56 protein-coding genes and 2 pseudogenes (2 of these 58 only partly in view) are annotated in these 55838 nt (G+C 70.4%); 25 read left to right on the top strand and 33 right to left on the bottom strand.

Annotated elements, in window-relative coordinates; all coding sequences use genetic code 11:
• The 5 genes from JJ691_RS12830 to JJ691_RS12810 all read right to left on the bottom strand — a co-directional run.
• Window positions 1-270, bottom strand: partial view of an ATP-binding cassette domain-containing protein gene (locus tag JJ691_RS12830; protein WP_211768995.1) — the start only. 2094 nt of this gene lie to the left of the window's left edge; only the first 270 of its 2364 coding nucleotides appear in the window; it begins with the start codon at window positions 268-270; its stop codon lies off the left edge, out of view.
• A gap of 235 nt (window positions 271-505) precedes the next feature.
• On the bottom strand, window positions 506-1312 hold the full coding sequence (locus tag JJ691_RS12825; RefSeq protein WP_211768994.1) for a universal stress protein: 807 nt from the start codon (window positions 1310-1312) through the stop codon (window positions 506-508).
• Between the two features lie 101 nt (window positions 1313-1413).
• Window positions 1414-2280 (bottom strand): universal stress protein, encoded by an 867-nt coding sequence (locus tag JJ691_RS12820; protein ID WP_211768993.1) that lies wholly within the window; start codon window positions 2278-2280, stop codon window positions 1414-1416.
• 507 nt (window positions 2281-2787) lie between these two features.
• Window positions 2788-3660 carry a class I SAM-dependent methyltransferase gene (locus JJ691_RS12815; protein WP_211768992.1) on the bottom strand — a complete coding sequence of 291 codons (873 nt, stop codon included), beginning with the start codon at window positions 3658-3660 and terminating at the stop codon, window positions 2788-2790.
• Window positions 3661-3723: 63 nt separating this feature from the next.
• Complete coding sequence (locus tag JJ691_RS12810) at window positions 3724-4809, bottom strand: winged helix DNA-binding domain-containing protein (RefSeq protein WP_211768991.1); 1086 nt, start codon at window positions 4807-4809, stop codon at window positions 3724-3726.
• A 63-nt stretch (window positions 4810-4872) separates the two neighbouring features.
• On the opposite strand from JJ691_RS12810, the gene JJ691_RS12805 reads away from it, so the two are divergent.
• A complete protein-coding gene (locus tag JJ691_RS12805; protein WP_211768990.1) occupies window positions 4873-5838 on the top strand; it encodes a helix-turn-helix transcriptional regulator in 966 nt (321 codons plus the stop codon).
• 3 nt (window positions 5839-5841) lie between these two features.
• Here the strand turns inward: JJ691_RS12805 and JJ691_RS12800 are convergent, their stop codons facing one another.
• Window positions 5842-6738 (bottom strand): LLM class flavin-dependent oxidoreductase, encoded by an 897-nt coding sequence (locus JJ691_RS12800; RefSeq protein WP_249227873.1) that lies wholly within the window; start codon window positions 6736-6738, stop codon window positions 5842-5844.
• A gap of 140 nt (window positions 6739-6878) precedes the next feature.
• Between JJ691_RS12800 and JJ691_RS12795 the strand changes: the two genes are divergently transcribed.
• Together JJ691_RS12795 and JJ691_RS12790 are read left to right on the top strand one after the other, a co-directional pair.
• A complete protein-coding gene (locus tag JJ691_RS12795; protein WP_211768989.1) occupies window positions 6879-10010 on the top strand; it encodes an amidohydrolase family protein in 3132 nt (1043 codons plus the stop codon).
• A gap of 87 nt (window positions 10011-10097) precedes the next feature.
• Window positions 10098-10544 (top strand): GNAT family N-acetyltransferase, encoded by a 447-nt coding sequence (locus JJ691_RS12790; RefSeq protein ID WP_211768988.1) that lies wholly within the window; start codon window positions 10098-10100, stop codon window positions 10542-10544.
• 42 nt (window positions 10545-10586) lie between these two features.
• Here JJ691_RS12790 and JJ691_RS12785 read toward each other — a convergent pair whose 3' ends face one another.
• The gene (locus tag JJ691_RS12785) at window positions 10587-10853 is read right to left on the bottom strand and encodes a helix-turn-helix domain-containing protein (RefSeq protein WP_211768987.1); all 267 of its coding nucleotides are present in this window, start codon (window positions 10851-10853) and stop codon (window positions 10587-10589) included.
• Window positions 10854-10931: 78 nt separating this feature from the next.
• Here JJ691_RS12785 and map point away from each other — a divergent pair, with 78 nt between their 5' ends.
• Window positions 10932-11699: a type I methionyl aminopeptidase gene (gene map / locus JJ691_RS12780; RefSeq protein ID WP_211768986.1), complete on the top strand. Its 768-nt coding sequence runs from the start codon at window positions 10932-10934 to the stop codon at window positions 11697-11699.
• 150 nt (window positions 11700-11849) lie between these two features.
• Here the strand turns inward: map and JJ691_RS12775 are convergent, their stop codons facing one another.
• From JJ691_RS12775 to JJ691_RS12750, 5 genes and pseudogenes are all read right to left on the bottom strand, one after another.
• The gene (locus JJ691_RS12775; protein WP_211772288.1) at window positions 11850-12245 is read right to left on the bottom strand and encodes a GNAT family N-acetyltransferase; all 396 of its coding nucleotides are present in this window, start codon (window positions 12243-12245) and stop codon (window positions 11850-11852) included.
• A gap of 182 nt (window positions 12246-12427) precedes the next feature.
• Window positions 12428-14172: pseudogene (locus JJ691_RS53340) on the bottom strand (dipeptide ABC transporter ATP-binding protein); the annotation flags it as partial.
• Entirely contained in the window at window positions 14172-15056 is an 885-nt protein-coding gene (locus tag JJ691_RS12760) for an ABC transporter permease (RefSeq protein WP_211768984.1), read from the bottom strand. The pseudogene JJ691_RS53340 and the gene JJ691_RS12760, both read right to left, overlap by 1 nt.
• Complete coding sequence (locus JJ691_RS12755; RefSeq protein WP_211768983.1) at window positions 15053-16069, bottom strand: ABC transporter permease; 1017 nt, start codon at window positions 16067-16069, stop codon at window positions 15053-15055. Before JJ691_RS12755 ends, JJ691_RS12760 begins: the two co-directional genes overlap by 4 nt.
• Window positions 16070-16072: 3 nt before the next feature.
• Window positions 16073-17866, bottom strand: a complete 1794-nt coding sequence (locus JJ691_RS12750; RefSeq protein WP_211768982.1) for an ABC transporter substrate-binding protein — start codon at window positions 17864-17866, stop codon at window positions 16073-16075.
• Between the two features lie 103 nt (window positions 17867-17969).
• Between JJ691_RS12750 and JJ691_RS12745 the strand changes: the two genes are divergently transcribed.
• Window positions 17970-18797, top strand: a complete 828-nt coding sequence (locus JJ691_RS12745; RefSeq protein ID WP_211768981.1) for a M55 family metallopeptidase — start codon at window positions 17970-17972, stop codon at window positions 18795-18797.
• Between the two features lie 6 nt (window positions 18798-18803).
• Window positions 18804-20087 carry a M20/M25/M40 family metallo-hydrolase gene (locus JJ691_RS12740; RefSeq protein ID WP_211768980.1) on the top strand — a complete coding sequence of 428 codons (1284 nt, stop codon included), beginning with the start codon at window positions 18804-18806 and terminating at the stop codon, window positions 20085-20087.
• Between the two features lie 19 nt (window positions 20088-20106).
• Here the strand turns inward: JJ691_RS12740 and JJ691_RS12735 are convergent, their stop codons facing one another.
• Window positions 20107-20781, bottom strand: a complete 675-nt coding sequence (locus JJ691_RS12735) for a L,D-transpeptidase family protein (protein WP_249227872.1) — start codon at window positions 20779-20781, stop codon at window positions 20107-20109.
• A 356-nt stretch (window positions 20782-21137) separates the two neighbouring features.
• Here JJ691_RS12735 and JJ691_RS12730 point away from each other — a divergent pair, with 356 nt between their 5' ends.
• Window positions 21138-22343 (top strand): IS110 family transposase, encoded by a 1206-nt coding sequence (locus tag JJ691_RS12730; protein WP_211764232.1) that lies wholly within the window; start codon window positions 21138-21140, stop codon window positions 22341-22343.
• Window positions 22344-22384: 41 nt separating this feature from the next.
• On the opposite strand, the gene JJ691_RS12725 is transcribed toward JJ691_RS12730, so the two are convergent.
• Both JJ691_RS12725 and JJ691_RS12720 read right to left on the bottom strand, forming a co-directional pair.
• Window positions 22385-23398: a LuxR C-terminal-related transcriptional regulator gene (locus tag JJ691_RS12725; protein WP_211768979.1), complete on the bottom strand. Its 1014-nt coding sequence runs from the start codon at window positions 23396-23398 to the stop codon at window positions 22385-22387.
• A gap of 67 nt (window positions 23399-23465) precedes the next feature.
• Window positions 23466-24275, bottom strand: a complete 810-nt coding sequence (locus tag JJ691_RS12720; RefSeq protein WP_249227871.1) for a TrmH family RNA methyltransferase — start codon at window positions 24273-24275, stop codon at window positions 23466-23468.
• Between the two features lie 89 nt (window positions 24276-24364).
• On the opposite strand from JJ691_RS12720, the gene JJ691_RS12715 reads away from it, so the two are divergent.
• A complete protein-coding gene (locus tag JJ691_RS12715) occupies window positions 24365-25861 on the top strand; it encodes an FAD-dependent monooxygenase (RefSeq protein WP_211768978.1) in 1497 nt (498 codons plus the stop codon).
• Here JJ691_RS12715 and JJ691_RS12710 read toward each other — a convergent pair.
• From JJ691_RS12710 to JJ691_RS12700, 3 genes are all read right to left on the bottom strand, one after another.
• Window positions 25851-26294 carry a YybH family protein gene (locus tag JJ691_RS12710; protein ID WP_211768977.1) on the bottom strand — a complete coding sequence of 148 codons (444 nt, stop codon included), beginning with the start codon at window positions 26292-26294 and terminating at the stop codon, window positions 25851-25853. The genes JJ691_RS12715 and JJ691_RS12710 overlap by 11 nt on opposite strands.
• 101 nt (window positions 26295-26395) lie before the next feature.
• On the bottom strand, window positions 26396-27145 hold the full coding sequence (locus JJ691_RS12705) for an ABC transporter permease (RefSeq protein WP_211768976.1): 750 nt from the start codon (window positions 27143-27145) through the stop codon (window positions 26396-26398).
• Window positions 27142-28041, bottom strand: coding sequence for an ABC transporter ATP-binding protein (locus tag JJ691_RS12700; protein ID WP_211768975.1), 900 nt, complete (start codon window positions 28039-28041; stop codon window positions 27142-27144). The genes JJ691_RS12705 and JJ691_RS12700 overlap by 4 nt, the downstream gene beginning before the upstream one ends.
• Window positions 28042-28175: 134 nt before the next feature.
• Here JJ691_RS12700 and JJ691_RS12695 point away from each other — a divergent pair, with 134 nt between their 5' ends.
• The 4 genes from JJ691_RS12695 to JJ691_RS12680 are packed head-to-tail and all read left to right on the top strand — an operon-like array spanning window position 28176 to window position 30817.
• Window positions 28176-28793 (top strand): PadR family transcriptional regulator, encoded by a 618-nt coding sequence (locus tag JJ691_RS12695; protein WP_211768974.1) that lies wholly within the window; start codon window positions 28176-28178, stop codon window positions 28791-28793.
• 3 nt (window positions 28794-28796) lie between these two features.
• Window positions 28797-29192 carry an SgcJ/EcaC family oxidoreductase gene (locus JJ691_RS12690; RefSeq protein ID WP_211768973.1) on the top strand — a complete coding sequence of 132 codons (396 nt, stop codon included), beginning with the start codon at window positions 28797-28799 and terminating at the stop codon, window positions 29190-29192.
• 51 nt (window positions 29193-29243) lie between these two features.
• Window positions 29244-29618 carry a YciI family protein gene (locus JJ691_RS12685; protein WP_211768972.1) on the top strand — a complete coding sequence of 125 codons (375 nt, stop codon included), beginning with the start codon at window positions 29244-29246 and terminating at the stop codon, window positions 29616-29618.
• A complete protein-coding gene (locus tag JJ691_RS12680) occupies window positions 29615-30817 on the top strand; it encodes an RNA polymerase sigma factor (RefSeq protein ID WP_211768971.1) in 1203 nt (400 codons plus the stop codon). Before JJ691_RS12685 ends, JJ691_RS12680 begins: the two co-directional genes overlap by 4 nt.
• On the opposite strand, the gene JJ691_RS12675 is transcribed toward JJ691_RS12680, so the two are convergent.
• On the bottom strand, window positions 30795-31247 hold the full coding sequence (locus tag JJ691_RS12675) for a MarR family winged helix-turn-helix transcriptional regulator (RefSeq protein ID WP_211768970.1): 453 nt from the start codon (window positions 31245-31247) through the stop codon (window positions 30795-30797). The genes JJ691_RS12680 and JJ691_RS12675 overlap by 23 nt on opposite strands.
• Window positions 31248-31313: 66 nt before the next feature.
• On the opposite strand from JJ691_RS12675, the gene JJ691_RS12670 reads away from it, so the two are divergent.
• Entirely contained in the window at window positions 31314-32015 is a 702-nt protein-coding gene (locus JJ691_RS12670) for an MBL fold metallo-hydrolase (RefSeq protein ID WP_211768969.1), read from the top strand.
• Here JJ691_RS12670 and JJ691_RS12665 read toward each other — a convergent pair.
• Entirely contained in the window at window positions 31960-32850 is an 891-nt protein-coding gene (locus JJ691_RS12665; RefSeq protein ID WP_249227870.1) for a sigma-70 family RNA polymerase sigma factor, read from the bottom strand. The genes JJ691_RS12670 and JJ691_RS12665 overlap by 56 nt on opposite strands.
• 158 nt (window positions 32851-33008) lie before the next feature.
• On the opposite strand from JJ691_RS12665, the gene JJ691_RS12660 reads away from it, so the two are divergent.
• Window positions 33009-34193, top strand: a complete 1185-nt coding sequence (locus JJ691_RS12660; RefSeq protein ID WP_211768967.1) for an RNA-guided endonuclease InsQ/TnpB family protein — start codon at window positions 33009-33011, stop codon at window positions 34191-34193.
• A 152-nt stretch (window positions 34194-34345) separates the two neighbouring features.
• The gene (locus JJ691_RS12655) at window positions 34346-34681 is read left to right on the top strand and encodes a VOC family protein (RefSeq protein WP_211768966.1); all 336 of its coding nucleotides are present in this window, start codon (window positions 34346-34348) and stop codon (window positions 34679-34681) included.
• 42 nt (window positions 34682-34723) lie between these two features.
• Here the strand turns inward: JJ691_RS12655 and JJ691_RS12650 are convergent, their stop codons facing one another.
• Genes JJ691_RS12650 through JJ691_RS12635 form a run of 4 tightly spaced genes read right to left on the bottom strand, consistent with a single transcriptional unit; the run spans window position 34724 to window position 38296 of the window.
• A complete protein-coding gene (locus JJ691_RS12650; protein WP_211768965.1) occupies window positions 34724-36277 on the bottom strand; it encodes an alpha/beta hydrolase in 1554 nt (517 codons plus the stop codon).
• A gap of 34 nt (window positions 36278-36311) precedes the next feature.
• A complete protein-coding gene (locus JJ691_RS12645; RefSeq protein WP_211771434.1) occupies window positions 36312-36959 on the bottom strand; it encodes an HAD-IA family hydrolase in 648 nt (215 codons plus the stop codon).
• The gene (locus JJ691_RS12640) at window positions 36959-37381 is read right to left on the bottom strand and encodes a PPOX class F420-dependent oxidoreductase (protein ID WP_211768964.1); all 423 of its coding nucleotides are present in this window, start codon (window positions 37379-37381) and stop codon (window positions 36959-36961) included. Before JJ691_RS12640 ends, JJ691_RS12645 begins: the two co-directional genes overlap by 1 nt.
• A gap of 42 nt (window positions 37382-37423) precedes the next feature.
• A complete protein-coding gene (locus JJ691_RS12635) occupies window positions 37424-38296 on the bottom strand; it encodes an aldo/keto reductase family oxidoreductase (protein ID WP_305874606.1) in 873 nt (290 codons plus the stop codon).
• A 130-nt stretch (window positions 38297-38426) separates the two neighbouring features.
• Between JJ691_RS12635 and JJ691_RS12630 the strand changes: the two genes are divergently transcribed.
• Window positions 38427-38870 (top strand): winged helix-turn-helix transcriptional regulator, encoded by a 444-nt coding sequence (locus JJ691_RS12630; protein WP_211768963.1) that lies wholly within the window; start codon window positions 38427-38429, stop codon window positions 38868-38870.
• A gap of 149 nt (window positions 38871-39019) precedes the next feature.
• Complete coding sequence (locus tag JJ691_RS12625) at window positions 39020-40216, top strand: MFS transporter (RefSeq protein WP_249227869.1); 1197 nt, start codon at window positions 39020-39022, stop codon at window positions 40214-40216.
• Here JJ691_RS12625 and JJ691_RS12620 read toward each other — a convergent pair.
• The gene (locus JJ691_RS12620; protein ID WP_211768961.1) at window positions 40203-41357 is read right to left on the bottom strand and encodes a tyrosine-type recombinase/integrase; all 1155 of its coding nucleotides are present in this window, start codon (window positions 41355-41357) and stop codon (window positions 40203-40205) included. The genes JJ691_RS12625 and JJ691_RS12620 overlap by 14 nt on opposite strands.
• Before the next feature lie 140 nt (window positions 41358-41497).
• Between JJ691_RS12620 and JJ691_RS12615 the strand changes: the two genes are divergently transcribed.
• Both JJ691_RS12615 and JJ691_RS12610 read left to right on the top strand, forming a co-directional pair.
• Window positions 41498-42931: an FAD-dependent monooxygenase gene (locus JJ691_RS12615; protein ID WP_211768960.1), complete on the top strand. Its 1434-nt coding sequence runs from the start codon at window positions 41498-41500 to the stop codon at window positions 42929-42931.
• A gap of 45 nt (window positions 42932-42976) precedes the next feature.
• A complete protein-coding gene (locus tag JJ691_RS12610) occupies window positions 42977-43549 on the top strand; it encodes a Uma2 family endonuclease (protein ID WP_249228221.1) in 573 nt (190 codons plus the stop codon).
• Window positions 43550-43826: 277 nt separating this feature from the next.
• Here JJ691_RS12610 and JJ691_RS52220 read toward each other — a convergent pair whose 3' ends face one another.
• The gene (locus tag JJ691_RS52220; protein ID WP_249227868.1) at window positions 43827-44162 is read right to left on the bottom strand and encodes a tyrosine-type recombinase/integrase; all 336 of its coding nucleotides are present in this window, start codon (window positions 44160-44162) and stop codon (window positions 43827-43829) included.
• Between JJ691_RS52220 and JJ691_RS12605 the strand changes: the two genes are divergently transcribed.
• Window positions 44049-44399 carry a helix-turn-helix domain-containing protein gene (locus tag JJ691_RS12605; protein ID WP_306291367.1) on the top strand — a complete coding sequence of 117 codons (351 nt, stop codon included), beginning with the start codon at window positions 44049-44051 and terminating at the stop codon, window positions 44397-44399. The two genes, JJ691_RS52220 and JJ691_RS12605, sit on opposite strands and share 114 nt — an antisense overlap.
• Entirely contained in the window at window positions 44378-44983 is a 606-nt protein-coding gene (locus JJ691_RS12600) for an IS630 family transposase (protein ID WP_249227866.1), read from the top strand. Before JJ691_RS12605 ends, JJ691_RS12600 begins: the two co-directional genes overlap by 22 nt.
• 10 nt (window positions 44984-44993) lie before the next feature.
• On the opposite strand, the gene JJ691_RS12595 is transcribed toward JJ691_RS12600, so the two are convergent.
• The 4 genes and pseudogenes from JJ691_RS12595 to JJ691_RS12575 all read right to left on the bottom strand — a co-directional run bounded on the left by JJ691_RS12595 (window position 44994) and on the right by JJ691_RS12575 (window position 48239).
• On the bottom strand, window positions 44994-45566 hold the full coding sequence (locus tag JJ691_RS12595; RefSeq protein ID WP_211768957.1) for a hypothetical protein: 573 nt from the start codon (window positions 45564-45566) through the stop codon (window positions 44994-44996).
• A gap of 219 nt (window positions 45567-45785) precedes the next feature.
• Window positions 45786-46100 (bottom strand): hypothetical protein, encoded by a 315-nt coding sequence (locus tag JJ691_RS12590; RefSeq protein ID WP_211768956.1) that lies wholly within the window; start codon window positions 46098-46100, stop codon window positions 45786-45788.
• 44 nt (window positions 46101-46144) lie between these two features.
• A pseudogene (locus tag JJ691_RS12585) lies at window positions 46145-47313 on the bottom strand (transposase).
• A gap of 95 nt (window positions 47314-47408) precedes the next feature.
• Complete coding sequence (locus JJ691_RS12575) at window positions 47409-48239, bottom strand: hypothetical protein (protein WP_211768953.1); 831 nt, start codon at window positions 48237-48239, stop codon at window positions 47409-47411.
• A gap of 1110 nt (window positions 48240-49349) precedes the next feature.
• Between JJ691_RS12575 and JJ691_RS12570 the strand changes: the two genes are divergently transcribed.
• Complete coding sequence (locus tag JJ691_RS12570; RefSeq protein ID WP_211768952.1) at window positions 49350-50270, top strand: hypothetical protein; 921 nt, start codon at window positions 49350-49352, stop codon at window positions 50268-50270.
• Between the two features lie 296 nt (window positions 50271-50566).
• Here the strand turns inward: JJ691_RS12570 and JJ691_RS12565 are convergent, their stop codons facing one another.
• Together JJ691_RS12565 and JJ691_RS12560 are read right to left on the bottom strand one after the other, a co-directional pair.
• A complete protein-coding gene (locus JJ691_RS12565) occupies window positions 50567-51625 on the bottom strand; it encodes an aldo/keto reductase (protein ID WP_211768951.1) in 1059 nt (352 codons plus the stop codon).
• Window positions 51626-51686: 61 nt separating this feature from the next.
• Complete coding sequence (locus JJ691_RS12560) at window positions 51687-52154, bottom strand: VOC family protein (protein WP_211768950.1); 468 nt, start codon at window positions 52152-52154, stop codon at window positions 51687-51689.
• Between the two features lie 113 nt (window positions 52155-52267).
• On the opposite strand from JJ691_RS12560, the gene JJ691_RS12555 reads away from it, so the two are divergent.
• Both JJ691_RS12555 and JJ691_RS12550 read left to right on the top strand, forming a co-directional pair.
• A complete protein-coding gene (locus JJ691_RS12555) occupies window positions 52268-53257 on the top strand; it encodes a helix-turn-helix transcriptional regulator (RefSeq protein ID WP_211768949.1) in 990 nt (329 codons plus the stop codon).
• A 233-nt stretch (window positions 53258-53490) separates the two neighbouring features.
• Window positions 53491-54423, top strand: a complete 933-nt coding sequence (locus JJ691_RS12550; protein ID WP_249227865.1) for a carbon-nitrogen hydrolase family protein — start codon at window positions 53491-53493, stop codon at window positions 54421-54423.
• Window positions 54424-54463: 40 nt separating this feature from the next.
• On the opposite strand, the gene JJ691_RS12545 is transcribed toward JJ691_RS12550, so the two are convergent.
• A complete protein-coding gene (locus JJ691_RS12545; protein WP_211768947.1) occupies window positions 54464-55387 on the bottom strand; it encodes a LysR family transcriptional regulator in 924 nt (307 codons plus the stop codon).
• Window positions 55388-55509: 122 nt separating this feature from the next.
• Here JJ691_RS12545 and JJ691_RS12540 point away from each other — a divergent pair, with 122 nt between their 5' ends.
• Window positions 55510-55838, top strand: the 5' portion of a protein-coding gene (locus JJ691_RS12540; RefSeq protein WP_211768946.1) for an NADP-dependent oxidoreductase. 634 nt of this gene lie beyond the right edge of the window; only the first 329 of its 963 coding nucleotides appear in the window; it begins with the start codon at window positions 55510-55512; its stop codon lies beyond the right edge, outside the window.

Raw genomic sequence — 55838 nt, 5'->3', positions numbered from 1 at the left:
GGTCAGGCCCTCCAGCACGTCCACGTCCGGCCGGGACAGGTTGGGCATGAAGCCCTGCACGAAGGCGCTGTAGGTCTCGTTGATCATCCGCTGCGACTCGGCGGCGATCGTGCCGAACACCAGCGAGCTCTTGCCCGAGCCGGACACCCCGGTGAACACCGTCAGCCGCCGCTTGGGAATTTCGACGCTGATGTCCCGGAGGTTGTTCTCCCGCGCGCCCACCACCTGGATCAGGTCGTGGCTGTCGGCGGCATGCGCCTTCTTGCTCATCGGTGTCTCCGTCGGTCCGGTGGGCGCGGGCAACTGCCCACTGTCTACCTGACGGATGAGACCCCCACGATGTGACGCGCTGTGCTTTTGCCGCGCGTTCCGCGCGGGGCGAGGCGGCTCGTGACCGGTGCCTTCCTTAGCCAGATTTCGCCCGCCGCGTGTGGGGCGCGTCGGGTGGCGGCGGCCGAAATCCGGCGACAGTCCAGGCACCGGCGCCGCCTCGCGGATCGGATTGTCAGCGGACGACGAGCACCGGGCACAGGGCGTGGTGGAGCGCGTCCCGGGTGACACCGCCGAGCCGGCCGGGGCCGCCGGAGCCGACCACGATCAGGTCGGTGTGGGTGCGGGTGGCCACCAGCTCGTACGGCTGCGCCCGCACCGCCTCGAAGTTGGCCGACAGCTGGCGGTTCACCGTGGCCAGGTAGTCCTTGGCGTGGTCGAGGACCTGGCCGTGGGCGTCGCCGGACGGGCCGGCGGTGCGGCTGGACGGGGTCGGCCACGCGTGGGCGACGTGCAGCTTGGCGTGGAAGGTCTCGGCCAGCTCGGCGGCGCGGCGCAGCACCGGGCGATCTCCCGGGCCGCCGCCGACCAGCGCGGTGATCACCGAGTGCATGCCGTGCACAGCGGCGTCCAGGCCACGCACCACGAGCGTGTCGCAGTGCGCGGCGGCCACCACCGGCAGGACCCAGCGGCCCAGCCCGATAGTCACGTGCTGGCGGCCGCGGCAGCCCAGCACCACCAGTTCGGCGTGCTCGCTGGCCGGCACCAGCGTGCGCAGCGGGTCTTCGGAGCTTTCCACGATGCTCACCGGCAGCGGCTGCATCGTGGCCAATTGGTCTGCCGCCGAAGGTTCACCCGGACGGGGCGCGTCGGCGTACACGGTGAGCGCCTCGCCGCGCAGCCAGGCGTACCTGGCGGCCCAGCCGAGCGCGGCCGAGCCCCACGGCGAGCCGTCGGCGCCGACCACGACGCTGGGCTCGAACCCTTCCGGGGAAACGTGATGGGGACGAGTCGACGTCGCGCTCGGCAGCACTCTCGCCATGCGAACCCTCCTGGCGGCACAGGGATTCTCGCGCTGACTGGTTGTCGTGTGACACTCTGCACCCCGGTCGCGTTGATCGCCAGAGGCCGAGCGGGATTGGTTCAGTGACGAACCACCAGCACAGGCGATCGGGAATGATATACGGCCGCTTTGGTCATCGGGTCGATCTGGGTCCGCTCGCCGCGCGACGTGTCGCCGATGACCAACAGGTCGGTGTCGGGGCAGGCGACCGCGGACTCCAGCGGCTGGCAGGAGAACGAGCGCAGCTCGGGGATCAGCTTCGGGGCCAGTGTCGACAGCTGCGCCTCGGCCCGGTCCAGCACGGTGGTCGAGCTCAGCTGCTCCGGCAGCCAGCGCGGGCCTGGCGGCGGAGTGACGTGCACGAGACGGACCTTGGACTGCAGCGAGGTGGCCAGCTTCGCGGTGCGGGCCAGCACGGAGACGTCAGAGAGGGTGCCGCGAACCATGGCGGTGATCCAGCGGGTGCGGCCGTGTAGCGAGGACGGCAGGCCGCGCACGACGACCGTGTCGCACTGGGCGCGGGCCACCACCGGCACCACACTGCGGCCGACGCCGAGCGAGCCGTGGTGGTAGCCGCGGCAGCCGAGCACCACCAGGTCGGCTCGCTTGCTGGCGGCGACCAATGTGCCGACTGGATCGGGGCCGCTGCGCTGGATCCGCACCGGCAGCATCGGCATTGAGCGAAGGGTGGCGCCGATGCCGGCGTCGGCGGGGATGTCGGCGGGGATGTCCCCGAACCGCGGATCGGCCTGGTGCACGTCCAGCTCCGCGCCGACGACGCACGCGTGCCGAGCGGCCCAGCCCAGTGCGGCGTCACCCCAGTAGGACCCGTCCGTGCCGACCGCTATTCGTTTGGTGACCACGGGGGCGGCGACCGCGGTGACGCGTGTGGTTCGTGGGGCGACTGCTGGTGCGTTGAGCGTGGCGGCGGCGTGCGCTTGCGCCATGACCATCCTCCTGGCGCCGATGACTGATCTCTCGGGGGATGTCTCTACCTTGGCCGCTTCTCATGACCAATTCCAGTGGCCAGACGTTACGGAACATTTAACTCTGGCGTGCGGTCCCGCACCTCAGTCCGATGTGGACGGACTGGAACCGTCGTCCCGGCCACGGGATTCACCCCCGGCGGCCGGGTCGGCGTGGTCGGCCGGCCCGGCCGCCGAGTGAGGTGGAACATCACCCGTTTGATGGCGGCGTGACGCTCGTAGTTACCGGGAAGTACCCGTCCCACCAGCGGATCGCCCCGGTCGCCGGCGACCGGCCGTCCGGGTGTGACGGGGTGTGGCCGTCCATTGTGGACGCGGCGGGCGGCCGATTGCGCCGGCCGCTCCGGCCAGAATTGACCGGAAGCGCTGACAACGCTGTCAGAAAACAATTGCTTCCAGTCGGAAAACAGTGACCCGCCGCACACCGTGAACGATTCAGTCCCGGCATTTTGCACTCTGCACAAACGGTCAGCGCTCGCCCAGCCGCCGCGCCGAGTGGACGGTTCGAGCGTTGAGCATATACACGTCCGGTCGCCACAACACGCTCGCCCGGTCGTCGTCGTGCACCAGCCGGTCGATCACCGCGTGGTCCTCGGCGTCTATCCGGTCGCCCAGCATCTCCCGCTGCCGCACCAACATGTCCCGCAGCAGTCGCCGAGGCTCGGTGTCCAGCGGGGCCGGCAGGTCGACCAGGAAGGTGCGGCTGGCGCTGGGCATCAGGCCGGCGCGGGCCAGCATCGCCGGCCAGTCCTCCACCGTCTTGGTCGAGCCCGGCAGGCCCGCGCGCATGGCCGTGAACCAGTCCTCCTGGGCCACGTCCAGCCGTGCCTGCAAGCCCGGCCGGCCGATGCCGATGTCCCGGGGCAGGAAGCGCAACGGCAGACCACCCTCCACCACCGCCACCACGCCGCCCGGCCGCAGCAGCGCGCCGAGCTGGTTCAGCGCCTCCTGCTGGTCGCCGATGTGGTGCATCACGCCGCTGGTCCAGATCAGGTCGGCAGGGCCCAGTTCCCCGAACGCCTCCGGCAGATCCGCCTCCAGCGTCTCGATCCGCACGCCCAGCCGCGCCGCCCGCTTGCGGGCCAGCGCCAGCAGCTCCGGCGACCGGTCGGCCGCCACCACCTCGGCGTCGGCGAACGTCTCGGCCAGCGCACACGCCGCGACCCCCGGGCCGCTGCCCACGTCCAGGATCCGCGCCGGCTCGTCGACCTGGCCCCGCAGCCAGTCCATCACCTGGTCCAGGAAGTCCCGGTGCACCTCGGCATTGCGCTCCAGGTGCTCCCCCAGCGCCGACCAGTCGTAGTCCTCGTCGCTGTGCCCATGACCGTGTCCCTGCCCCATGGCGTTCCTCCCTCGATGTCCTCTTGTCGTACACCCTGGGCCACGGTTCAGTTCGCCGGCAAACTATGTTGCTACTTCGGCAACAGGTCGGTGGAGGACGCGGATCGGCACGGACGCGTCGGCGAAGGCGGCGAGGCGGTGCGCCTCGGCTTCGACCGCGTCCCGGTCGGCGATGGGGACGAGCGGCGTCACGGTGAGGGCGGACGAATCGAGCTTCCAGGTGGCGGCGACGAAGCCGTCGATGAGGACGGTGCCGCGGATCAGGCCGTTGACGGTGAAGACATGGGGACGGTGCTCGGGAGCGATGATGCGGCGGCGGTCGGCATGGGACAGCAGGGAGTTGTCGAACTCGGGCAGGAAGCGGACGGGGGCTGGGGTGTCGGGGTGGGGACGCCGAGCGGCGGGGAGGTCGAACAGTTCAACGCCGTTCTCGTCGGTGAAGGTGCGAAGCGGAAGACGCTCGAAGACCTCGCGCAGGCGGGTGAGACCGGACCACGTCTGCGCGTCCTGGACGGAAGCGGGACCGAAGGCGGCGAGGTAGCGCAGCACGAGATCGTCGACGCTGATCGGGTCGAAGGGACGGCCGAGCCAGGCTTCGGCGGTGGTGCCAGTGGGCTGGCCGCCGACGCCCCAAACGCCGCGCGGCGGCAGTTGCACGATGGCGAGCCGGGCGCGGACGGCCTGGAGCAGGGCGGTGGTGTCCCGGGTGGGCCAGCGCGAGGCGAGGGCGCGGCCGAGGTCGGCGTTGGTCAGCGGCTCGGCCTCGATGAGCTCCCGGGCGACCTTGGCGACCTCGTCCAGGTCGAGGCCCTGCGTCGCACGGCCGTGCACGCTGCGGGCGAAGGCCTGCTCCTGCATCGGTTGCAGCACGGGACGCAGCGCGAGGCAGTCGTCCGCGGTGACGAGGTGCAGGGTTGACCGCATCACGGCCAGCCGCACGACACGGCGGCTGGTGAGCAACTGGGTCAGCTGCTCACGTCGAAAGCCGTCGAGTCGGGTCCACAGCGCGAAGTAGGGCGGATTGGTGGCCTGTGCCTGGAGGCCGACGAGCCGCTCGACCGCCTTGGCGGGCGTCAGGCTCCAGCGCCGCAGCAGCAGTTGCCGGTGCAGCAGCGCGCGGTTGAGGGCTCGACGGGTCAGCACGGTCATGCCGACCAGGCTAGGCGGACTCGCGGACAGGAACTGTCCTGAATGGGTGGCAGACTGGGGCCCGTGTTGGAGACCTCCGCTCGGCTGCTGCGCCTGCTGTCGCTGCTGCAAGCCCGTCAGGACTGGTCCGGCGCCGAGCTGGCGAGCCGGCTGGAGGTGGACGTCCGGACCGTCCGCCGGGACGTGGACCGGCTGCGCAATCTCGGTTACCCGGTGGACGCCTCGCCGGGTGTGGCCGGCGGCTACCGGCTCGGCGTCGGGGCCTCGCTGCCGCCGCTGCTGCTGGACGACGAGGAGGCGGTCGCGGTGGCGATCAGCCTGCGGACCGCGGCCGCGGGCAGCGTCGCCGGCATCGAGGAGACGTCGATCCAGGCCCTGACCAAGCTGGAGCACATGCTGCCGTCCCGGCTGCGGCACCGGGTCTCGGCGTTGCAAGCGGTGGTTGTGCACACGCCGTCGTACGGGCCGAGCGTGGACGCCGAGGTGCTGGCCACGGTGGCCGGCGCGTGCCGGGAACACATGCGGCTGCGCTTCGACTACCGGGCCCACAACGGCTCGGCCAGCCGCCGCCAGGTCGAGCCGCACAGCCTGGTCAACATCGGCCGCCGCTGGTACGTGCTGGGCTGGGACCTCGACCGGACCGACTGGCGCACCTTCCGGCTGGACCGGCTGGAGCTCAAGACCCCGACGGGTCCTCGGTTCCAGCCCCGCACCCCGCCGGCCGACGCGGCCACCTTCGTGTCCAAGGGCGTGACCGGCCGGGCCTACAAGTTCGAGGGCAAGTTCCTCATGCACGCCCCGATCGACCAGGTCGCCGAGAAGGTCACGCCCACCGCCGGCCGGCTGGAGCCGGTCGACGACAGCAGCTGCATCCTGCACGCCGGGGCCGACTCGCTGCTCGGCATTGCCGTGTTCATCAGCATGTACGGCTTCGAGTTCGAGGTGCTGGAGCCGGTCGAGATGGTCGGCTATCTGCGTGACCACATCGCCCGGATGCAGCGGGCCGTGGCCCGCCACGACCCGGCCTGAGGTTCAGCGGGAGGCATGCGCCAGCAGCTCGGCCTGCCGGTTCCAGTCGCCGCCGACAAAGGTGACCACCACCCGTTCGACCCCGCTGTCGGCCAGCCGCGACAGGTGCTCGGCGATGACGGCCGGCGCACCGGTGACCACCGCGTCCTCGGCGAATTCGGCCGGCATGCCGAACAGACCGTCGGGATCGGTGAGGGTCCGCAGCATGGTGGCGCGGTCGGGCAGCGACGGGTCGCCGTCGATGGCCACCATGACGTTGGTGGTGATGGCCGGCTGCGGGCGGCCGTGCTCCGCGGCCAACGTCCGCACCCGGTCGACCAGCGCGGGGATCCGCTCCGGCGGGGCCAGCAGGTACCAGCCGTCGCCGTAGGCGGCGGCCCGGCGCACCGCGGCGTCGGACATGCCGCCGACGATGATCGGCGGCACGGTGGCGGCCGGGCTGAGCTGGATGTCGGTCTGCCGCAGGCGCGTTGACCGGCCGGCGATGAGATCGGGCAGCAGGCGCAGCGCTTCCTCGGTGCGGCGGCCCCGCTCGCGCCGGGGCACGTCGGTGGCCAGCCAGGACTGCTCGTGACGGTCGCCGCCGGCCCCGACGCCGAGCAGCACCCGGTCCCCGGACAGGTGCTGGAGCGACGCCACCTGCTTGGCCACCCAGACCACTGGCCGCAGCGGCACCACCAGCACGCCAAGACCGAGCCGGACCCGTTCGGTCACCGCGGCGACGGCCGCCAGCGACATCAGGCTGTCCAGCAGCGGCACGCCGGTCCCGGCGACGAGCTGGTCGACCACCCACACCGACTCGAACCCGAGCTCCTCCGCGTGCCGGGCGGCCGCGGTCACGTCCCCGGGCAGTTCGCCGCGGACGGTCATGGTCGGCAGCACGACACCGACGTCAACCATGCTCTCCCCCTTGTAGTTCAGCCACCGGGGCGGACGGATCGATCAGGCCGCCCTCGCGCGACGAAGAGTCGCAACCCCCGTACGGCGTGTGTCTGTTGATCTAGTCTGGCCGAAAAAGGACCACATGGGGGTGGAACTGCATGTCCGCGGTGAACAGGCGGGAATTCCTGGCCGGGGTGGCCGGCGCGGTCGCGTTGTCCGGTGTCGAGATTTCTGGGGTGGAGTTGACGGGGGCGCCGGTCGCGACGGCGGAACCGGATCGGGCCGGCACGCCGCTGGCGATCCGGCAGGGCACCAACATCGCCGGCCAGCTCTCGCCCGACGGCAAGACCGTCGCCATGGATCTGCTGGGCGTGCTGTGGCTGGTGCCGGCGGCCGGCGGGGCGGCCAGGCGAATCACCGACGACCTGATGGACATCGCGCAGCCGGACTGGTCGCCGGACGGCACGACGCTGGCCTTCCAGTCCTACCGTGACGGCAACTTCAACGTCTGGACGGTCCGGGCCGACGGCAGCGGCCTCAAGCAGCTCACCCAGGGCCCGTTCGACCACCGGGAGCCGCGGTTCTCCCCGGACGGCCGGACCATCGTGTTCTCCTCGGACCTGACCGGCAGCTACGGCATCCACCTGCTGGACGTGGCCACCGGCAAGGTCACCCAGCTGTCCGACACCCCGGTCGAGGAGTTCGAGCCGGCGTGGTCGCCGGACGGCACGAAGGTCGCCTTCGTGGCGGCCAACACCCGCATCGACGTCGTCACGGTGGCCGACGGCAGCCGCAGCACGGCGATCACCGCGGCCACCGGTCAGCAGTTCCACGCCCCGGCCTGGACCCCGGACGGCAAGGACCTCGTCTACAACGTCGTCACCGGACCGCCCGGCCTGAACTCGGCGGCCACCTCTGAACTGTACCGTTCAGGTCAGCCGCTGGTCACCGGCGAGGAAGTGTTCCCGTTCCGAGCTTCCTTGCGTGGCAACGACTTCCTGTACACCTCGGACGGCGCGCTGCGCCGCCGGTCGCTGTCCGGCGGACCGGCCACCGAGATCGCCTTCACCGCGCCGGTGGATGTCCAGCCGGCCAAGTACACCAAGCGCCGCCGGGACTTCGACTCCCCCAAGCCCAAGCCGGTCGTCGGTATCGGCAGCCCGGTACTCTCCCCGGACGGCACGAAGGTCGCCTTCCGTGCGCTCAACGACATCTACACCATGACCGTCGGCCAGGCGCCGCAGCCGCTGACCCGGGACAACCGGTGGAAGTCCGACCCGGCGTGGTCGCCGGACGGCAAGCTGCTGTCGTACTCCACCGACCGCGCCGGCAAGCTGGACATCTGGCTGCGCGACCTGGCCACCGGGCAGGACCGGCAGCTGACCAACCTGCCCGACGCCGCCGCGGTCTCCGGCTCGTGGTCGCGGGACGGCAAGTTCCTGGCGTTCCTGGACCAGACCGGCGCCGTGTACACCGTCGAGGTCGCCACCGGCGCGGTGCAGAAGGTGTTCAACGCGACCTTCGAGCCGGGCCGGCCCACCTGGTCCCCGGACGGCACCGTGATCGCGCTGGCCGCGATCGTGCCCTACTCGGCCCGCTACCGCGAGGGCCTGAGCAAGATCCTGCTGGTCAACCGGGTCACCGGCGCGGCGCGCTACGTCGACCCGCTGCCGCAGCGCTCGCTGCAGACCCGTGGCGACGACGGTCCGGTGTGGTCGCCCGACGGCGCCAAGATGGCTTTTGTCCTGGGCAGCCTGTTGCACGTCGTGGACGTCAATCCGGACGGCACGTTCGCCGGCACGCCCAAGCCGGTCAACGCCGAGGTCACCGACGCGATCAGCTGGCACGGCGACTCGAAGCACCTGCTGTACCTGAACAACGGCCGCCTGCGCCTGATCGGCCTTGACGGCGCCGCGCCGCGGACCATCCCGGTCGGCCTGAGCTGGACCAACACCCAGCCCCGGGGCCGGCTCGTGATCCGCGCCGGCAAGCTGTGGGACGGCCAGAGCCCCACCCTCCAGTCCAATGTGGACGTCATCGTCGAGGGTCACCGGATCAAGACGGTCTGCCCCAGCGCTCCCGGCGTCGACGGGCAGCTGGTCGACGCCCGCGACGGCGTCGTGATGCCCGGCCTGGTCGACATCCACAACCACCGGGAGATGCAGGGCTACAGCTACGGCGACCGGCAGGGCCGGCTGTGGCTGTCGCTGGGCATCACCACCACCCGCTCGCCCGGCAGCCCCGCCTACCACATGGTCGAGGAGCGCGAGTCGTTCCAGTCCGGCAAGCGGGTCGGGCCGCGCTACTTCGCCACCGGTGAGGCCATCGACGGCTCCCGCATCTTCTACAACTTCATGCGTCCCACCTACGACACCGACCAGCTGGCCCGGGAGCTGGAACGGGCCGCCGCCCTCGACTACGACCTGATGAAGTGCTACGTGCGCCTGCGGCCGGAGTGGCAGAAGCAGGTCATCCAGTGGGCCCACGACCGCGGCGTGCTGGCCACCTCCCACTACCACTATCCGGCGCTGGCCTTCGGCGGCGACGGCATGGAGCACATCGGGGCCACCAACCGGTTCGGCTACTCGCGGACCATCACCGCCCTCGGGGCCGGCTTCCAGGACGTCATCGACCTGTTCAACCGCTCCGGCGCCGGCCGCACCCCGACCCTTTTCCAGTCGCAGGCCCTGTTCCGTGACGACACCAGCCTGGTGGCCGACCGCCGGGTCACCACGCTCTACCCGTCGTGGGAGTACGCGTCACTGCAGGCCAGCGTGCAGAGCGCCACCAGCACCGACCAGACCGCCAACCTCAGGAACCTGGCCAACCAGGTCGCCCAGATCGCCGCCACGGTCCGGGGTGGGGGCCTGATCGTCACCGGCACCGACTCCCCCATCGACCACACCGCCGTCAGCACCCACATGAACCTTCGGGCCATGGTCCGCTTCGGGTTGACCCCGTACGAGGCTCTCGTCACCGCCACCCGCAACTCCGGCCAGCTGCTCGGCGAACCCCTCGGCCGCGTCGCCCCCGGCACCTACGCCGACCTGTCCATCCTCGGCGGCGACCCGCTCGCCGACATCAACCAGGCCGCCAACGTGCGGTCCGTCGTCAGCAACGGTCGACTGTTCACTGTGGACGACCTGCTCAAGCCCTACGCCACCCCGACCGCCGACGTCGCCGCCAACCGCATGCTCGCCCCGGTCCCCGACCACCCCGCCAACGCCGAGTTCTGGTGGCACGACCCACACTACGTGGCCCACAGCCGCCACTCCTGCTGCTCCGGCTGAGCGGGTCTCTCCGGCAGATGCTGGGAAGGGGGCTTTCCCTGCGTTGAACGCAGGGAAAGCCCCCTTCCCAGCACTAGGCTGCGTGTCATGGGTGGGATCGAGATCGTCGAAGCAACCTCGCGGCATGTGGACGCGCTGACCGACCTGGTGCACGCGTCCCGGGCGTATCAGGGCGGATACGCGTCCATCCTGGTCGGGTACCGGATGAAGCCGTCCTATCTGGACGATCATCCGACCGGCATCGCCATGGTCGACGGGGAGATCGCCGGCTTCTACAGCCTGATCCCGCGGCCGGCGGAGCTCGATCTGCTGTTCGTCGCCGACTCCGCCCAGGGGTTGGGCATCGGCGCGGCTCTCGTGGCCCACATGCTCGACCGGGCCGCCGTTCTCGGGGCGACGACTGTGCGGGTCGTCTCGCACCCACCGGCAGTCGGGTTCTACCAACGGGTCGGGGCTCGTCAGATCGGCACCGTTGCGCCAATTCCGCCCAAGATCACGTGGTCCCGGCCCGAGCTCGTCATCGACGTCCCCTGAGGGCGAGCAGGCGGGCCGATGGATTCGGCGACGGCCGAAGCGTCAGGAGGCGTTCTTCAGGCGCAGGGCGGCGGTCCAGGCCTCGGCGAGGTCCTGGATGGGCAGCCCGAGGGTCTCGCTCAGGCAGGCGACGGTGCCGAACGCGGGCGTCGGCAGGCGGCCGGTCTCGATCTTGCGGAGGGTCTCCGGTGAGATGCCGGCGGCCGCGGCCACCTCGCCGAGGGCCCGGTCGCCGCGGGCGGCGCGCAGCAGCACGCCGAGGCGTCGGCCGGCCTCGATCTGTTCCGGGGTGAGCGGGTTGCGGACCACGGTCCCAGGATAGGGCTGGTATTTGTATACCGGCAAGGGCTAGAGTCGGTATTTAAATACCGAGCCGAGGGGTTGTTCATGATCGAGTTGAAGTCGCCGGCCGAGATCGAGCGGATGGGGGTCACCGGGGCCTTCGTGGGCCAGGTGCTGGCCGAGCTGGCCAAGGTGGCCGAGCCGGGGGTGAACCTGCTGGACCTGGAGCACCGCACCCGGGACCTGATCAAGGCCCGCGGCGCGCAGTCGTGCTACTGGGACTACGCCCCCGACTTCGGCAACGGCCCGTTCCGCAACGTGATCTGCCTGTCCGTCAACGACGCCGTGCTGCACGGCCTGCCGCACGACTACGTCCTCGGCGACGGGGACGTGCTGACCATGGACATGGCCGTCTCGATCGACGGCTGGGTCGCCGACGCGGCCCGTACGGTCATCGTCGGCACGCCGGCGGACGAGGACGTGCGGCTGGTCCGTGCCACCGAGGAGGCCCTGGACGCCGGCATCGCCGCCGCCCACGAGGGCAACCGCCTCGGCGACGTCTCCGCCGCCATCCAGGCCGTCGCCGACCGCTACGGCTACCCCGTCAACACCGAGTTCGGCGGCCACGGCCTCGGCCGCACCATGCACGAGGACCCTCACGTCCCCAACCGCGGCCGCGCCGGCCGGGGCCTCAAGCTGCGGGCCGGCATGACCCTGGCCCTGGAGCCCTGGTTCGCCCGCACCACCGACCGCATCGTCTTCGACCCCGACGGCTGGACCATCCGCTCGGCCGACGGCTCCCGCACCGCCCACTCCGAGCACACCATCGCCATCACCGAGGACGGCCCGAAAGTTCTCACCCTTCAGTCCTGACGCCTCTATCCTCCGGCCCGTGGCCGAACCCCCAAGCTATTCGAACTCGAGCAGTGGGAGGTCGAGTCGACCGACATCGCACCGCACCCGATCCAACAGGCGCCGCCGCACGTCAGGGAGCAGCTGTGAACCCCACGGCGCGGAACTCGTTCAGGACTTCGCGTCTGCTGAGATGCGGGAGTAGACGAGCACGTCGGCGCGGCGGTCGCCGAAGGTGAGAAAGCTGCGCAGCCTCCCCTCCCGGAGGTAGCCGTTGCGCTCCAGCACTCGTTGCGAGGCATGGTTGTCTGGTTCGACCCATGCCTCGATACGAGCGAAGTCGCCGGCACTCAGGCCCCAGGCGGTCGTGAGTGAGATGGCGCGGGAGGCGATTCCCCGACGCCGCGCGGAGGGGACGATCCAGTAGCCGATGCCAGCCACACCCGGCTGCGGACGTCGCATCAGGTTGATGTGACCCACTGCTTCGTCGGTGTGCTGGGAGGCGATCACCAGCGACACCCCCTGCCCGGAGGTGAGCCGTGCGTGTTGGCGGGCGATGTAGGCCAAGCCCGCATAGTTCACCGCGGAGCAGCGACTTCCACGGCGTGGCAGGCGACTCCGGGCTCGACACCGTCCACAATGGGCAGATCGACGGTCTTGCACCGTTCGGCGACCGAATCCGGCAGGCCGGCGGCGAGCAGGGGGCAGCGGGGGTGGAAGCGGCAGCCGCCGGGCACGCGGCTGGGGTCTGGGGTCTCCCCCGCCAATACCGTGGCCGGGCCCTCGGACTCGGGCAGCACCGACAGCAGGGCCTTGGTGTACGGGTGCGAGGGCGAGGTCAGGACCTGCTCGACGGGGCCACTCTCGACGATCCGCCCGAGGTACATCACGGCGACGCGGTCGGCGATGTTCCACGCCAGCCCCAGATCGTGGGTGACGACCAGGGCGGCCAGCCCGAGCTCGTCCCGCAACCGCAGCAGCAGAGCCAGGATCTCGCCGCGGACGGAGGCGTCGAGGGAGGCGACGGGCTCGTCGGCGATCAGGACGCTGGGGTTGAGGGCCAGCGCGCCGGCGATGACCACACGCTGGCGCTGACCGCCGGACAGCTCATGGGGCACGAGGCCGAAGAACCGCTCGGGCGGGCGCAAACCGGCCCGTGACAGGGCATCGGCCACCAGTTCCCGTTCGTCGCCGGGCACACGGTGGATCCGCAGCCCCTCGGCGACGGCCTCGTAGACGCTGTGCCGAGGATTCAGGGCACCGGTGGGATCCTGCAACACCAGTTGAGCGTGCCGCCGGTACTCTCGCAGACCCCGCGTCCCTGACGGCAGCGGCTTGCCCTCGTACAGCACCTGCCCGGACGTGGGTTGCTGCAACCCCAACAGGGTCCGAGCGAGGGTCGTCTTGCCGCAGCCGGACTCGCCGACCAGGGCGATGATCTCGCCGGCTCGGATGTCCAGCTCAACACCGTCCACGGCCCGCGCGGCGCCGAAGCGCACCGACACACCGTCCGCACGCAGCAGGGTCACGGTTCGACCTCCAGCAGACAGGCCGACGCCCGGTCCTCACTCACCGGGCGCAGCAGGACATCCGTGCCGGAGCACTCGGGCATGACGGACGGGCAGCGGGGATGGAACGGGCAGCCGGTGGGCAGCGCCGAAGGATCGGGCGGGTCGCCGGCCAGTCCGCGCGGGGCCAGCCGGGACGAGGCGTCGCCGATGGTCGGGAACGCCGCGGCCAGCGCCTTGGTGTACGGATGCCGCGGCTCCCGCAGCACGTCCACTGCCTTGCCCTGCTCCACGATCCGACCGGCGTACATGACGGCCAGCCGCTGGCAGGTGGAGGCCAGCACGGACAGGTCGTGGCTGATCATCAGCAGCCCGATGTCCAACTCGTCGACCAGCTTCGACAGCAGGGTCAGCACCTGGGCCTGCACCATCACGTCCAGCGCGGTGGTCGGCTCGTCGGCGATGATCAGCCCCGGCGAGCAGGCCAGCGCCATCGCGATCATCACCCGCTGCCGCTGCCCACCGGACAGCTCGTGCGGATAGGCCCGGGCCCGCCGCGCCGGCAGGCCGACCTGCTCCAGCAGCTCGCCGACGCGGTGCTCGACCCGCTGCGTGGATCCCTTGCTGTGCAAGCGAATCGGCTCGGCGATCTGGTCACCGACCCGCTGCACCGGGTTCAGGGCGTGCATCGCGCCCTGGAACACCACCGACGCCTCGGCCCACCGCACGGCCCGCAGCCGGCCCCAGCTCATCTCGGTGACGTTCTCGCCACCGAGCAATATCTCGCCGCCGATGGCCGCGGTGCGGGGCAGCAGCCGCAGCACCGCCATGGCCACTGTGGACTTGCCGCAGCCCGATTCCCCGGCCAGGCCAACGGTCTGGCCGGCGTCGATACGCAGGTCCACGCCCCGGACCGCCGGCACCAGGCCGTTGGCCGTCCGGTAGTCGACGGTCGCGGACCGCAGTTCCAGCAACGGCTCGCCCATCACCGCTCCCTCAGCCGCGGGTTGAGCACGGCCTCCAACGCCCGGCCACACATCATGAACGCCAGCACCACCACACCGATCGCCACACCCGGCGGCAGCAGGTACCACCACGCCCGCGCGGTGACCCCGCCGGTCTGCAGGGCGTTGTGCAGCATCGAGCCCCACGACGGCGAGTTCGGGTCGCCCAGGCCCAGGAACGACAGCGTGGACTCGGTGATGATCGAGTTGGCCACGTTCAGGGTCGTGTTGGCGAACACCAGCGGCGCCACCGCCGGCAGCACGTGCTTGCCGATCACGTGCCAGTGCCCGGCCCCCAGCGCCCACGAGCGCTCGATGTACGGCCGCGACTCCACGGCCAGGGTCTGCGACCGCACCAGCCGGGCGGTCGTCGGCCACGCGGTCGCGCCGATGGCGACGATGATCGACCCGATGCCCGGCGTCAGCACCGCGGACAGCACGGCCGCCAGCACCAGCGACGGCAGCACCAGGAAGAAGTCGGTCACCCGCATCAGCACGGCCTGCACCCAGCCGCCGAAGTGGGCCATCAGCACGCCCACGACGGTCCCGACACCGACCGACAGCAGCGTGGCGGCCAGACCGACCAGCAGCGAGATGCGGGAACCCCACAGCAGCAACAGCAGCACCGACCGGCCGCTCTCGTCGGTGCCGAGCAGGAAGCCGTTGCCGGGCGGCTGCAGAATGCCGCCGGTGGCGTGGGTGACGTCCAGCCCGGACCGGTCGCTGATCAGCGGGGCCAGCAGGGCCAGCAGCACGATCAGGCCCAGCACGATCAGGCCGACCAGCCCGCCGCGGTCGGCGCGGAACTGGGTCCACACCCGCCCGGCGGCGGCGCGGCGGCGCCGCCAAGCGATGGAAGCGGTCATGCGGCACGCACCCTCGGGTCGATCACGCGCAACAGCAGGTCGCCGATCAGGTTCATGACCAGCACCGCGCCGGCCAGCACCAGCAGCAGCCCCTGCAACAGCGGTCCGTCGTGGTCGGTCAGCGCCCGGTACAGCAGCAGGCCCAGACCCGGCCACGAGTACACCGTCTCCACGGTGACCGCGCCGCCGACCACGAACCCGAGCTGGATGAAGATCAGGGTCACGGTCGGCAGCAGCGCGTTGGGCACCGCGTGCCGGCCCCGCACCAGGTCGTCCCGCAGGCCCTTGGCCCGGGCGGTCGTGAGGTAGTCGGCGTTCATCTCCTCCAGCAGCGACGAGCGCATCACCAGCAGGTACTGGGCGTAGAGCACGGCGACCAGGGTCAGGCACGGCAGCACCAGGTGGTGCAGCACGTCGAAGGCCTGCGGCAGGAACTGTGGCGGCGTGTCCGGGTCGACGATGCCCTGGGTGGGGAACCAGGATCCGGCCAGCGCCAGCAGGATCATGCCCAGCCAGAACGTCGGCGCGGACCACAGCGTCAAGGCGAAGCCGGTGGAGAAGCGGTCGAAACCGCTGCCGCGCCGCCAGCCGGCCCGGGTGCCCTGCCACAGCCCGAGCAGGATGGCGATCACCGAGGCGACGCCGACCAACAGCACCGTCGGCCACAGCGCCCGCAGGATCAGGTCCGACACCGGCTGCCCGAACCGCAGCGAGACGCCGAGGTCCCCGTGTAGCAGGCCGACCATGTAGTCCAGGAACTGCGCCGGCAGCGGCTTGTCGAGCCCGAACGTGTGGCGCAGCTGGGCGACCTGGGCCGCGCCGAGCGAGGTGTTGCGGGTCAGCAGTCGGATCGGGTCGCCGGGCAGCACCCGGATCAGGAAGAAGCTGAGCACCACGATCACGCACAGGCTGACCACCGCGCCGCCGACCTTGCCGAGCACGTACCGCGCGCCGCCGGTGCGCGCGGACGGGCTCGGCTCGGCCAGGGCCGGCGCCGCCGCCGGCGAGGTCACGGGCTACTCCCGCTCGTCGGCGCCGGCCCGGCGCCGGCGGGACAGCAGGAACGCGCCGCCGCCCAGCACCACGACGACCACCACCACGATGCCGATGATCAGACCGGTGTTGGCGCCGCCGCCACTGGACCCCGCGGCGACCGGCTTGGCCAGCAGGTAGCCGTAGTAGCCGTTCTGGTGGGTGATCGAGCCGTCCTGCGCCGGCTGCAGGCCGAAGCTGGCCCAGCGGTCGGAGCGGTAGGCCTCCAGCGCGTTCGGGTAGGCGAACACGATGGAGCTGTCCAGCGAGTACAGCCGCGCCTGCAGGTCCTTGACGTCCTGCACTCGCTTGGCCGGGTCCAGCTCGGACTGCTGCGCCTTGTACAGGCTGTCGATCTGGCCGTCGCACATGAAGTTCTCGGTGACGCCATTGCCGTCGGCGTCGGGCAGGTTGGCGCAGGTCTGCGGGGCCAGCATGGCGTCCGGGTCAGGGTTGCCGGTCCAGGCGTTGATCTGCAGGTCGTACTTGCCGGCGCTGCCGGCGTCGGTGACCGCGTCGGAGCTGACCGCCTGGACGGTCACGCCCAGGCCGTCCTGCTTGAGCCAGCCCTGGATGAACTGCGCGGCCGACACCTGCTGCGGGATGCTGTTGTCGACGAGCAGCCGGAGGTTGATCGGCTTGCCGTCCTTGCCGACGCGCACGCCGTCCGCGCCCTTGGGGTAGCCGGCCTCGTCGAGCAGCTTGCCCGCGGCGGCCAGGTCGAACTTCTGCTCCTGGCTGGCGTCCGGGCTCCAGTGGAACTCGCCGAACACCGCGGGAATGTAGCCGCTGCCCGGCTCGGCCAGGCCGCCGTAGGCCTTGTCCACCAGGGTCTTGACGTCCACCGACTGGGCGATGGCCTGCCGGACCTTGGGGTCCTTGAGCACCGGGTTGCCGTCGCCGACCGGCTGGCGGGTGTTGGTCTGCGCCTGGTAGTTGATGATCAGGTCGTGGTCTCGGCCCTGGCGGGACTTGACCACGGTGACGTTCGGCGTGCTCTGCAGCGCGGTGTACTGGGCCGGGGTCAGGCCGCTGACCACGTCCACGTCGCCGTTCTTGAGGCCCTGGACGGCGGCGTCCTCGTTGTCGTAGTGCCGGAACTCCAACTGGTCGTAGGCCGGCGTGTCGCCGTAGTAGTCGGGGTTGGCCTTGAGCGTGATGGACTGGCCCTGGGTGAAGTTGGTCAGCGTGAACGGACCGCTGCCGACCACCGGGTACTGCAGGTTGTCGTATTTGGCGATGTCGGTGACGCCGGCCCAGACGTGCTCGGGCACGATCGGCACGTCCAGCGCCAGCATGGTGGCCAGCGGCAGCTTGGTCTTGATCACGACGTCGCTGTCGTCGGGGGCGGTGACGGTGTCGAAGTTGGTCACGAAGCTGCCGTTGGCCGTGGCCGCCGCCTTGTCCGTCATGATCTTGTTGAACGTCCAGGCGACGTCCTTGGCGGTGATCGGCTGACCGTCCGACCACTTCATGCCCGACCGGATGTGGAAGGTCCAGGTCAGCTTGTCCGGGGAGGTCGACCACTTGTCGGCCAGGCCCGGCTGGGGGCTGAAGTCCTGCCGCGAGTAGGAGGTGAGGAACGCGTACATGACCCGGCCGATCTCGGTGTCCCCGAGGTGGTAGGCCGTGAACGGATTCATTGTCGCGATCGTGCCGGTGACCGCGACCCGCAGCACCTTAGGCTGTTGCGCGTCCTGGGCCTGCGCCACCACCGGCGCGCTCAGGACCGCCAGTCCAGCGGCGATCAGCCCGATGCCGATCCGTCTGATGCGCATCACGCGCACCTCCCCTTCCCCATGTTTGGCAAGAAGTAACCACCCGGTAAGGCAATATGTCAACAATTGTCGACAATGGCCGCCAACCCGTAACGTACCGATCGTGCGAATCCTCATCTCCGCCGACATGGAAGGCGCGACCGGAGTCACGTGGCCGGCCGACGTCGAGCCCGGCACCGAGCAGTGGCAGCGGTTCCGCCGGATGTTCAACGGCGACGTCAACGCCTGCGTGCGCGGCCTGGTCGACGGCGGCGCCGAGGACGTGCTGGTCAACGAGGCCCACGACTCCCAGCGCAACCTGCTGCTGGAGGAGCTCGACGAGCGGGCCCGGATGCTGACCGGCAAGCACAAGCCGCTGTCGATGATGCAGGGCATCGAGTCCGGGGTGGACGGGGTGGTGTTCCTCGGCTACCACACCGGGGCCGGCGCCGAGGGCGTGCTCTCGCACACCTACCTGGGCAATTCCGTGACCGGGGTGTGGCTGGACGGCGTGCGGGCCAGCGAGGGCCGGCTCAACGCGGCCGTCGCCGCCGAGCACGGTGTGCCGGTCCTGCTGGTCACCGGCGACGACAAGACCTGCGCCGACGCCGACGAGTACGTGCCCGAGGCGCACAAGGCGGCGGTCAAGGAGTGCGTCAGCCGGTACGCGGCGATCTGCCTGCCGCCGGCCCGCAGCGGCCGGCTGATCGAGGAGGCGGCGCAGCTGTCCATGGCCCGGGCCGGCCGGGTCGAGCCGGTGGTGTCCGGCCACCACATGGAGGTCGCCTTCGACGCCGCGCACCTGGCCGCGGCGGCCGCGGTCATCCCGACCGTGGAACGGGTCTCGCTGTTGCGGGTCGGCTACGACGCCCCGACGATGACCGAGGCCATGAAGGCGTTCAAGATCGTGACCAACATCGCCAGCGGCGCGGTGGAAAAGCTGTACGGGTGAGGGTGCATGGACGTCGTCGAGCGGTGCGCGCGGCTGATCAGGTTCGACACCACCAACCGGGGTGGCGGCGACAGCGAGGGTGAGCGCGAGGCGGCCGAGTTCGTCGCCGCCGAGCTGTCGGCGGCCGGCGTGGAGCCGACCCTGCTGGAGCGCAAGCCGAGACGCACCAACGTGATCGCCCGAGTGGCGGGCGGCGATTCGTCGCTGCCGCCGGTGCTGGTGCAGGCCCACCTGGACGTGGTGCCGGCGCAGGCGGCGGACTGGGACGTGCACCCGTTCTCCGGCGAGCTCCGCGACGGCTACCTGTGGGGTCGCGGCGCCGTGGACATGAAGGACATGGTCGCCGGCGTGTTGACCACGGTGGCCGGCTGGCACGCCGAGGGCCGTCGGCCGCGCCGTGACGTGGTGCTGGCCTTCGTCGCCGACGAGGAGGACGCCGGCGACTACGGGGCACACTGGCTGGTGGCCGAGCATCCCGACCTGTTCCGGGACTGCGCGGCGGCGATCGGCGAGTCCGGCGGGCACACCCACCGGGTGAACGGCATCCACTTCTACCCGGTCGGCACGGCCGAGCGTGGCTCGTCGCATTTGCGGCTGACCGCCCGCGGTCGAGCCGGTCACGGCTCGCGGCGCAACGACGAGAACGCTGTGACCCGACTGGTCGCCGCCGTGCAGCGGCTGGCCGAGCACCAGTGGCCGATCCGGCTCATCCCGTCGGTGCGGGCCTACATCGAGCAGGTGGGCGCGGCGCTCGGCGTCGAGGTCGATCTGTCCGATGTGGACGCGACGGTGCGGCGGCTGGGCGGCGCGGCCTCGCTGGTGGAGTCGACCATCCGCAACAGCACCACACCGACCGCGCTGACCGCCGGCTACAAGGTCAACGTCATCCCGAGCACCGCCGAGGCGCTGATCGACACCCGCGTGCTGCCGGGCGGCGAGGCCGAACTGCTGGCAGGAGTGGACGAGCTGATCGGGCCGCACGTGACCAGGGAGCTGATCAACCCGCAGCCGGGGGTGCAGGCGCCGGTGGACTCGCCGTGGTTCGACGCGATGGCCGACGCGCTGCGCTGGGCCGACCCAGCGGCCGTGGTGGTGCCGTACTGCCTGGGCGGCGGCACGGACGCCAAGGCCTTCGCCCGGCTGGGCATCCCCGGCTATGGCTTCTCCCCCCTCTGGATTCCCGAGGGCTTCGACTACCGCGCGATGGCGCACGGTGTCAACGAGCGGGTCCCGGTCGAGGGCCTGCGCTTCGGGGCGAAGGTGCTCGACCGGTTCCTCTCGACCTGCTGACCAGTTGACACGCCCGGAATCAGTTGACAGCGATGTCGATGACCGGGCCCTGGGCCGGGTCGAGCCAGGCCATCACGGCCTTGAGGTCGTCGGCCGGGATGGACACGCAGCCCGCGGTCGGCTTGCCGGCCGAGATGTGCAGGAAGAACGCGGAGCCGGCGCCGGGCACCACCGGCGCGCGGTTGTAGTCGATGACCACCGCGTGGTCGTAGACCGCGCCGGCCTTGCCCAGGTCCTCGCCGGCGGCCTCGTTGAACGGGCAGGTGCCGGCGTCGCAGTGGTAGTAGGTGTTGTAGAGCGGGGAGTGCACGTCGGAGACCCACCAGTCGCTGTTGCCGACCTGGCGGTAGGGCAGCCGGGTGCCGTCGTTGGCCTGCCGGCCGAACGCCTCGGTCAGCGTCCACACGCCGGCCGGGGTCTTGGACGTGGTCTCGCTGGCCTGTCCGATGCCGTCCGAGCCGACGTTGGCGGTGATCGGGCCGCGCACCGCCGTCCACTGGTCCCACAGCAGCCCGGTGCGCTGCCACGCGGTGAACGTCGCGGTGGTCGCGGTCGGGCTGTCGGCCACGACGGTGATCACCTGGTTGGCGTTGCCGTGGTAGGGCACGGGCAGCGGCGTGGCGTCCGCAGGGGTGGCGGTGGCGGTCAGCGCCATGGCGGTGGCCGCTGTCGCCAGAACGACGCGGTGGGGCATCGCGGGAACTCCAGGATCGTGAAACGGCGGGTCGCGCGAATAGTAGGGGAAGATCAACCCGTTTGCCGTGCGATCACGTTATTTCCGCACCAACCGGTGCCGGGCGGCCGGCCGGGCCGGGTGGTCCCCGTTACCTTTTTCGTAGCTCCTGATCAAGGAGTCGTGGTCGCCAGGCCCGGCATGACTAACGCCCCCAGTCGAACCCATGATCCGGGGGGTGGTGTCACCGGACCTGGTGGCATCGAAGGACCGCTGATAGGGACACGGCCGCCCACCGGGCAGGTCTCGTCGTAACGTGGGTGCCGGCCATCGATGCTCGACCGGCGACCACACACAACGAACGGACGGCATGACGGATGACCAGCGATTTCGGGGTGTTCCTCGGCCTGGACGTCGGCAAGGACGCCCACCACGCCGTCGGCCTGGACCCTGCCGGCAAGCGGCTGCACGACGCCCCCCTGCCCAACAGCGAACCCAAACTCCGGGCGCTGTTCGACAAACTCGCCACCCACGGCCCGCTGCTGGTCGTGGTCGACCAACCAGCCACGATCGGCGCGCTGCCGGTCGCGGTCGCCCGCGCCGCCGGCCACCAGGTCGCCTACCTGCCCGGCCTGGCCATGCGCCGCATCGCCGACCTCTACCCCGGCAAGGCCAAGACCGACGCCCGAGATGCGTTCATCATCGCCGACGCCGCCCGCTCGCTGCCGCACACCCTGCGCCCAGTCGACGTCGGCGACGACGCCCTGGCCGAACTGGAGGTGCTGGTCGGCTTCGACGACGACCTGGCCGGCGAAGCCACCCGCATCGGCAACCGCATCCGCGGCCTGCTCACCGGCATCCACCCCGCACTCGAACGCGCAATCGGCCCCAGGATCAGCCACCCGGCCGTGCTGGAGATCCTGTCCCGCTGCGGCGGCCCCACCGGAATCCGCGCCGCCGGACGACGCAAAATCACCGCTATCGCCACCGCGCACGCACCCCGCATGGGCGACAAACTGGTCACCGCGATCCTGACCGCGCTGGACGAGCAGACGGTCACCGTCCCGGGCACCGCCGCAGCCGACACCGTGCTGCCCCGCTTGGCTGACAGCCTGAAAACCATTCTCCAGCAACGCAAACAGGTCGCTGCCGAAGTCGAGGAGATACTCGACACGCACCCTCTTGCCGGGGTCCTGATCTCGATGCCCGGCATCGGGGTCAGGACCGCCGCCCGGATCCTGCTGGAGATCGGCGACGCCTCGGCGTTCAAGTCCTCCGGCCACCTGGCCGCCTACGCCGGCATCGCACCGGTCACTCGCAGCTCCGGCTCCTCGATCAAGGGCGAGCACCCCGCCCGGACCGGCAACCGCAAACTCAAACGCGCGTTCTTCCTGGCTGCGTTCGCCGCGCTGTCCGACCCCACCAGCAGGGCCTACTACGACCGGAAACGGGCTGAGGGCAAGAAACATAACGCCGCCCTGATCTGCCTGGCCCGGCGCCGTTGCGACGTGGTCTACGCGATGCTGCGCAACCGCTCCTACTACCGGAATCCCGAACCCGTCCCCGCCGCAGCCGCGGCTTGACAACGACATAGGGACACCCCCCACCACCCCGACCCGCGGTCTCAGTGGACCAGTTCGGCGTCGATCTTGCGCAGCGGCGCGGCCAGCGCCGTCCGGCAGGGCACCCCCAGCTTGGTGAACACGCGGGACAGGTGCCCCTCCACCGTTTTCACGCTGACCACGAGCTTCTCGGCGATCTGCCGGTTGGTCAGGCCGCGCACGGCCAGCTCGGCGACCTCGTGCTCGCGCACGGTCAGGGTGTCCATGCTGCGCACCTGCGGCGCGCGGCGCACCGACAGGCCCAGCTGGGCGTCGACCAGCTCGGCGGCCAGGGCGCGGGCCCCGCAGCTCTCGGCCAGTCGGCGGGCCGCGCTCAGCTCCCGCAGCGCCGCGTCCCGCTCCCCCATGCCGATCAGCGCCGCTCCCACCACGGCGTGCGATCGGGCGGCGTAGCCGGGCATGCCGGCGTCGGTGAAGGCCTCAGCGGCCCGGCCGGCGCGCAACTGCGCGACCTGGAGGTCGTTTCGGGCCAGCGCGACCTGGCCGTTGGCCAGGTGCATGAGCCCGGTGTGGCCCCACATCGCCGGCTGCGAGGTCTCGGCCGCGTGCTCCGCCCACAGCGCGGCGCGGGCCGGCCGGCTGCGGGTCAGCTCCACGTTGACCATCGACTCGCAGACCCACGGCCGCAGCACCGGCGCCACCCTGACCGGGTCGGTCTCCACGCCGGCCACGGTGGCCAGCCGCTGGCAGCCGTCCACGTCGCCCAGGTGCAGCCGCGCCCCCAGCAGCTCCACCAGCAGTCGACGGGTCCAGCCGGCGTCCAGCTGGTGCATCGCGCGGGCCGACGCCTGGTCGGCCAGCTGCGAGTCGCCGCGCCAGGCGGCCGCCCAGGCCTGCACCGCGAGCGCGGCCGGCAGGTCTTCCCCCTGTCCCTGCGAATGTCCCTGCGAAACGGATTGAGCGGCGGTCGCCACCGCGCGCGCCGCTAGTTCCGTGGCCCGGCTGAGCCGGCCCCGGAGCACCTGGTTCCGAGCAGCCCCCGTGCTGCGTTCGGCCGGCCTCGTCTCGTCGTCCACCTTCTCGACCTCCCCATGGTGAACACCCAATGTAAACCAAGATGAATGGAGAGGTGCCTCAGATACATCACAGTCTGCGCTGACGTGCTACCTCATAGAGCACAATGGACGCCGCGTTGGCCGCGTTGAGCGAGCTGGCCGCCCCGCCGATGGGGATGCTCAGCACGTCGTCGCAGGCCGCGCGCCAGGCGTTGCTCATGCCCGTGGTCTCGTTGCCGACCACCAGCAGGGTCGGGCCGGTCAGGTCGTGTCGGTCCACCACTGCTGTGCCGTTCTCATCGGTGCCTATCACCTGCGTCGTTACGGGTTGGGCGCGAATCCATTCGAGTGCACTTGCCGCCGAGTCGGCCCGGACCACCGGCAGTGCGAACAGCGAGCCGGTGCTAGCCCGCACCGCCCGCGGGTCGTAGACGTCGGCGGCGTGCCCAGCGACGATCACGCCGTGCGCGCCGAAGGCGTCGGCCGAGCGGATCACCGTGCCGATGTTGCCGGGGCTGGTCGGCCGGTCGAAGACCACGCCCAGGAAGTTCTCGGGCACCGGGATCCGGTCCAGGTCGTCGGCGGGCATGGCGGCCACGGCGATCAGCTCCGGCGCGCTGTCGTCGTCCTTCTCCCCCAGCTCGGCCAGCAGGTCCGGGGCCATCGCGACCCGGGTCGTGGGCACCGTGCCCAGGAGCTCGGTGGCCCATTTGGACAGCCGTCGGCCGGCCGGGTAGAGCAGCGCGGTCAGCGGCCAGCCGTGCTCGACGGCCAGCGTGATGGGGCGGACGCCGTGCACCAGGAACTCGCTACTGCGCTGCCGCTTGGTCCGGTTGCCGAGCAACGACTCCCACTGCTGGAACCGGGCGTTGCGGGTCGTCACCCGTAGCTCACTCACGCCGGCAACCCTGGCACAGGTTTCCACCCGCACCAATTTGCGTGCCCCGCATCTTTGCGTGGCGCGCACGTTTCTGTACGGTGGTCGCCATGGACTACGACGTGGTGATCGCCGGGGCCGGGCCGAACGGGCTGATGCTGGCCGCCGAGCTGAGACTGGCTGGGGTGCGGCCGCTGGTGCTGGAACGGCTCCCCGAACGGGCGACGGCGCCCAAGGCCAACGGCCTGGCCGGGGTGGTGGCCCGGCTGATGGACGCCCGCGGCCTGTACGAGAAGGTCAGCGGCTGGCCCGCGCCGCCGGCGACGGCGCCGTTCTACATGTTCGGCGGCATGCGGCTGGACCTGCGGGACTTGTCCGACAACCCGATGCACACGGTCCTGTGCCCGCAGACCCGGCTGGAGGCGATCCTCGAGGAGCACGCCGTCGGGCTCGGGGCGGAGATCCGCCGCGGTGTCGAGGTCACCGGCTTCGTCGACCACGTCGACCACGTGACCGTGCAGACCGGTGCCGCCGAGTTCACGGCGCACTTCCTGGTCGGCTGCGACGGCGGCCGCAGCACCGTCCGCAAGCTGGCCGGCATCGACTTCCCCGGCGTCACCGACGACGAAGTGGTCAGCCGCTCGGTCAACGTCGTCCTGCCCACGGCCGGCTCAACCGGTCTGCCGGTGGCCGGTCACGGCGACATCCCGCCGTTCTTCTTCCACCGCACCACAACTGGGGTGTTCATCTGGGCCCGGTTCGACGACGTCCAGTCGGTCACGACCATGGAGTGGGGCGACGCGCCCGACGACGACGTGCCGATGACACTGGACGAGCTCGCCGCCAGCGTGCGGCGGGTGCTCGGCACGGACGTGCAGATGGAGCTGCCGGTGCTGGACCGGCCGCTGCTCATGCGGCGTAACCGCGGCCGGAACACCCGCATCACCTCGCGGTTCCGTCTCGGCCGGGTGCTGCTGGCCGGCGACGCCGCCCACATCCACTCCGGCATCGGCGGGCCCGGACTGAACGCCGGCCTGCAGGACGTCGCCAACCTGGCCTGGAAGCTCGGCGCCACCATCCAGGGCTGGGCGCCCGCCGGGCTGCTCGACACGTACCACTCCGAGCGCTATCCCGTGGCCGAGCGGGTCGCCATGCAGACCCAGGCCCAGTCCGCCCTGCTCTCGCCCGGGTCCAAGATCACCGCCCTGCGCACCCTGTTCGACGAGCTGCTGGCCCCGGCCGCCGCCCGACAGCACATCGTGGACACCATGTCCGGCAACGACATCCGGTACTTCACCGGTGATCATCCGCTGGTCGGGGCCCTGGTGCCGGAGCTGGCCGTGACCACCACGGCTGGGGTGGTGAGACTGGCCGAGCTCCGGCGCACCGGGCGTCCGCTGCTGCTGGACCTCGCCGGCGTCGGCTCCGTCGCCGATGGCTGGCGGGACCGGGTCGACGTGGTGTCCGGGACCTCGGCCGACCACCCGGCCCAGTCTGGTCATCCTGCACTGCTCATCCGCCCCGACGGCTTCGTCGCCTGGGCCGGGTCCTCCGCCGACGGCCTGGTCGAAGCCCTGGAGCGCTGGTTCGGCTCCGCTACGGCTTGAGATCCGTCGCCGCCCGGAACGAGCCGTCCTTGCCGTCCATGTGGAACGGCGTCGAGCTGTGCTCGTGGGCGATCCGCCAGCCCTGCTCGGTGCGGCGCAGGCCATAGGACGCGCGGTACCAGAGCTCGAAGGCGAAGTCCGTGCCCTTCGGCGTCGCCGACAGCCGGTTCAGCGAGTGCGCCCAGGCCAGGCCCCCGCCGACCTCGATCTCCAGCTCCGTCACCTGCAGGTCCACCGGGCCGTCGAACGTCTCGAACCACGCCTGCTGGCGGGCAAGGTCGCGGGCGTCGTCGCCGCTGCGGCCCAGCGGCGGCGCCAGATCGAACTTCGCCACGTCCGTCGTGTACCGGTCGAGCACCCCATGCGCGTCCTTGTTCTTCAAGGCCGTCTCGGCCGCGGTGATGACGTCACGGATCTCGTCGATGTCGCTCATGACTGCTCCTTCTGCTCGGTCGCCCCGGTGTCGAAGCCGCCTGCCCCCTTCGGACATGTCACAGCGGACATGCCGCAGCGGACATGCCGCAGGCGGACACGTCACACGCGGGCAGTGTCCCTGCTGAATCGCCACGCCGCACCGGCGGTGAAGACGACGAGCCAGGCCGCCAGGTTGAGCACCCAGAACCAGTCGAAGGAGCCGCCAGTCAGCGGGTAGTGCACCAGGCCGTTGAGGCCCCACATCGGGGTGAAGGCAGCGGCGGTCCGCAGGGCTGGAGAGAACAAGGTCAGCGGCAGGAAGAGGCCGCCGGCGAAGGAGAACAGCATCAGCACGAAGCCGATGACCTGCATGACGTTCTCCGACGGCATGAGGTAGCCGACGAACAGGCCGAAGGCGGTGAACAACAGCGAGCCGAGCCAGGCGGCGACACCGGTGACGATCCACGTCCAGACCGGCATGGTGGCTTTGCCGGTGGCGGCGGCGACCAGGTAGACGACGCCGACGGCCGCGGCCGACAGCACCAGGGAGGTGGCCATCTTGACGGCGATGTAGGCCGGCGGGGCCAGCGGCGTGGTGCGGAGCTGGCGGCTCCAGCCGGCGGCCCGTTCGATGGAGACCGTGGCCCCGCCGCTGGTGGTGGCCAGCACGGCACCGTAGACGGCCATCGACACCAAGGTGGACGCGCCGTCCCCGGTGATGGAGCCGAACGCCAGGAAGAACACGGTCGGGATGACCATGCTGAGCATCAGGGTGCGCCGGTTACGCAGCATCCGGCGGATCTCCAGGCTGATGACCGTGGCGTTGAAGCCGCCCAGCGGCGGGACGCGCCGGTCGAGGGTCGTGCTCATCGGGTCGCTCCCACGGTCTCGTTGTCGCTGGTCAGGGCCATGAAGGCGGCTTCGAGCCCGGCGGAGGCGAGCTCCAGGTCGCGGGCCGGGGTAGCGGTGAGCAGGTAGCGGGCGACGGTGTCGCTGTCGGCGGCGTGGATCAGCACGCTGTCGCCGCGGACCTCCACCGAGTTCACGCCGGGCAGCGTCCGCAGGTACGACACGTCGGCGTCGGGCCAGGTGGCGCGCACGGTCCGGCCGGCGGCCTGAGCCTTGACCTCGGCGGCTGTGCCGTCGGCGACCACCCGCCCGTGCCGGACCAGCACGATCCGGTCGGCGTAGGCGTCGGCCTCCTCCAGGTAGTGCGTGGCGAACAGGATCGTCCGACCGGCCTGGGCGTCGGCCCGTACCTGGGCCCAGAACTGCCGTCGGGCCGCCACGTCCATGCCCTGGGTCGGCTCGTCGAGGATGAGCAGCGCCGGGTCGGGCAGCAGCGCCATCGCGAACCGCAGCCGCTGCTGCTCTCCGCCCGAGCACTTGCCCACCCGCCGGTTGGCGATCTCCGTGATCCCCGCCCGCGCCAGCACCTCGTCCACCGGCCGGTGTTCGGCGAACAGCGCCGCCGTGTACGCGACCGTCTCGCGCACCGTGAAGTCCTTGAGCAGGCCGCCTGTCTGCATCACCGCCGCCACCAGCCCCCGCCGCACCGCCTCCCGCGGCTCCATCCCGTGCACCCGAACGGATCCCGACGTCGGCGTGGACAGACCCAGGATCGTGTCGATCGTCGACGTCTTGCCGGCCCCGTTGGGCCCCAGGAACGCCACCACCTCCCCCGCGGCCACCGTCAGGTCGATGCCGGCCACCGCCGTCACCTCCCCGAACCGCTTGTGCAGCCCCCGCACCTCGATCGCGATCACGCGCCCTCCTCAAGTACAACAACCTATGGCAAGTACATTAGTGACGTTAAAGTTATTGCACAAGACAGGGGTTGCTACCGCGCGGCCGTCAAGACATCTACTCTAAGTCGAGTACTTGATTCGGAGGACCGACGATGCCGAGCCGACAGCGCAGCAATCCCCTGGCCCTGGCCGCCCTGACCTGCCTGGCCGAGCGGCCCATGCACCCGTACGAAGTGGCCACGACGCTGCGGCAGCGGAACAAGCACGAGAGCGTCCGGCTCAACTACGGCTCGCTCTACGCGGTGTTCACCTCGCTGGAGCGGCGGGGCCTGATCGCCGCGGCGGGGGTGAGCCGGGAGGGGCGGCTGCCCGAGCGGACCAGCTACGAGCTGACCGAGGCCGGTCGGGTGGAGATCCACGAGTGGCTGGCCGAACTGGTCGGCACCCCGGTCAAGGAGTACCCGGACTTCGAGGCGGCGCTGGCCCTGCTGGCCGGGCTGCCGCCGGACACGGCGCTGGACCTGCTGCGGGAACGAATCGGCCGCCTCGAAGTCCGCATCGCCCAGGCGCACGCCGCCCGTGAGGTGCTGCAGAAGCAGCAGGTGCCCCGGCTGTTCTGGGTCGAGCACGAGTTCCACACGACGCTGCTCGACGCGGAGCTGTCCTACGTGCGCCGGCTGGCCGGGGACATCGAGTCCGGCGCACTGGAGGGCCTCCAGTGGTGGCGTAACACCTATAACCACGACACCTATTACGCCGACGAGGAATGACCGATGAACGACACTGTCGAGAACTTCCTGGCCCGCATCACCCAGGCCTGGAACAACGCCGACGCGGCGGCCTACGCCCGCGAGTTCACCGAAGACGCCACCTACGTGATCTTCCTGGGCGACGCGCTGCGCGGCCGGGAAGAGATCGAGCGCACCCACCACGACGTGCTGACCAAGTGGCAGCGCGGCACGAAGTTGGTGGTCGAGCCGGTCGCCGTGACCGAGCTGGACCGGGATGTGGCCACGGTGCTCACGGTCGGCGGCATCGGCGCGGACGAGCCGATCGAGCACGACAAGTTCCAGACCTTCACCCTGGTCCGCCGGGACGGCCGCTGGCGGTGCGCCGCGTTCCAGAACACCGAGATGAGCGACCGGGCCAAGCGGATGTCGCACTCGTGAGCCCGGCTTCGACAGTGCGTCGGTGAGAGGATTTCCGGCGAGGAGGCACACGTGAGGTACCTGATTCTCATCCACAGCAACCCGCGGTCCCGGGCGTTGTGGGAGACGTTGACCGATGAGCAGCGGATGGAGTTCGGGCGCGGGCACATGGCGCTGACCGAGGAGCTGGCGGCCTCGGGCGAGCTGGTGGTGTCCAACGGCCTGACCGACCCGGAGCTGGCCAAGCGGGTGTGGGTGCGCGACGGCGCGACGGTGACCAGCGACGGGCCGTTCGCCGAGGTGAAGGAGTACCTGGCCGGCTTCTACCTGGTCGACTGCGAGACCGAGGAGCAGGCGCTGGCGTGGGCGGCGAAGACGCCGGACGCCCAGCTGGGCGGGCCGGTGGAGGTCCGGCCGATCCTCGACATGAGCACCCTGGACCTGTGAACGTCACGACGGAGGTCGAGGACCTGCTGCGCACGCTGGCGCCGCAGGTCCTCGGCGTCCTCGTGCGCCGCAACGGCGGCTTCGACACGTGCGAGGACGCGGTGCAGGAGGCGCTGCTGGCGGCGGCGCGGCAGTGGCCGGCCGAAGGCGTGCCGGCCAATCCGACGGGCTGGCTGATCACGGTGGCGCAGCGCCGGCTGACCGAGGTGTGGCGCAGTGAGGCGGCCCGGCGGCGGCGTGAGGTGACGGTGTTCGCGGCCGAGGTGGACGACGCCGAAGTGTCCACTGAGGACGACACGCTGACGCTGCTGACCATGTGCTGCCACCCGTCGCTGACCCGGATGTCGCAGGTGGCGCTGACGCTGCGCGCGGTCGGCGGCCTGACCACGCCCGAGATCGCCCGGGCGCTGCTGGTGCCGGAATCGACCGTGGGACGCCGGATCAGCCGGGCCAAGGCGACCATCAAGGCCGCCGGGGCGAGGTTCGCGCCGCCGCCGGCGGACGAGCACGACGAGCGGGTCGCGGCGGTGCTCAACGTGCTGTACCTGATCTTCAACGAGGGGCACACGACCAGTTCCGGCGACGCGCTGAACCGGGTGGAGCTGACCGCCGAGGCGATCCGGCTGACCCGGCAGCTGCACCGGCGGATGCCCGAGGACGGCGAGGTCGCCGGCCTGCTGGCGCTGATGCTGCTCACCGACGCCCGCCGCCCGGCCCGCACTCGGCCCGACGGCGCGCTGGTGCCGCTGGCCGAGCAGGACCGCACGCGCTGGGACCAGAAGGCGATCGCCGAGGGCACCGAGCTGGTCACCCACGCCCTGGCCACCGCCGCCATCGGCCCGTACCAGCTCCAGGCGGCCATCGCCGCCGTACACGACGAGGCGACCGGCCCCGAGGACACCGACTGGACGCAGATCCTCGGCCTGTACGAACTGCTCACCTCGGCCGCGCCCGGGCCGATGGTCACCCTGAACCGGATCGTCGCCGTGGCCATGGTCCGCGGTCCGGCCACCGCCCTGGCCGAACTCGACAAGGCCGAGCCGGCCCTGGGCGGTCATTACCGCGTCGACGCCGTGCGGGCCCACCTGCTCGACCTGGCCGGCGACCCCGAGGCCGCCCGCGTCCACTACGAGCAGGCGGCCCGCCGCACGTTGAGCTTGCCCGAGCGCCAGTACCTCACCGCGAAGGCCGGCCGCTGAGGTTCGCCGCGACCCGGCTGAGGGCGGCGCGCAGCGCCTTGCGTTCGGTCGCGGGCATGCCGGCGAGCATGTCGGCCTCCAGGTCAGCGGTGATCTCGGCGCACGTGGCCAGCAGGCGCCGCCCGTGCTCGGTCAACGAGAGCGTCTGACGCCGACGGTCCCCAGGATCCCGGACCCGGTCGATCGCGGCCAACGCCTCCAGGTGATCGGCGAGGCGGACCACCAGGCTGGGCGCGACCCCCAGCGCGCGGGCCAGGTCCAATTGGGACGTCGCGCCGCCGGATGCGAGCAATGTGAGCAGGCCGACGTGCTTGGGCTTGAGGTCCAACGGGGCGATGAGGTCGGCGAAGCGTTGCGCCACCAACGTCCCCACCGTGCCCAGCCCGAAGGCCGCCGTTTCCGTCAACGCCGCGTTCCTGACCACCGCCACAGCAGTGATGCTAGCGTGTGAATGATTCACATCGTGAACGATTCACATCAACAATTGGGGGGAACCATGCTCGCGCTCGGAATCACGCGCGTCGCCACGTCCAAGAGCGAGAACTCCTACCTGGTCGACGGCGAGGACGGCCTCACGGTCGTCGACGCCGGCCGAGCAGGAGCCGTCCACGTGCTGCTGAAGGCCGCCGCCGACGTGGGACGGCCGATCGTCCGCATCCTCCTGACCCACGCGCACCCTGATCACGTGCAGGGTGCGCCGGCCCTGCGCGAGAAGACCGGTGCCCAGGTGCTCGTGCACAGTGCCGACGCCGGGTGGCTCGCCAAGGGGCGGGTGCCGGTGGAGGGCCGCTCGGGGGCGATGGCCCGCCGGTACGACGGATCAACAGCTGGACAGTGGACACCGCTCCATGCCGACGACACCGTCGAGGACGGCGATGTCGTCGGCGGGCTGCGGGTGATCCACACGCCCGGTCACTCCCCCGGCCACATCGTCCTGCTCCACGAGCCGACCCGCTGCCTGCTCGCCGGCGACGCCGTGTTCCGCACCGGCAAGCTCAGCCTCGGCCCGGCCGGGTTCGCGGCCGACCCCGAGGCCCAAGCCGCCGCCGTCGCGCGGATCCCCGACGACCTCAACGCCATTGGCTTCGGCCACGGCGAACCCCTGACCGGACCAGAGATGGCCGCCTTCGACTCCTGGCGGGCTAGCGCGAAGGCAGCACCTCGACCTCCGCGGCAGCGACCCGCTCCCGGTCGTTGACCAGCTCCAGGCCCACGACCCGGTCCTCGGAGACGGTGAACACGAACAGGCCCATGACCTCGCCCCGGTACATCCACACCGCGCCGACGTTGCCGTCGATGAGGGCGGGCAGCGCGCCGCGGGCCTTGCCGGAGAAGGCGGTGGCCACGGTGCGGGCCCCGGTCATGCGGGCGGACAGCAGCGGCGCGCCCTTGTCCTGGTTGGCGATCGACGCCGCGACGGTGACTTCGTCGGCCCGCAGCTCGACCTCCGGGTCCAGCAGCGCCAGCAGCGCGTCGAAGTTCCCGTCGCGGGAGGCGGCGAGGAACGCGTCGACGACCCGGCGCTGCCGGTTGAGATCGGACTCGGGATGGTCAGCGCCCTGGACCCGCCGCCGCGCCCGGCTGGCCAACTGGCGGGTGGCGGCCGGGGTGCGGCCGACGATGGGCGCGATCTCGTCGAACGGCACGGCGAACAGGTCGTGCAGCACGAAGGCCAGCCGCTCGGCCGGGGCCAGCGTCTCCAGCACCACCAGCAGCGCCGGCCCGACCGAGTCGGCCAGCAGGGCCTCCTGCTCGGGGCCGGCGACGGTGGCCTCCGGCGCCTGCACCTCGTCCATCGGGTCCTCGCGGCGGGACTTGCGGGACCGCAGCATGTCCAGGCACACGCGCGCGGTCACGGTGGTCAGCCAGCCACCGAGGTTCTCCACCTCGCTGGTGTCGGCCCGGCTCAGCCGCAACCACGACTCCTGCACCGCGTCCTCGGCGTCGTTGGCCGAGCCGAGCATCCGGTAGGCCACCCCGCGCAGGTGGTCCCGGTGCGTCTCGAACTGTCCGGCCAGCCATTCTTCGTTCACCTGAACTCCAATCGAAAGCCTGGTCGTTCGCGGCCAGCAGGAGCGGATCCCGGCTTGCCCGACCCTCGTAGCGGGCCGCCAGTCGGGATGCTTCTGCTGTCGATTGAGGCTGTTGACCAGGCGGGACGGCGCCATGGGCCAAGGCTATGGTGATCACCGTGAAGCAGGTCGTACAGGTGCGGTTGCTGCCGACGCCTGAGCAGGCGTCGGCGCTGCTGGCCACCCTGCACGCCTGCAACGCCGCCGCTTCCTGGCTGTCTGAGCAGGTGCACGCCGACCAGGTGTTGCGGAAGTTCAATGTGCAGAAGCGGTTCTACGCCCAGTTGCGGGAGCGGTTCGGGCTCGCTGCCCAGCCCGCGATCCGGGTGATCGGCAAGACCGTCGACGCGTATACAACGCTGCGAGCCAATCTCAAGGCCGGCAACTACGGACCGCCAGGATCGGACCGACGTCGCACGGTCGAGGACACCCCGATCGTGTTCCGTCCACAGGCCGGGCAGCCGTTTGACGCCCGGTGCCTGTCCTGGCAGCTGGGCGGCACCGGCCGTAAGGGCACGGTGTCGATCTGGACCACCGCCGGCCGACGCAAAGATGTGCGGATCGTCGGAAACCCTGCGCATCTGGCGCTGTTGCATTCCAGGTCGATCGGGGAAACCGATTTGCTTCACCGCGACGGCGCGTGGCTGCTGCACGCCGTCGTCGACACCCCCGAGAAGCCCCAGCGCGAACCGGCGAATGGGTTCCTCGGCGTCGACTTGGGCATCGTCAACATCGCGACCACTTCGGACGGTGACCGGTTTTCCGGGTCGCGCCTGACCCGCTACCGCAAGCGGCAGCAACGAATCCGGAAGCGGTTGCAGGCCAAGAAGACCTCCTCCGCCCGGCGGCTGCTCAAGAAACGCCGCCGCAAGGAGGCTCGGTTCGCCGCCGACGTGAACCATCAGATCAGCAAGAGCATCGTGGCCGAGGCTGAACGCACCGGACGCGGGATCGCCGTCGAGGAACTGACAGGGATCCGTGCCCGGGTACGGCTTCGCAAGCCCCAACGGGCCACGCTGCACTCCTGGGCCTTCGCCCAGCTCGGTCAGTTCCTGACCTACAAGGCTCAGCAGGCCGGTGTGGTGATGGTGCAGGTCGACCCGGCCTACACCTCGCAGACCTGCCACGCCTGCGGGCACGTCGACAAACGCAACCGCCGCAGTCAGGCGGTATTTCACTGCGGCCGGTGTGACCTCGTTGGGCACGCCGACCACAACGCGGCGCTCAACATCGCGGCACGCGGTGTCCGGCGCTGGGGCGAAGTCATGCGTCCACACGCAGTGCCCATCCTGGCAGCCAGCTAGGACGGCAGCAGCAAGCCTGGAAACCGCCGCTCGCGGCGGTTGGCAAGCTCGTTCCTTCAGAGACGAGTTCATGACGGTCACATCCTCCGTCCGCGGTCCGTCATAGCAGTGACGGGCGGCGAGCGCCCGATGTGACCAGAGGAGAGAGAACCATGGCGATCTTGCAGACGGTCCTGTTCCCGGTGCAGGACGTGGCGAAGGCCAAGCCGGTGTACACGGCGCTGCTGGGCGTGGCTCCCAGCGTCGAGTCGCCGTACTACGTGGGCTACGACACCGAGGGCCAGCACATCGGCCTGGTGCCCAACGGCAGCACCAACGGCCCGGCCTGCTACCGGCACGTCGACGACCTCAAGGCCGGCCTGGACGCGCTGGTCGAGGCCGGGGCCAGCATCGCGCAGGAGCCCAAGGAGGTCGGCAACGGCCGGACCGTGGCCAGCGTGCTGGACGTGGACGGCAACGAGATCGGCCTGATCCAGGACCGCGCCTGACGGCGGTGGGGCCCCTCGGCCGAGGGGCCCCACGCGGTTGTCCTACGGCGTGGGCAGGGTGCCGCCGGGCACGCTCTGGTCGGCCGGCAGCACGCCGTTGACCAGGTAGTTGTTCACGAGATTGTCCAGGGCGGTGTTGCCCTGCAGGGCGTACTGCCCGTGGTCGCCCTCATTGGTGACCGTGATCATCCGCGAGTTCTGGAACCGCGCGTGGGCCTGCTGGGCGCCCTCGATCGGCGTGAGCGGGTCGCGGTCGGCCTGCACCATCAGCACCGGCGGCACGCCCTTGCCGTTGATCGTGGGGTTCGGCTCTGGGTGCCGCTGCCAGAACGCGCAGGGCTGCACGATCTGGTTCGCGCCCCACAACGGCAGGCCCGCGTCGATGTAGGCCTGCGAGCGGCGGATCAGCGACGCTCGGTCGGCGCCGACGAAGCGGGTGTCGTTGCAGCGGACGGCGAACTCGGTGGCGACCTGCGGGCCGAAGTTCGAGTCCACCGGGGGCAGCCCGGCCTTGATCGCGGCGAGGGCGGCGGCCCTCGCCGGCTCGGCGGCCGTGGGGTCGGCCGCGGTCTTCACGTTCACCAGAGTCTGACCCAGCTCCGGCCAGGTGCGGTGCGCGCTGGTCGCTTCGAGGATCGACGAGTCCAGGTCGTTCGGCCCGTACGTCACGCCGCCGCCCAGGTCGAGCGGGCTGTGGCCGAGCGTGGCCCGCAGGGTCTGCGCGCCCTTGTAGACGACCTCGGCGGTGCCGCCGAGGTGGTAGGTGGCGTCGTACTTGGCCAGCCACGCCGCGAGGTCGTCGCGCCAGCGGCGTTCGATGCCGAGCGGCTGGAGGCCGAAGGACTGCTGCCAGGTGGCGGTGAACTCGGTGTTGGAGTCGAGCACGAAACGTCCGGTGTGCTGCGGGAACGTCTGGGCGTAGTACGCGCCCATCCAGGTGCCGGCCGAGTAGCCGACCCAGTTGATCTGCTGGCGCCCCAGCAGCGTCCGCAGCAGGTCGATGTCGCGGACGGTCTGGTAGGTGTTGATGTACGGCAGCAGCGCGCCGGAGGTCTGCTGGCAGGCGCGTGCGAAGGCCTGCGTCTGGTCGATGATCTCGTTCAGGTTGCGCGGGTCGCGGTCCTGCGGGTCCAGGCGCAGTATCCCGGCGACGTTGTCGTGGCAGTCCACCGTGGTGCTCTTGCCTGTGCCGCGGGCGTCCATGCCGATGATGTCCTGGTGCTGGCGCAGCGTCTTCTGACCGGCCAGGGCGATCGGGAAGAACTGGCCGGCCCCGCCCGGGCCGCCGGGATTGGTGACCACGGACGCCGTGGCGCCGGCGGTGGCGGCCAGCCGACTGACCGCGATGGTCAGGTCCGGCCCCTGGCCCGGGTGGTCCCAGTCGCGCGGCGTGGTGAAGGTGCCGCACTCCAGGCCCTTGAGCACGGCCGGATCGACGCCGGGCGGCAGGCTCACCTCGTTGGCCGCGCACTGGTGCCAGTCCAGCTTTTGTGTCGTGTAGCGGGCCGGCACGCCGGCCTCCGCAGGCGCCGCGGTCGCGACCAGGCCGCTCATGACGGCCGTGACCACGGCGGCGATCCCCAGTTGGTTTCTCATGGGGCACAGTCGAAACTATGCCGCTGCGGCATGGTCAAGCCCGATTGACGCGCACCACAAGTCCGCCCTCGTCGACCGTGATCTCGCACGCCGTGAGGTCCGGGACCACGGCCGTCGCGGTGAGCTCGGCGGCGTCGTGCGAGGTGGCCACGCCCAGCGTGCGGGCCCCGGCGGCGTGGCCGGCGGCCAGCCCTGCGGGGGCGTCCTCGACCACCAGGCACTGCCGGATGTCGACGCCCAGGGCGGCGGCCGCCTTGAGGTAGCCCTCCGGATCGGGCTTGCCCCGCTGCACGTCGTCGGCGGCGATCAGCACCTTCGGCACCGGCAGCCCGGCCGCGGTCAGCCGGGCCCGCATCAGCTGCTGCGAGCCGGAAGTCACCGCGGCCCAGCGGTTCATGGGCAGCGCCGGCAGCAGGGTCGGGGTCGCCGGCAGCGCCGTGACGTCGTCGAGGTCGCCCAGCTCCATCCGGGCCAGCTCCGCCACCGCCTCGTCCCGTTCGGACGGCGGCAACAGGTCGGCGATCGTGTCCTCGCTGCGCCGACCGTGGCAGACCCGCAGGATCGTCTCGGCGTCCATGCCGCGCTTGGCCGCCCACGTCCGCCAGGTCCGCTCCACCACCGGGGTCGAGTCGACCAGCGTGCCGTCGATGTCGAACAGGATCGCCGTGACGTCGAAGAACATCACACCCACGGGCCGACCCCGCCGATGCGCTCCACCTTGTAGCGCACGATGAACCCCGGCCGCCGCTCCACCGGGAACGTCGCGTCCGGGCCGATGTAGACCCGGGACAGCCGGTCCAGCAGATCCCAGGCCTGGTCGGTGGGCTCCACCACGGCGTGCGCGCGCAGCACCGCGTTGTGGTCCAGGAACTCCCCCGGCACCCGCGGCGCCGCGAACGACAGCACCACGCGCGGGTCCCGCTCCATGTTGCGGATCTTGGCCCCTTGGTGCTGGTGGCCGCTGACCACGTCGTCCCCGTCCAGGCCGATCCAGATGACCGAGACCTGCGGGCTCCCGTCCCGGTTGATCGTGCTCAGGTGGGCCAGCGGCCCGGTGTTGATCAGGTCGCGCAGCTGCTCAGGAAGCTTGATCGGTTCCGCCACCTGGCCACCGTAGCAATCCGGCCCTTCACGATCGAGGAGGTTTCAGCGGCCGATACCTTCCAGGTCGGCCAGGTCCTCGTCGGAGAGGAAGAGCCCGGCACCGACGATGTTCTCGCGCAGATGGGCCGTCGATGATGTTCCGGGGATGAGCAGGATGTTCGGCGAGCGCCGCAACAGCCAGGCCAACGCGACCGACATCGGCGTCGCCCCCAGCCGGACCGCGACCCTCGAAAGCGCATCGGACTGTAGCGGCGTGAAGCCTCCCAGCGGGAAGAACGGCACGTAGGCGATGTCATCGTCCGCGAGCCGGTCAATGAGGTCGTCGTCGTGGCGGTGGGCGAGGTTGTACATGTTCTGCACGCACACGATCGGGGCGATACCGCGCGCCTCGGCGACCTGCTCGGTGGTGACGTTGCTGACCCCGAGGTGACGGATCAGCCCCTCTTGCTGGAGCTCGACCAGCGTGCCGAACGCCTCGGTGAGCGAACCGGGCGTGGGGCCTTCGGCATCGCCCATGCGCATGTTGACCAGGTCGAGGGTCTCGACCCCGAGGGACTGGAGGTTCTCGTGGACCTGCTTGCGCAGGTCTTCGGGTCGTCGGGCCGTGGGCCAGCCGCCTTGCGCGTCTCGGTTCGCCCCCACCTTGGTGGCGATGAACAACGACTCCGGGTAGGGACGCAGCGCCTCCCGGATCAGCTCGTTGGTGACGCGCGGTCCGTACGCGCCGCTGGTGTCCACGTGGGTGATACCGGCCGCGACCGCCTCGCGCAGTACGGCCAGGGCTCCGTCGTGGTCGGCGGGCGGCCCCATGACCCACGGGCCGGCGAGTTGCATCGCGCCGTAACCGAACCGGGTGATGGTCGAGTTGCCCAGCGTCCAGGTGCCGCCGGGCAGTGATGTGGTGGGCGCGTTCATCGTTGTGCCTTCCGCTTGTCGCCGTGGGTGGCGTCTTCGGCCGCCCTGGACGAGTATTGGAGAGTTACTTCCCGTGGGGAAGTAGGCACTCTGAAGTGCGTAACTCACCCACAGGCGAAAGGCGAGAACAGTGAAGCCGACGAAGGCCGCCCAGCGGGCGCAGGCCAAGGCGCAGTACAACGCGTTCCTGGCGGCCTGTCCCAGCCGCCAGCTCCTCGACCGGATCTCGGACAAGTGGGTCGTGCTGATCCTGTGCGCGCTTGGCGGGGACACGGCAAACAAATCCGACCAGCCTGGTGCATCAGATGCCGCCCGAGCGATGCGTTACTCCGAGCTTTCCCGCCTGCTGGCGGGAGTCAGCCAGAAGATGCTGACCCAGACCCTACGAGCACTTGAACGCGACGGCCTACTCACCCGCACCGTGACGCCGACCGTCCCCGTCACCGTCACCTACGAGCTGACCGACCTCGGCCTCTCGCTCCACCACCTGACACGCGACCTCAGGCATTGGGCGCAGGGCAATATGGACCGGGTCCTCGTCAACCGTGAGAAGCACGACGCTCGCACTTCCTGACCGGACACAACCGACCGTCCGACCACCGCCGCGCTCTCACGCGGCACACCTCGATCGCGATGAGCCGGCAGTCCCTGCCTACAGCCGGCGGATTGACGGTCACGCGCGGCGCTGACAGGGTCGGGGCGACTCTTCGGATCTGGGGGCTCGTGGTCGACTCGACGGCGCCCGGCGCGCTGCCGGGCTTGGTGCGGCACGCCGCCTTCATGCGGCTGTGGCTGTCCGGGTTGTTCGCGGAGACCGCGGAGTGGATGCTCCAGGTCGCGCTGCCCGTCTACGTCTTCCAGGCCACCGGGTCCGCCGGCTCGACAGCGCTGGTCATGGTCACCGGCCTCGTGCCGATGCTGCTGGTCAGCCCGGCCGCCGGGATGATCGCCGACCGGTTCGACCGGCGGCTGGTGCTGTGCGTGGCGTGCCTGGTCCAGGCCCTGGTGTCCACGCCGCTGCTGCTCGGCGGCCACCAGGCGTTGATCTACCTGGTGATGGCCGCCCAGTCGGCGCTGGCCTCGCTGTTCGAGCCGACCCGCAACGCCCTCGTGCCGGCGCTGGTCGGGCCGGAGCGGTTGGCCGCGGCCAACGGGCTGATGGGCTTCAACAGCAGTGTGTCCCGGCTCGCCGGCAGCTCGCTGGGTGGGCTGGTGCTGGGCCTGTGGGGCCTGGGCTGGGTGGTCGCCGGCTACCTGGCGGCGCTGGTGATCGCCGCCCTGCTGCTGGTGCCGCGGTTCGGCGTCCGCGTGGAGTCGACGCGGTCGCCCAGCCCGGGCGGCTGGTTGGACGGCGTGAAGGCGTTCCGCGATCCGGAGCTGCGGGCCACCGGCGTCACGCTGGCGCTGATGTCCTTGGGGCAGGGCATGTTCCTGGTCCTGTTCGTGGTGTTCGTGACCGGTCCGCTGCGCGGCGGGGACGCCGATGTCGGCCTGCTGCGCGGGATCCAGGCCCTCGGCGGGGTGGGCGCAGGGCTGCTCATCGCTGCCGTGGCCAACCGGGTCAGCGCCGTGCGGCTGATGGGCCTGGGCATCTTGACCTTGGGCGTGGGCTCGGCGCTGATCTGGAACCTGCCCCACCTGACCACCGCTTTCTGGCTCTACGTGGTGCTTTTCGCCCTGGTCGGCGCGCCCGCGGTGGTCGCCGGGTCCGGGGCGCTGACCGCCGTGCAGCTGCGGGTGTCCGACGAGCAGGCCGGGCGGGTCCTGGCCACCGTGTTCGCCGGCATGGCCGGCGTGCAGACCGTCGGCACCCTGCTGGCCGGGTTCCTGGTCGGCGTGGTCAGCTTGGACGTCCTGCTGGACGTGCAGGCCGGGATACTGGTGGTCGCCGGGATCGCCGCGCTGTTCAGGCGGAAGTAGCCAGCCAGCCTCGGTGCAGCGCCGGGGCCAGCTCGTGGGCCGCGGAGTTGCGGACGTTGTCCTCGTCGTGCAGGTAGCCCTCGGTGGTGGTCAGCACCGCGTGGCCCAGGTCGCGCTGCACCTGCCTTGGCGGCACGCCTCGTTCGACGGCGTGGGTGGCGTAGGAGTGGCGGGCCGAGTGCGGGTGGATCGTGTCGCGGAGCGGGCCCAGGTGGGTGGCGATGAACTCCCCGTCGGGGGTGGCCAGCAGCTCCCGTAGCCAGGGGGTTCTGGGCGGCTCCGTGAACGTCCTGCACAGCCTGGTCAGCACGGCTTGCAGGTGCGAGGTGTGGACCCGTTTTCCCGTGCTGGTCACGAAAATCGGCCGGGTGGCGGTGCCGACCTGGCCCGGCAGCGCCGGCACCGCCGGTTCGACCCGGACCGCCAGGTACGCCTCCAGGGCATCGGCCACCGGCGGGGCCAGCGCCACTTCGCGGTCCTTGCCGCCCTTGCCGTGCACGCGCAGGACGCCCATGTCGTTCGGGGCCGCCCTTCGGTAGTCGCTCAGGTTCACCCCTACCAGTTCGTCCGCGCGCACCCCCGTGCCCACCAGGATCTCCACCATCGCACGGTCCCGCCGGCCGTCCCGGCTGCGCTCAGCCAGCAGGTAGGCCGCCATCAGCAGCGCCCGGCACGCCGGCAACGACCACCGCTTCGTCGTCGACGGCGTGCCGGCCGGCTTGTTCAGGTGCTGGGCCCGTCGGTCCACAAGGGACACCGGGTTCTGGGTCGCAAGGCCTTCCCGCAGCAGGTACTTCGCGTAGAACGCCGACACCGCCGACAACATCCGGCCCCGTGTCGCGTCGCTGTAGCCGGCGCCGGACAGCTCTTCCAGCCACCGCTCCACGTGCTCGACCCGGACGTCTGCGAACCGGATCTCGTTGCTGGAGCACCAGTTCAGCCACTCCAACCCCGTGGGCTGCGCTCTTTTCCGCCCTCGTCGGCGGTTCGGGTCCGGCGGGACGTAGCCCGGCACCCAGTCCAGTGGGATGCCCAGGTCGGCGGCGTAGGCCAGGCGGGTGTTCACGGAGGCGTAGATCCGCAGGAACTCCTGGAGGCGTTCGCGGGCGGACTTGTCCTCCCCCAGCACCGCCAGCGTCACCGGCCCACTCCCCTCGCGTTGATCAACGCGAGTGTGTCATGCCGGTCCTCTCCCACTTCAACGTATAGCCGACCGGGGGTCTTGCGGCAAGACCCGGGTGGTGCCGCAGAATCTGCGGCCTCACCAGAGGAGGGGGACTTGTGACCGACGTGATCGTCGCGGGCGGCGGACCGACCGGCATGATGCTGGCCGCCGAGTTGCGGCTGCATGGCCTGGACGTGGTCGTGCTGGAGAAGGAGCCGACGCCGACCGGGCACGTTCGGGGCCTGGGGATGCACGCGCGCAGCCTGGAGGTGCTGGATCAGCGGGGGCTGCTGGAGCGGTTCGTGGAGCGGGGCACGAAGTACCCGATCAGGGGATCTTTCGCGGGCATTCTGACGCCGGCGCCGACCCTGGACACCGCGCACGGCTTCCTGCTGGGCATCCCGCAGAGCATCACCGACGGGCTGCTCGACGAGCACGCCGTCGAGGTCGGCGCGGACGTCCGCCGCGGCGCCGAGCTGGTGGGCCTTCATCAGGACGACGAGGGCGTGACCGTCGAACTGGCCGACGGATCGCAACTGCGGGCCCAGTACGTGGTGGGCTGCGACGGTGGCCGGAGCACAGTGCGGAAACTGCTCGGCATCGACTTCCCGGGCGAGTCCGCCAGCATCGAGTGGCTGCTGGCCGAGGTCCGCAGCAGCGAGCCCGCCGAGACGCTCACCGCCGCGGCCGCCGAGCTCGGTTCACCCCTGATCCGCTTCGGGCCGCACCCGCACACCGAGGGCCTGTGGCGCTTTGTTCTGCGTGCCGAGCGGGTCGCCGACGACCGCACCGCCCCCACCTTCGAGGAGTTCGTCGTCCGTCTCCGTGAGCTGGCCGGCGGCGATCTCGGTGTGCGCTCGCCGCACTGGATCACCCGCTTCGGCGACGCCACCCGGCTGGCCGCGCAGTACCGCGTCGGACGCGCTTTCCTCGCCGGCGACGCCGCCCACATCCACCCGCCCCTGGGTGGCCAGGGCCTCAACCTGGGTGTGCAGGACGCCTTCAACCTCGGCTGGAAACTCGCCGCCGCCGCCGCCGGCTGGGCCCCCGGCGATCTGCTGGACACCTACCATTCCGAGCGCCACCCCGTCGCCGCTGACGTCCTGGACATCACCCGGGCCCAGGCCCATCTCACGCTGTCCGAGCCCGGCCCCCAGGCCGTGCGCCGGCTACTCACCCAGCTCGTCGGCTTCGAGGACGTCAACCGCTTCCTCATCGAGAAGATCACCGCCATCGGCCTGCGTTACGACTTCGGCGACGACAATCCCCTGGTCGGCCGCCGCCTGCGGGACGTGGAGCTCAAGCAGGGCCACCTCTACGGCCTGATGCACGCCGGCCGCGGGCTGCTGCTCGACCAGACCGGCCGGCTGTCCGTCCAGGGCTGGGCCGACCGGGTCGACCACGTCGTCGACGTCAGCGAGGAGCTGGACGCCCCGGCCGTCCTGCTCCGTCCCGACGGTCACGTGGCGTGGGTCGGCGAGGACCAGGAGTCCCTGCTGCCTCCCCTGGCCCGGTGGTTCGGCCCCGCTGTTGATGACCGTCCTTGCTAGGATTCCGCAGCACGACGACACCGCCGCCAAGCAGGGGAAGTGGACATGACGGCCGCCGCCCACCACACCGGCGAGCCGATGACGCTCGACCAGTTCCTGGCGCTTTCGGTCGACAACGCCTACCGCTACGAGCTGGCTGACGGAGAACTTCACGTGAATGCGCGCCCCATCCAGCCCCACCTGCGCGCAGCCCACCGCCTCGTCAGCCAACTCAACGAGCAGCTGCCTGGAGAACTCGAAGCCTTCGCCGAACCTGACGTCGTGCTCAAGCCGCACCAGCACAAGGGCCGCGTGCGCATTCCCGACGTCGTCGTCACCCGAAGCGAGTGGCGGGATGAGCGGCGCTTGGCCGCCGACGAGGTGCTGCTTGCTGTTGAGATCGTCTCGCCGGGCAGTTGGCGAGAAGACCTCCTGGTCAAGCCGTTCGAGTACGCCGAGGCCGGTATCCCCCACCTCTGGGTGGTGTCGGTGACTGACGGGCCGGTCACCCTCGCGCCGTACGCGCTGATCGCGGAAAGCCGCCGCTACCAGCAGTTCGAGCCCGTGACTGGAACGGCCAGCATTGAGGTGCCCTGGCCATTGGCCATCGAGCTGGACGCCCTGACCGCGCGCCGGTAGTCGGCTGCCACCACCGTCACGCCGGGCAGCCTCCCGGCACTGCCTGGCCAGTGCGCCGGGGGTGGGTGCGTAGGGCTGGCCGGAGAATCCAGCCCTACGCCGCATCTAACCGACTCGTTCGCCTGGCCCGGCAGGGATGGCGCGTCGGCACGGGGCAGGGTGGCGACCGGGTTGTCGTGCAGTTTGACCTAGCCGCCCTTCCGGCGTAGAAGGCCCAGGACTCCCGAAGCTACGGCCAGCCCCAAAGTAGCTGCTCGACAACCGGCTGACCTGCGGTTTAGCCGCGTCGGCGGGGGCTGGACAGAACCTCGGTGGCTTCGTGGACGGCGGCCAGGCCGGGTTTGACGTAGCGCTGGACTGACCTCAGGCTCTCGTGGCCGGTCTTGGCCATGATGACGTTGGCCGAGACGTTGGCCTCACCGAGGTGCGTGGCCGAGGAGTGCCGGAGTTGGTGCAGCCGGAGGCCGTCGCCGTAGTGGGCGAGCAGGATGCGGGCGCGGTGTACGTGTGGCGCCGTCGTTGGCGTGCCGGTGGCCGGGCGGCGCTGGCCACGAAAGGGCCGGGCGGATCGGACTGTCGGCTGGACCAGCAACGCCTGGATCGGTTGGCCCAAGCGCTGGAGCAGGGCCCGGCCGCGCACGGCTTCGGCGAGGATCAGCGCTGGACGCTGGCGCGGGTGGCGGACCTGATCGCGCGGATGTTCCACACCCGCTACACCCTGCGCGGGGTGTCGTATCTGTTGCACCGCATGGGGTTCTCACCACAGGTCCCGGCGCATCGCGCCGTCGAGCGCGACGAGGACGCGATCGCCACCTGGCGGAAGGAGACGTGGCCGGCGGGAAAACGGTAGCGGCGGAGCGCGACGCGTGGCTGTGTTTCGAGGACGAGGCCGGTCAGACCCTGCGTCCGCCGAAGGCCCGCACGTGGGGGCGGCGGGGTCAGACCCCGACGGTGGCGGTGTCGGGCAAGGGGTCGGGCCGGGTCTCGGTCGCTGGACTGGTGTGCGTGCGGCCCGGCCAGCGCGGCCGGTTGATCTACCGCACCCGGACCCACCGCGGTCGTAAGGGTGAACGGCGCAGCTTCGCCGAGACCGACTACGCCGCCCTGCTGGACGCCGCCCACCAGCAACTGGGCGGCCCTGTCGTGTTGATCTGGGACAATCTGAACACGCACGTCAGCGCGGCGATGCGGGAGTTGGTCGCGGCGCGGGACTGGCTGCACGTGATCCGGCTTCCCGCCTACGCTCCGGACCTCAACCCGGCCGAGCATGTGTGGTCGCATGTCAAGCGTGGCTTGGGCAACCTCATCGTGCACGGTGTCGACGAGCTGGTCGCGGTGGTGAAGAACCGGCTCAAGCGGATCCAGTACCGGCCCGAGTTGATCGACGCCTTCCTCGCTCACACCGGGCTGGAGCTCGACCCAGCACCTCCGTAATGCTGACCATTCAACCTCTGTAGCTGCCCTCGCCCTGGGCTCGAGCGGCCTGCGCCTCCAGCTTCGCGACGCGGTCACTGAGCGTGCGGAACATATCGCCATGGTGCTCCGCCCGTCCGGCGAGCACCTCGATCATGCCGTCCCGGGCTTTGATCTGATCTTCCTGGGATTTGAGTAGCTTAACGAAGGAATCGCGGTGCACCTCCACCTGTTCGGCGAGCGCCTCGATCATGCCGTCCCGGGCGTTGTTCACATCTCCCTGGGCTTTGAGCAACTCATCTATGGCTCCGAGACGATCGCTGTGCTCATTCCCCCGCTCCTCGAGGACGTTGACCAGTGTGCCCAGGGAATCAATCATGTTGCCCTGGGCTTTGAGCAGCGCGTCGATGGAATCGAGAAGCTTGGCGTGCTTGTCTCCCCGCTCCCGGAGCGCTTCGATCATCTCGCTCTGGGACTCGATCAACTGGTTCTGAGACTTAAATACGTCCTGGCTGCTCCTGGCGAGCTTCTCCAGCCAGACGAGACGTTCCTCTATGTCGGCACCAGGCCTGGGCTCAGACTCCTGCGCCTTCCTCCACCTCATGGGCGAGCCCCCATGATCTTCTCGGTTGCACGCCAGGGATCGGCAGGATGGCAGTGCCAGAGTTGGCCAGGATTCCTCATGCGGGCAGCATAGGAGACCGTACGGGTTCTGCGGTACGAAATTGGCCAGATCCAGTGAGACTGCTGAACCCGGCCCACAGGGGGGCCGGGCGGGTATGCGCCGAGAATACCCCGCCCGCGCGGAGCGCTGCCAGCGGATTTACGGTGCCGGCCGGCGCTGTCGCTGATCGGCCAACACGGTGGCCAGCCGGACCGCGTCGCTGACCTGGACCTGAATCTGATCCAGGCGCGTGATCGCATCCCGGACCCCGGCGTCCCAGGTGCGGTGGACTCGCTCGATCGCTTCCTCGGTGCGGGCGAACGCGACAGCGATACGGCCCCGGCCGGCGTCGAACTCGGCCAGCAGCCGGCGTGTTTCGTTCGCCAGCTCGTCGTGGGTCGGCCGCCGGCCTGTCGGTGGACGCGCGGACCGTTGGTTGTCGTGGTCGTTGTGCGTGTCGTCCGCCGGGCTCACGGCCGGCAAGCATACTGGCGCGTAGGCACCGGCCCCGCCGCTGCCTACGCGGCCACGGCGTCCAGGTCCAGGCGTTTGCTCATGTCGAGTTGGAACCGCCCGTACGGGTTCACGTGCGTCCAGAACAGGGCGCTCAACGCGCTCCGGTCGGTCGCCGTCAGCTTCTTCGCCCACACCGGATCGGCCAGAACCCGTTGCGGCAGAAGGGTATTGATGAGCACCAAGCTGCTCTGCAACAGGTGCAGGGCGAGCATCGAGACTTCGGCGGTCTCCCGGTCCGGGCCGGTGAGCTTGCCGTCCTTGCCGTAGAAGACGACCTCGTTGGCGGAGTTCCAGTTCTCCACCACCTGCAACCCGGCGTGGATCTCCCGCCTGAGTTCTTCCGACGCCAGGAAGTCGCAGGCGACGATCGTGCGCACCGCGCGGCCCAACTCCTCGAACGCGAGGTAGACGGGGCTTTTCGGGCCGCCGCCCTTGGTGAACCGGCGCAGCACCTGCTCGGTCTCTGCGGTGCCCAGCCGCAGGGCGGTGGCATATTTGACCATCTGGTCGTAGTTGCGTTCGATCAGCTCCCAGTCCATCGGCAGGTTCTTGACCACCCGCTCCAGCCGCGGCCAGGTGGCAGGCCCGTCGTCTGGGCTGTGGAGCCGGATCGAGCCGATGTTCTTCAACCTCGGCAGCAGCTTGAACCCCAGCAGCTCGGTGAACGCGAACCCCACCACGCTGGCGCCGTGCGTGTCGGTGCAGTTGGCCTCGATCTCCGCGTCCGTGCAGTGCCGCAACAAGCCCTCGATCATCGCCGCGACCTCGGACGAGGAACAGTTCTTGACCTGCGAATAGATGCAAACCCGGCCGCGCTCGACGTGCCAGTAGATCATGATCCCGCCCGAGAGCCGTACCGGGCGTGGAACTGGGTCATCAGGTTGGAATCCCACGACCCGAACCGTTTCGAGTCCGACGCGGTCGAGGCGGCCTTGCCCCACCAGAGTGGGTCACGGGCGGCGAAGGTGGCGTTGACGACCTTCACGATCGCCGCCCGCAGGTTGTCGCGGGTGATATAGGAGGCCCGGACCCGGCGCAGCGCGCCCTCGTCCTCGGCGTGCTCGCCGGTCGCGGCCATCTGCCGGATACCCATGTTCGTGCCCAGTGCGAACAGGCACAGCAGCAGACGCTTCCGCAGCACGTCGCGCGGTAAGTTCTCGCGGGTGGCCACCGACACGAACTCAGACGTGAACTCGGTGAGGAAGTCGCTGTTCTTCAGGATGTCCAACAGGTCGATCGTGCCCCACCGGCGCTGCACCTCGGCCTTCAGCGTGGCCAGGTTCTTCGGCTCGGGCAACTTCTCCAGCTTCGGCACGCTGATCCACGGCTGCCCATTGTGCGTGATGACCCGCACCCCGCCGTCGTGCCCCGCACCATCGCCGCGTGCAACCGGTCCAGGGCCTCCCGCTGCCGCCGCCGCAGGTCCGCCACGAACGCCTTGGCGTCCAACGGTTTACCGATCGCGGCATAGTGCACGTCGCGGTTGTCGTCGTAGTCGCCGGGCAGGTCCTCGTCCAGGTCGCGCCACCGGCCGGCGCCCTCCACCCAGATCTCCCGGCGCCGCAGCGCCTCGCGCAACGCGATCAGCACACACAGCTCGTACGGGATGCGCTCGATCCGGCCGGTCGGGCCGGTGACCGCCTCCAACCATGCCTTCGGCACCACACCCTCGATCGACACCGTCTCCCCCTTGGCGAAATGCTTCTGATCAACCGCGACGTCGGTGTAGCGGGCCAGCAACTCGATCGCGTCCATCACCGGCCGGTAGGCGGTGTTGTTGCACTTGAACCGCAACGCACCTAACAGCGAGGTCAACATCCGCCGGTAGTAGTGCGTGTAGGAGCCGCGCAGCGATACCCGCACCCGTTCCCGCCACGCTTTCTCGGTCGCCATCAACTCCTTGACCAGTGCGCGTAGCGTCGCCTCTCCGCCGGGCACCACCGGCCACACCGCCTTGCGCACCGTCTCGTCCGGCTTGTCCAGCGCCGCGGTGACCATCCGCAGGTAGATGCCCTTCTTACCGGGCACCGACGTGAGATCGCCGATCAGCTCCTTCTCGACCCGCCGCTCGGCGCGGGCGTTGATTCGATGGATCATCGACCAACGTCCAGGACTCGATCAGCTCATCCGGTTCCCGCTCCAGCTTGACGGCCGCGCACGGTAGCCCCAACACCCGTGACACGATCGGGTGCCCATCCCCCGATCGGGCCGCGACCGCACCCGGTGATCGACGCCAGTGCGCACGCAGTGTCCACATCCGACACGGCGGAGGCCGCCGTAGACCCTGACGAGGGACAATGCCGCCGAGGCACAGCGGCACCGTCGCTCGGAATGAAAGCACGCTGGTGACATGCGCATCCGGGATGCCCAGGTCGGCGAGACCTACCTGATCGAGGTGCCGCACCGGTTACCCGCGCAGCTGTACCCGGACGCGGCTGGCCCGCCGACCGGCTAAAACGCGCTACTTGGGGCTGGCCGTAGCTTCGGGAGTCCTGGGCCTAGAAGGCGATCTCGCCGACCTTGCTGGTCGCGACGCGTTTGGGGCACCTGGCGACGAGGTTGCCTTCACGGGCGTTGCCAGGGACTCGTCTGAAGTGCAGCGGCGAACGGTCGGTGAAGGCGGTGCCGGCACACGGGCTCCCCAGCCGCGTTTATCGAGTAAGTACTGGTCCACCAGATGGCGCGCGACAGGAGTCTCTCCTCGGCACCGAGGCGTGGCCAACAGCCGCAACGGGGCGTCTTCTTTTCGTCACCGTGACGATCGCGGGCCTAGTGACGGGGCCCTCGCACGCCGTCAACTCGTCACGTCCAGTCATATCAATAATCTCACTTATGCTTATGGTCTCACCCAAGCATCGCCAGGCGAGTGTTTGGGTTTTGATACATAAACACGCTGGTTTTGGTTTTGAAACCTAAACTGCTAGCGTTGCTCGTGTGACGGATAGTGCTGGTGAGGCTTCTGCGGTGGGAGCGGCAGGCATTGACGGGGAAGACGGCGCACAAGCGACGCCGCCGAGCCGGCGCGGGACACGGGACGAGCGCCGGTCCCGGACGCTCGGTGCCCTGGCGGGCGACGGGGATGCGCCATGCGCTTACTGCGGCCGCCCTCTGCCTCCGATGTCAGCGCGCGGCGGGCGCCCGACGCCGTACTGCCCGGCTGACCCCGAGCGGTATGGACACTGGGGAACCAAGGTCATCACGTGCGCGATGCTGGACGAGTACCGCGAGGTGTGGGTTCAGGTGTACGGCCCGGACCAGCCGATGACACGGCTCGACGTGACCACGCTCGACGAGCGGCTGACCGTCGTACGGACGGCGGTGCGGCCGCTGCTCGACGAGGTCGCGGCGGTGCAGGCCTACCTCACCCAGCAGACGGCGGCGGCGATCACCACGAGCGAGAACGCGACGGCCGCCCGCGACGAGGCCAACCGCGCCATGGCGGAGGCCGTGACCACGCGCGACGACGCCCTAGCCAAAGCTGAAGCCGCAGCCACAGCATCCGCGGCCGACCAAGTCGCTCGGGCGGAGGCCGATACCCGAGCCAGCGAGGCGGCGACCGCGGCGGAGAACGCCCTGGTGGCGCAGCGCGCCGCCGAGACGGTTCGCGATGAGGCGCAGCGTGAGCGGCAGCAAGCTCTTGATCAGGTGACCAGCGCCCAGCGGCAAGTCACGGACCTACAACAGGCGCTCAACAGCGAGCGGGTGGCCACGGTCGACAACCTCGCCCGGCTTCGGGCCGAGCGAAGCGCAGCCGAGCAGGCTCTGCGCATCACACTGACCGAGGACTACGAGGGGCGGTTGGCCGCGCAGGCCGACGCGTTCGCCATCAAGGAGCGCTCCGACCGGCAGAACGCGGACGCCCGCATCGACAAACTCACCAACGACCTCGCCACCGCCACCCGCACTTACGCCGACGAACTCGGCCAGCTCCACACGGACAAGGCCGCCCTCGCAAGCGACCTCGCACGGCAAGCCGCCGCGGCCAGCGAGGCCAAGCAACGTCTCCACGGGTTGGAAGCTGATCTCGCTGGTGTCTTCGAACGCACCGCCGACACCGGTGCCGACGTCATGCGACAGCACATCGCCCAACTACTGGCGAAGCTGCGTCCAGATGCCGACGCGCCGTGACGCCATGATCGTGTCGCCCTCAGCCCTCGCGGCAGGACTGCGAGCACGCGGGTCTGTCCGACAACCGCGGCCCGTCATCGATCTGCACATGCGGATGCCGGCCAGCCGCGGCCTGGCCTTCAGCATCGTCGACCAGATGCAGGTCAGTGCTCTGACGGATCCGGAGATGGTCGCGATGGTCCTGGAGGACACAGCGACCGCATGGGTGTGCCGAGTCGGCCTCGTGTTGGACAACTCGGCCTACGCCAGACGGCCTGACACAGCCCACGGCGTCCAGGGTGTCCGCCTGGTTCCGCTCAAGCTGCCGCAACAGATCCGCGGTCTTTGCGGGTTCCGGCGTCGTGGCGTCGGCGGGGCTCCGGCTGCGCGATCGCCGGTGGGACATAGGCAACGTCGACCGGTCCGACGTCGGTTCCCGGCGGCACGATTTCGTCGATGCGATCGAGCAGGTCGTCGTCGAGGAGCGTGCCAGCTCCCGCAAGCAGGTCGTCGAGCTGCTCGGGCGTGCGCGGACCGATGATCGCCGAGGTAACCGCCGGGTGGGCGGTCACGAACGCCAGAGCGAGGTTGGGCAGCGACAGCCCGGCCTGCTCGGCGATCCGGGCAAGTGCTTCGACGGCGTCGAGCTTGCGTTCGTCGGTCATGTGCTGCCTCGCCCAGTGCAGGCGCCCGGCCGACGCCGTTTCCGCGCTGCCCTTACGGAGGCGACCGGCGAGCAAGCCCATCGCCAACGGGCTCCACACCAGCACACCCATCCCATAACGCTCGCAGACCGGCAGGATCTCGCGTTCGATCCCGCGGTTGAGGATCGAGTAATGCGGCTGTTCGGAGCGGAAGCGTGCCAGCCCGCGCCGTTCGGCCACCCACTGGGCTTCGACAATCTCCGACGCGGGCAGGTTCGAGTGGCCGATCGCGCGTACCTTGCCCGCGCGCAGCAGGTCGGTCAACGCGCCGAGGGTTTCCTCGATGTCGGTGCCGGGTTCGGGGTGGTGGGCCTGGTAAAGGTCGATGTGGTCGACACCCAGGCGGCGCAGCGAACCTTCGACGGCGGAAACGATCCACCGACGGGAGTTGCCGCGCTGGTTGGGGGCGGATCCCATCGGGCCGTTGAACTTCGTGGCTAGGACGACGTCGTCGCGGCGACCGCGCAGGGCCTTCCCGACGATCTTCTCGGATTCGCCGTCGCCGCCGTAGACGTCGGCCGTGTCGATGACGTTGATGCCGCCGTCGAGGGCGCGGTGGACGATGCGCACGCAGTCGTCGGCGTCGGGGTTTCCCCACGGTCCGAACATCATCGTGCCCAGGCTGTAGGCACTGACCTGGATGCCGGTCCGGCCGAGCGGGCGGGTTTGCATAGGTTCTCCTGCCAGGATGGAGGAGTGCGGCCGGGACCGGCCGCACTCCTCGTGGGGACGGTCAGGCCTGGGTGTATTCGGCCGCGACGTCGACGATCCAGGTGACGCCGAAGCGGTCGGCGAGCATCCCGAAGGCGGGCGCCCACTGGGCGGGGCCGAACGCCTCGATCACGGTCGCGGCCTTGGCGAGGCCCTCCCACACGGGGGTGACTTCGTCGATGCTCTCGCCGCGGACGGAAAGGAAGAACGGCTCCTTGGTGATCGTGGTGCCGTTTTCGCGATGCGTGGTGGGCGCGCCCGGGGCGGCCGGCGTGTGCTCGCCGGGCACGTCGTAGGCCATGACCCGGAAGCCGTTGTCGGCAACGACCTGGCCGAATACGACGTGGGCGGCGCCGGGCAGCTCGGCGGGCATCCCGAGATCGGCGTAGGTGGCGACGGTGAGCTGTCCGCCAAACACCGACTGGTAGAACTCCAGGGCTTCGCGGGCCTGGCCGTGGAAGTTCAGGTGGGCGACAGCGTTGAGCGACATGGTGTTCCGGTCCTTCGCAAGTGGTTCCTGGTGCCGGAGGTTTCCGGCGACAAGAACGACGATGTCAGCAGTACCGGTCAGAGAACGTCCGCTATTTGTGGCAGGGTCAAACTATGCCGATTGCCTCGTCGACGACGACCTCCAGCCGGCTGTTGTCGCTGCTGTCCATGCTGCAGGCCCGCCGGGACTGGCCGGGCGGCCTGCTCGCCGAGCGGCTGGGTGTCAGCGAGCGGACCGTGCGCCGCGACGTCGACCGGCTGCGCGAGCTGGGTTATCCCGTCCAGGCGGTCAAGGGCCCCGACGGCGGCTACCGGCTCGAAGCGGGCAGTCAGATGCCGCCACTGCTGTTCGACGAGGAGCAGGCGGTCGCGCTGGCCGTGGCGCTGCGGATCGCGGTCGGGACGGGCGCGGGCATCGCGGAGGCGGCCGCGCGGGCCCTGGCCACGGTGCGGCAGGTGCTGCCGTCGCGGTTGCGGCAGCGTGTCGACGCCCTTGAGATCAGCGCGGCCGGGCGCGGCACCGATCCCCAGGTCGACATCGGGATCCTGCTCACACTGAGCGCTGCGGTCCGAGCAGGCGAGGAGCTGCGGTTCGACTACCGCTCGCCGGGACGACCCGAGGACGCCGAACAGCACCCGCCCCGCCGGGTGCAGCCCCAGCATCTGGTGGTGCGGGCCGGGCGCTGGTACGTCGTCGGCTGGGACCCCGACCGCGGCGACTGGCGGACCTTCCGCGCCGACCGGATGACACTGCGGGTCCCGAACGGCCCGCGGTTCGTGCCACGGGAAGGGCCGGGCGGCGACGTAGCCGCGTTCCTGTCGGCCCGGTTCAAGGGCTCCGAGAGCACGGACGCCTGGCCCTGCCGCGGCGAAGTGATCCTCGACCTGCCCGCCGCGGAGGTGGCCCCGTTCGCCGGCGACGGCGTCGTCGAGGAACTCGGCCCCGCCAGGACCAGGCTGACGACGGGGTCCTGGTCCTGGGCCGCCCTTGCGGCGGCGTTGGCTCGCTTCGACACGGAGATCGAGGTGATCGGGCCGCCGGAGCTGCGAGCGGCGTTCGCGGAGCTGTCCCGTCGAGCCGGGCACGCCGCGGGAACCGGGTAGGGCGGCTGGCCGCATGCCGGCGGACTCCAGCGACCTCACGCGATCCGTCCGGCGCCCAGCAATCACTTGGTGGCACTGGGGCTTATGACCGGCTGCGCCAGGTCGGCCAGGGCGTCCGCGAGCAGCAGGCCAGCGTGGAGCAGCTGTGCGGCAACTGCGCCAACGGGGCGCGGCCTCGTTCCTCGATCTTGGTGGCTAGGTTTGGCGACCTCAACTAGTCGAAGGAGCTCATGATGCGTGTTGCCGCTGCCCAGGTCCGCTGTCCCTGGATGGACCGAGAAGCCGGGCTCCGCAAGGTGCTCGACTTCGTCGGGCGGGCCGCGGCGGCGGGAGTGGAGCTCGTCGTGTTTCCCGAGACCTTCCTGCCGGGCTATCCGATCTGGCTCACTCAAGCCGAAGGGGCGAGATTCGATGACGCCAAGCAGGAATTGGCCTACGCGGCGTACCAGGAGGCCGCGATCGAGCTGACTGGTCCCGAGCTGCGCATGGTCGTCGAGTGCGTCCGGGACCACGGTGTGTTCACCTATCTCGGGATCGCTGAGCGCGGGCCGGGGCGCGGCACGGTGTATTGCACGCTGCTCGCTATCGACCCAGTGGCCGGGGTGTGCGGCGTGCATCGGAAGCTTGTGCCGACTTTCGAGGAACGGCTGGTGTGGGGCAACGGGGACGGGCACGGTCTGCGGGTGCACCAGGTCGGCGGCACGCGGGTCGGCGGGCTGTGCTGCTGGGAGAACTGGATGCCGTTGGCGCGGCATGCCCTCTACGCGCAGGCTCCCGACCTGCATGTGTCGGTGTGGCCAGGATCCACGAGGCTGACCGGCGACATCACCCGGTTCGTCGCGCTGGAGGGTCGGATGTACTCGCTCGCAGCCGGCGCGCTGATCGACTACGCGGATGTGCCCGCCGGGTTCCCGTTACGGGATGAGATCCTGGCGGCCGGGCAGATCTCGCCCTACGACGGCGGATCCGCAATCGCCGGGCCGAACGGCCGGTGGATCGTGGAACCCGTCAAAGACGAGGAGCGGCTCGTCATCGCCGATATCGACCCCACTGTGGTGCGTGGGGCCCGGCAAGGTTTCGACCCGACCGGGCACTACAGCAGGCCGGATGTTTTCCAGGTGACCGTGGACCGGAGGCGGTTGACATCCGCGGTTTTCCTTGACTAGTCGGGTGTTGCGCATCAGGAGGGCGTCGGCACGCGGACGGTCAGGCGCTCGGGATGGCGGTGAGCGGGCGGATGGCCTCGCGGACACAGCCGCGAAGCCACCGTGAGGAGGGATCGTCGTGGACGCGACGGTGCCAGCGCAGTTCGACGTCAGCGGTGGGCAGGTCGACAGGAACCTCGTGATGGCGCAAGGGAACGCCTCGCTCGACCAGGTGCGCGGCCGTCACGCGCGGCACGAGACAGATGACATCCTGCTCAAGAGCCATGAGAGCACCCACGGCATAGGTGGGCACGACCGCAACGACGTGACGGGAACGCCCGATCCGCTCCAGGGCGTCGTCGAGCGGACCGCGGGCGAGGCCGCGGCGCGAGGCCGAGACGTGGGGCAAACGGCACAGGTCGTCGAGGGTCAGTCGCGGGGCCCGGCCCAGCTCCGAATCAGCGGCGACGGCGGCGACGAAGTGATCGGTGAACAACGTCGAGGCATGGACATCGGGTGGTGGTGGGCCCGCGACCATGACGTCGAGGTCGATCGAGCCGTCCCGCAGCGGGTCAGGGTCCTTGGAGTCCTGGCGGACGAACCGCAGGCGCACCTCGGGCGCCTCGTCGGCGATCCGGCGGGTGAGGCGCGGGGCGAGGACCGGCACGAGGCCGTCGTTGAGGCGGATGGAGAAGGTGCGCCGCCAGGAGCGCGGATCGCTGCCGGCGGGCTCGGTCCGCAGCCGATCGGCGGTGTCGAGCAGTGCTTTGACCGTGACGGCCGAGCGGAGCGCGAACGGCGTGGGCACCAGGCCGCGGCCCGCCCGAACCAGGATGGGGTCGTTCATCACGCGCCGCAGCCGGCTCAGCGCCCGGCTGGTCGCCGGCGCGGACAGGTGCAGGCGCACGGCGGCCTCCTTGACGCTGCCGGTGTCCAACAGCGCGTCGAACACGCGCAGCAGATTGAGATCCAACTCCTCCGCCACGGCTATCCCCACTCGTGCGTCTGACGCAAGTACTCCGTACCAACAATGCACTGGGCATTATGCCCGATCGGACCAATACTGGGTTTCGGGAGTCCTTCACCGACAAAAACAGGAGTTCAGTCATGCCCAGGATCGTGCGACCGACCGCCCACGGCACACCCGACGTGCTCGGCGTGGTCGAGGTGCCCACCCCGCACGCGGCCGCCGACGGCGTGGTCGTCGAGGTCCGGGCGGCTGGGGTCAACCCGATCGACTGGAAGCTCTACAGCGGGGCTTTCCACGCCGTGGACGACGACCACAAGGACGCCGCCGGGCTCGCCGCCTCGATGCCGTCGATCGGCCTGGAGTGCGCGGGCGTCGTCACCGAGGTCGGCGCGGACGTGACCGGTGTGCGGATCGGCGATGAGGTCATCGTGTATCCGGTGACGGCCGCCTACGCCGACTACGTCTC

The organism is Kutzneria sp. CA-103260 (assembly GCF_018263855.1).
Lineage (GTDB): Bacteria > Actinomycetota > Actinomycetes > Mycobacteriales > Pseudonocardiaceae > Kutzneria.
This window is presented reverse-complemented; position numbering and strand designations above follow the sequence as displayed.

Excerpts from the sequence above, each read along its gene's own strand:
- JJ691_RS12825 (WP_211768994.1), bottom strand. The coding sequence starts at position 1,312 with ATGGCGAGAGTGCTGCCGAGCGCGACGTCGACTCGTCCCCATCACGTT.
- JJ691_RS12820 (WP_211768993.1), bottom strand. The coding sequence starts at position 2,280 with ATGGCGCAAGCGCACGCCGCCGCCACGCTCAACGCACCAGCAGTCGCC.
- JJ691_RS12815 (WP_211768992.1), bottom strand. The coding sequence starts at position 3,660 with ATGGGGCAGGGACACGGTCATGGGCACAGCGACGAGGACTACGACTGG.
- JJ691_RS12810 (WP_211768991.1), bottom strand. The coding sequence starts at position 4,809 with ATGACCGTGCTGACCCGTCGAGCCCTCAACCGCGCGCTGCTGCACCGG.
- JJ691_RS12800 (WP_249227873.1), bottom strand. The coding sequence starts at position 6,738 with ATGGTTGACGTCGGTGTCGTGCTGCCGACCATGACCGTCCGCGGCGAA.
- JJ691_RS12795 (WP_211768989.1), top strand. The coding sequence starts at position 6,879 with ATGTCCGCGGTGAACAGGCGGGAATTCCTGGCCGGGGTGGCCGGCGCG.
- JJ691_RS12790 (WP_211768988.1), top strand. The coding sequence starts at position 10,098 with ATGGGTGGGATCGAGATCGTCGAAGCAACCTCGCGGCATGTGGACGCG.
- map (WP_211768986.1), top strand. The coding sequence starts at position 10,932 with ATGATCGAGTTGAAGTCGCCGGCCGAGATCGAGCGGATGGGGGTCACC.
- JJ691_RS12760 (WP_211768984.1), bottom strand. The coding sequence starts at position 15,056 with ATGACCGCTTCCATCGCTTGGCGGCGCCGCCGCGCCGCCGCCGGGCGG.
- JJ691_RS12750 (WP_211768982.1), bottom strand. The coding sequence starts at position 17,866 with ATGCGCATCAGACGGATCGGCATCGGGCTGATCGCCGCTGGACTGGCG.
- JJ691_RS12740 (WP_211768980.1), top strand. The coding sequence starts at position 18,804 with ATGGACGTCGTCGAGCGGTGCGCGCGGCTGATCAGGTTCGACACCACC.
- JJ691_RS12735 (WP_249227872.1), bottom strand. The coding sequence starts at position 20,781 with ATGCCCCACCGCGTCGTTCTGGCGACAGCGGCCACCGCCATGGCGCTG.
- JJ691_RS12730 (WP_211764232.1), top strand. The coding sequence starts at position 21,138 with ATGACCAGCGATTTCGGGGTGTTCCTCGGCCTGGACGTCGGCAAGGAC.
- JJ691_RS12715 (WP_211768978.1), top strand. The coding sequence starts at position 24,365 with ATGGACTACGACGTGGTGATCGCCGGGGCCGGGCCGAACGGGCTGATG.
- JJ691_RS12710 (WP_211768977.1), bottom strand. The coding sequence starts at position 26,294 with ATGAGCGACATCGACGAGATCCGTGACGTCATCACCGCGGCCGAGACG.
- JJ691_RS12705 (WP_211768976.1), bottom strand. The coding sequence starts at position 27,145 with ATGAGCACGACCCTCGACCGGCGCGTCCCGCCGCTGGGCGGCTTCAAC.
- JJ691_RS12695 (WP_211768974.1), top strand. The coding sequence starts at position 28,176 with ATGCCGAGCCGACAGCGCAGCAATCCCCTGGCCCTGGCCGCCCTGACC.
- JJ691_RS12690 (WP_211768973.1), top strand. The coding sequence starts at position 28,797 with ATGAACGACACTGTCGAGAACTTCCTGGCCCGCATCACCCAGGCCTGG.
- JJ691_RS12670 (WP_211768969.1), top strand. The coding sequence starts at position 31,314 with ATGCTCGCGCTCGGAATCACGCGCGTCGCCACGTCCAAGAGCGAGAAC.
- JJ691_RS12655 (WP_211768966.1), top strand. The coding sequence starts at position 34,346 with ATGGCGATCTTGCAGACGGTCCTGTTCCCGGTGCAGGACGTGGCGAAG.
- JJ691_RS12650 (WP_211768965.1), bottom strand. The coding sequence starts at position 36,277 with ATGAGAAACCAACTGGGGATCGCCGCCGTGGTCACGGCCGTCATGAGC.
- JJ691_RS12645 (WP_211771434.1), bottom strand. The coding sequence starts at position 36,959 with ATGTTCTTCGACGTCACGGCGATCCTGTTCGACATCGACGGCACGCTG.
- JJ691_RS12635 (WP_305874606.1), bottom strand. The coding sequence starts at position 38,296 with ATGAACGCGCCCACCACATCACTGCCCGGCGGCACCTGGACGCTGGGC.
- JJ691_RS12610 (WP_249228221.1), top strand. The coding sequence starts at position 42,977 with ATGACGGCCGCCGCCCACCACACCGGCGAGCCGATGACGCTCGACCAG.
- JJ691_RS12595 (WP_211768957.1), bottom strand. The coding sequence starts at position 45,566 with ATGAGGTGGAGGAAGGCGCAGGAGTCTGAGCCCAGGCCTGGTGCCGAC.
- JJ691_RS12575 (WP_211768953.1), bottom strand. The coding sequence starts at position 48,239 with ATGATCCATCGAATCAACGCCCGCGCCGAGCGGCGGGTCGAGAAGGAG.
- JJ691_RS12570 (WP_211768952.1), top strand. The coding sequence starts at position 49,350 with ATGCTGGACGAGTACCGCGAGGTGTGGGTTCAGGTGTACGGCCCGGAC.
- JJ691_RS12565 (WP_211768951.1), bottom strand. The coding sequence starts at position 51,625 with ATGCAAACCCGCCCGCTCGGCCGGACCGGCATCCAGGTCAGTGCCTAC.
- JJ691_RS12560 (WP_211768950.1), bottom strand. The coding sequence starts at position 52,154 with ATGTCGCTCAACGCTGTCGCCCACCTGAACTTCCACGGCCAGGCCCGC.
- JJ691_RS12555 (WP_211768949.1), top strand. The coding sequence starts at position 52,268 with ATGCCGATTGCCTCGTCGACGACGACCTCCAGCCGGCTGTTGTCGCTG.
- JJ691_RS12550 (WP_249227865.1), top strand. The coding sequence starts at position 53,491 with ATGCGTGTTGCCGCTGCCCAGGTCCGCTGTCCCTGGATGGACCGAGAA.